At 35.0% G+C, this 54641-nt stretch carries 49 protein-coding genes and 8 pseudogenes; 19 read left to right on the top strand and 38 right to left on the bottom strand.

The window, feature by feature from the left end:
* Both AC1DIT_RS14960 and AC1DIT_RS14955 read left to right on the top strand, forming a co-directional pair.
* Positions 1–138 (top strand): annotated as a pseudogene (locus AC1DIT_RS14960) (IS200/IS605 family element RNA-guided endonuclease TnpB); the annotation flags it as partial.
* Between the two features lie 6 nt (positions 139–144).
* The gene (locus AC1DIT_RS14955; RefSeq protein ID WP_422851253.1) at positions 145–285 is read left to right on the top strand and encodes a zinc ribbon domain-containing protein; all 141 of its coding nucleotides are present in this window, start codon (positions 145–147) and stop codon (positions 283–285) included.
* Between the two features lie 79 nt (positions 286–364).
* Here the strand turns inward: AC1DIT_RS14955 and AC1DIT_RS14950 are convergent.
* The 6 genes and pseudogenes from AC1DIT_RS14950 to AC1DIT_RS14925 form a co-directional block, all read right to left on the bottom strand.
* Positions 365–660 (bottom strand): annotated as a pseudogene (locus tag AC1DIT_RS14950) (DUF4180 domain-containing protein); the annotation flags it as partial.
* A 55-nt stretch (positions 661–715) separates the two neighbouring features.
* A complete protein-coding gene (locus AC1DIT_RS14945) occupies positions 716–964 on the bottom strand; it encodes a hypothetical protein (protein ID WP_016115528.1) in 249 nt (82 codons plus the stop codon).
* A 326-nt stretch (positions 965–1290) separates the two neighbouring features.
* On the bottom strand, positions 1291–2358 hold the full coding sequence (locus tag AC1DIT_RS14940; protein ID WP_476998264.1) for a flavin-containing monooxygenase: 1068 nt from the start codon (positions 2356–2358) through the stop codon (positions 1291–1293).
* A 309-nt stretch (positions 2359–2667) separates the two neighbouring features.
* Entirely contained in the window at positions 2668–3405 is a 738-nt protein-coding gene (locus tag AC1DIT_RS14935) for a metallophosphoesterase family protein (protein WP_016115530.1), read from the bottom strand.
* A gap of 73 nt (positions 3406–3478) precedes the next feature.
* On the bottom strand, positions 3479–4171 hold the full coding sequence (gene yeiL / locus AC1DIT_RS14930; protein ID WP_016115531.1) for a transcriptional regulator YeiL: 693 nt from the start codon (positions 4169–4171) through the stop codon (positions 3479–3481).
* A 146-nt stretch (positions 4172–4317) separates the two neighbouring features.
* Positions 4318–4833 carry a hypothetical protein gene (locus tag AC1DIT_RS14925; protein WP_033671331.1) on the bottom strand — a complete coding sequence of 172 codons (516 nt, stop codon included), beginning with the start codon at positions 4831–4833 and terminating at the stop codon, positions 4318–4320.
* Between the two features lie 376 nt (positions 4834–5209).
* On the opposite strand from AC1DIT_RS14925, the gene AC1DIT_RS14920 reads away from it, so the two are divergent.
* Positions 5210–5632 carry a DMT family transporter gene (locus tag AC1DIT_RS14920; protein ID WP_016115533.1) on the top strand — a complete coding sequence of 141 codons (423 nt, stop codon included), beginning with the start codon at positions 5210–5212 and terminating at the stop codon, positions 5630–5632.
* Positions 5633–5646: 14 nt separating this feature from the next.
* A complete protein-coding gene (locus tag AC1DIT_RS14915; protein ID WP_016115534.1) occupies positions 5647–6111 on the top strand; it encodes a DMT family transporter in 465 nt (154 codons plus the stop codon).
* Between the two features lie 81 nt (positions 6112–6192).
* Here the strand turns inward: AC1DIT_RS14915 and AC1DIT_RS14910 are convergent, their stop codons facing one another.
* Positions 6193–7425, bottom strand: a complete 1233-nt coding sequence (locus tag AC1DIT_RS14910; RefSeq protein ID WP_016115535.1) for an MFS transporter — start codon at positions 7423–7425, stop codon at positions 6193–6195.
* A gap of 37 nt (positions 7426–7462) precedes the next feature.
* Positions 7463–7942 (bottom strand): GNAT family N-acetyltransferase, encoded by a 480-nt coding sequence (locus AC1DIT_RS14905; RefSeq protein ID WP_016115536.1) that lies wholly within the window; start codon positions 7940–7942, stop codon positions 7463–7465.
* Positions 7943–8067: 125 nt separating this feature from the next.
* Between AC1DIT_RS14905 and AC1DIT_RS14900 the strand changes: the two genes are divergently transcribed.
* Complete coding sequence (locus AC1DIT_RS14900) at positions 8068–9219, top strand: ArsR/SmtB family transcription factor (RefSeq protein ID WP_016115537.1); 1152 nt, start codon at positions 8068–8070, stop codon at positions 9217–9219.
* Positions 9220–9283: 64 nt separating this feature from the next.
* Here AC1DIT_RS14900 and AC1DIT_RS14895 read toward each other — a convergent pair whose 3' ends face one another.
* The 3 genes from AC1DIT_RS14895 to pdxR form a co-directional block, all read right to left on the bottom strand.
* Complete coding sequence (locus tag AC1DIT_RS14895) at positions 9284–9691, bottom strand: NUDIX hydrolase (protein WP_016115538.1); 408 nt, start codon at positions 9689–9691, stop codon at positions 9284–9286.
* 387 nt (positions 9692–10078) lie between these two features.
* Positions 10079–10993 carry a D-alanine--D-alanine ligase gene (locus tag AC1DIT_RS14890; RefSeq protein ID WP_476998263.1) on the bottom strand — a complete coding sequence of 305 codons (915 nt, stop codon included), beginning with the start codon at positions 10991–10993 and terminating at the stop codon, positions 10079–10081.
* Between the two features lie 11 nt (positions 10994–11004).
* Complete coding sequence (pdxR, locus tag AC1DIT_RS14885; RefSeq protein ID WP_016115540.1) at positions 11005–12447, bottom strand: MocR-like pyridoxine biosynthesis transcription factor PdxR; 1443 nt, start codon at positions 12445–12447, stop codon at positions 11005–11007.
* A gap of 347 nt (positions 12448–12794) precedes the next feature.
* Between pdxR and AC1DIT_RS14880 the strand changes: the two genes are divergently transcribed.
* Positions 12795–12953 (top strand): hypothetical protein, encoded by a 159-nt coding sequence (locus tag AC1DIT_RS14880; protein WP_016115541.1) that lies wholly within the window; start codon positions 12795–12797, stop codon positions 12951–12953.
* 425 nt (positions 12954–13378) lie between these two features.
* On the opposite strand, the gene aiiA is transcribed toward AC1DIT_RS14880, so the two are convergent.
* The 5 genes from aiiA to AC1DIT_RS14855 form a co-directional block, all read right to left on the bottom strand.
* Complete coding sequence (gene aiiA / locus AC1DIT_RS14875) at positions 13379–14131, bottom strand: quorum-quenching N-acyl homoserine lactonase AiiA (protein ID WP_016115542.1); 753 nt, start codon at positions 14129–14131, stop codon at positions 13379–13381.
* 90 nt (positions 14132–14221) lie between these two features.
* Positions 14222–14974, bottom strand: a complete 753-nt coding sequence (locus tag AC1DIT_RS14870) for a hypothetical protein (RefSeq protein WP_016115543.1) — start codon at positions 14972–14974, stop codon at positions 14222–14224.
* Between the two features lie 11 nt (positions 14975–14985).
* A complete protein-coding gene (locus tag AC1DIT_RS14865; protein WP_016131741.1) occupies positions 14986–16083 on the bottom strand; it encodes a DUF58 domain-containing protein in 1098 nt (365 codons plus the stop codon).
* A complete protein-coding gene (locus tag AC1DIT_RS14860; protein ID WP_016133100.1) occupies positions 16080–17009 on the bottom strand; it encodes an AAA family ATPase in 930 nt (309 codons plus the stop codon). The genes AC1DIT_RS14865 and AC1DIT_RS14860 overlap by 4 nt, the downstream gene beginning before the upstream one ends.
* A gap of 297 nt (positions 17010–17306) precedes the next feature.
* Complete coding sequence (locus tag AC1DIT_RS14855; protein WP_016131743.1) at positions 17307–17843, bottom strand: hypothetical protein; 537 nt, start codon at positions 17841–17843, stop codon at positions 17307–17309.
* Between the two features lie 385 nt (positions 17844–18228).
* Here AC1DIT_RS14855 and AC1DIT_RS14850 point away from each other — a divergent pair, with 385 nt between their 5' ends.
* Entirely contained in the window at positions 18229–18627 is a 399-nt protein-coding gene (locus AC1DIT_RS14850; protein ID WP_016131744.1) for a DUF2871 family protein, read from the top strand.
* A gap of 270 nt (positions 18628–18897) precedes the next feature.
* Here AC1DIT_RS14850 and AC1DIT_RS14845 read toward each other — a convergent pair whose 3' ends face one another.
* The 3 genes from AC1DIT_RS14845 to AC1DIT_RS14835 form a co-directional block, all read right to left on the bottom strand.
* Positions 18898–19158, bottom strand: coding sequence for a YuzF family protein (locus tag AC1DIT_RS14845; protein ID WP_016115548.1), 261 nt, complete (start codon positions 19156–19158; stop codon positions 18898–18900).
* A 135-nt stretch (positions 19159–19293) separates the two neighbouring features.
* Positions 19294–19956 (bottom strand): bacillithiol biosynthesis deacetylase BshB2, encoded by a 663-nt coding sequence (gene bshB2 / locus AC1DIT_RS14840; RefSeq protein ID WP_016115549.1) that lies wholly within the window; start codon positions 19954–19956, stop codon positions 19294–19296.
* A gap of 15 nt (positions 19957–19971) precedes the next feature.
* Positions 19972–20322: a YojF family protein gene (locus tag AC1DIT_RS14835; protein WP_016115550.1), complete on the bottom strand. Its 351-nt coding sequence runs from the start codon at positions 20320–20322 to the stop codon at positions 19972–19974.
* A 249-nt stretch (positions 20323–20571) separates the two neighbouring features.
* Here AC1DIT_RS14835 and AC1DIT_RS14830 point away from each other — a divergent pair, with 249 nt between their 5' ends.
* Entirely contained in the window at positions 20572–21897 is a 1326-nt protein-coding gene (locus AC1DIT_RS14830) for an ArsB/NhaD family transporter (RefSeq protein ID WP_016115551.1), read from the top strand.
* 36 nt (positions 21898–21933) lie between these two features.
* On the opposite strand, the gene AC1DIT_RS14825 is transcribed toward AC1DIT_RS14830, so the two are convergent.
* The 3 genes and pseudogenes from AC1DIT_RS14825 to AC1DIT_RS14815 all read right to left on the bottom strand — a co-directional run.
* Entirely contained in the window at positions 21934–22161 is a 228-nt protein-coding gene (locus AC1DIT_RS14825; protein WP_016115552.1) for a hypothetical protein, read from the bottom strand.
* Between the two features lie 275 nt (positions 22162–22436).
* On the bottom strand, positions 22437–22997 hold the full coding sequence (locus tag AC1DIT_RS14820; protein WP_476998262.1) for a GNAT family N-acetyltransferase: 561 nt from the start codon (positions 22995–22997) through the stop codon (positions 22437–22439).
* A gap of 280 nt (positions 22998–23277) precedes the next feature.
* Positions 23278–23529 (bottom strand): annotated as a pseudogene (locus AC1DIT_RS14815) (hypothetical protein); the annotation flags it as partial.
* Between the two features lie 308 nt (positions 23530–23837).
* On the opposite strand from AC1DIT_RS14815, the gene AC1DIT_RS14810 reads away from it, so the two are divergent.
* Positions 23838–24617 carry a DUF817 domain-containing protein gene (locus AC1DIT_RS14810; RefSeq protein WP_016115556.1) on the top strand — a complete coding sequence of 260 codons (780 nt, stop codon included), beginning with the start codon at positions 23838–23840 and terminating at the stop codon, positions 24615–24617.
* Positions 24618–24755: 138 nt separating this feature from the next.
* Here the strand turns inward: AC1DIT_RS14810 and AC1DIT_RS14805 are convergent, their stop codons facing one another.
* Positions 24756–25655, bottom strand: a complete 900-nt coding sequence (locus tag AC1DIT_RS14805; protein WP_016115557.1) for a LysR family transcriptional regulator — start codon at positions 25653–25655, stop codon at positions 24756–24758.
* 137 nt (positions 25656–25792) lie between these two features.
* On the opposite strand from AC1DIT_RS14805, the gene AC1DIT_RS14800 reads away from it, so the two are divergent.
* Positions 25793–26758, top strand: a complete 966-nt coding sequence (locus tag AC1DIT_RS14800) for a quinone oxidoreductase family protein (protein ID WP_016115558.1) — start codon at positions 25793–25795, stop codon at positions 26756–26758.
* 69 nt (positions 26759–26827) lie between these two features.
* Here the strand turns inward: AC1DIT_RS14800 and AC1DIT_RS14795 are convergent, their stop codons facing one another.
* Together AC1DIT_RS14795 and AC1DIT_RS14790 are read right to left on the bottom strand one after the other, a co-directional pair.
* A complete protein-coding gene (locus tag AC1DIT_RS14795) occupies positions 26828–27355 on the bottom strand; it encodes a GNAT family N-acetyltransferase (RefSeq protein WP_016115559.1) in 528 nt (175 codons plus the stop codon).
* A 6-nt stretch (positions 27356–27361) separates the two neighbouring features.
* On the bottom strand, positions 27362–29215 hold the full coding sequence (locus tag AC1DIT_RS14790) for an endonuclease MutS2 (protein ID WP_476998265.1): 1854 nt from the start codon (positions 29213–29215) through the stop codon (positions 27362–27364).
* Positions 29216–29583: 368 nt separating this feature from the next.
* Here AC1DIT_RS14790 and AC1DIT_RS14785 point away from each other — a divergent pair.
* A pseudogene (locus tag AC1DIT_RS14785) lies at positions 29584–30374 on the top strand (arylamine N-acetyltransferase family protein).
* A gap of 59 nt (positions 30375–30433) precedes the next feature.
* On the opposite strand, the pseudogene AC1DIT_RS14780 reads toward AC1DIT_RS14785, so the two are convergent.
* From AC1DIT_RS14780 to AC1DIT_RS14745, 8 genes and pseudogenes are all read right to left on the bottom strand, one after another.
* Positions 30434–30568, bottom strand: a pseudogene (locus AC1DIT_RS14780) (N-acetylmuramoyl-L-alanine amidase); the annotation flags it as partial.
* Between the two features lie 53 nt (positions 30569–30621).
* Complete coding sequence (locus tag AC1DIT_RS14775; protein WP_016131746.1) at positions 30622–32241, bottom strand: amidohydrolase; 1620 nt, start codon at positions 32239–32241, stop codon at positions 30622–30624.
* A 107-nt stretch (positions 32242–32348) separates the two neighbouring features.
* Entirely contained in the window at positions 32349–33704 is a 1356-nt protein-coding gene (locus tag AC1DIT_RS14770; RefSeq protein ID WP_175637018.1) for an aspartate aminotransferase family protein, read from the bottom strand.
* A 30-nt stretch (positions 33705–33734) separates the two neighbouring features.
* A pseudogene (locus tag AC1DIT_RS14765) lies at positions 33735–34776 on the bottom strand (aldehyde dehydrogenase family protein).
* A 254-nt stretch (positions 34777–35030) separates the two neighbouring features.
* Positions 35031–35312: a cupin domain-containing protein gene (locus tag AC1DIT_RS14760; RefSeq protein WP_016115567.1), complete on the bottom strand. Its 282-nt coding sequence runs from the start codon at positions 35310–35312 to the stop codon at positions 35031–35033.
* Between the two features lie 45 nt (positions 35313–35357).
* A complete protein-coding gene (locus AC1DIT_RS14755) occupies positions 35358–36776 on the bottom strand; it encodes an MATE family efflux transporter (RefSeq protein ID WP_016115568.1) in 1419 nt (472 codons plus the stop codon).
* Between the two features lie 45 nt (positions 36777–36821).
* On the bottom strand, positions 36822–38294 hold the full coding sequence (locus AC1DIT_RS14750; RefSeq protein WP_016115569.1) for an aldehyde dehydrogenase family protein: 1473 nt from the start codon (positions 38292–38294) through the stop codon (positions 36822–36824).
* A 13-nt stretch (positions 38295–38307) separates the two neighbouring features.
* On the bottom strand, positions 38308–39594 hold the full coding sequence (locus tag AC1DIT_RS14745) for an NAD(P)/FAD-dependent oxidoreductase (protein WP_016115570.1): 1287 nt from the start codon (positions 39592–39594) through the stop codon (positions 38308–38310).
* A 188-nt stretch (positions 39595–39782) separates the two neighbouring features.
* On the opposite strand from AC1DIT_RS14745, the gene AC1DIT_RS14740 reads away from it, so the two are divergent.
* From AC1DIT_RS14740 to pepF, 3 genes and pseudogenes are all read left to right on the top strand, one after another.
* Positions 39783–41015, top strand: a complete 1233-nt coding sequence (locus AC1DIT_RS14740; RefSeq protein ID WP_016115571.1) for a MerR family transcriptional regulator — start codon at positions 39783–39785, stop codon at positions 41013–41015.
* Between the two features lie 161 nt (positions 41016–41176).
* Positions 41177–41428: pseudogene (locus tag AC1DIT_RS14735) on the top strand (DDE-type integrase/transposase/recombinase); the annotation flags it as partial.
* Positions 41429–41693: 265 nt separating this feature from the next.
* Positions 41694–43481 carry an oligoendopeptidase F gene (gene pepF, locus AC1DIT_RS14730; protein WP_033671332.1) on the top strand — a complete coding sequence of 596 codons (1788 nt, stop codon included), beginning with the start codon at positions 41694–41696 and terminating at the stop codon, positions 43479–43481.
* A 36-nt stretch (positions 43482–43517) separates the two neighbouring features.
* Here pepF and AC1DIT_RS14725 read toward each other — a convergent pair whose 3' ends face one another.
* Entirely contained in the window at positions 43518–44645 is a 1128-nt protein-coding gene (locus tag AC1DIT_RS14725) for a serine hydrolase domain-containing protein (protein ID WP_476998261.1), read from the bottom strand.
* Between the two features lie 427 nt (positions 44646–45072).
* Here AC1DIT_RS14725 and AC1DIT_RS14720 point away from each other — a divergent pair.
* Positions 45073–45315 (top strand): annotated as a pseudogene (locus AC1DIT_RS14720) (hypothetical protein).
* Between the two features lie 44 nt (positions 45316–45359).
* On the opposite strand, the gene AC1DIT_RS14715 reads toward AC1DIT_RS14720, so the two are convergent.
* Positions 45360–46589 (bottom strand): MFS transporter, encoded by a 1230-nt coding sequence (locus tag AC1DIT_RS14715; RefSeq protein WP_016133102.1) that lies wholly within the window; start codon positions 46587–46589, stop codon positions 45360–45362.
* A gap of 107 nt (positions 46590–46696) precedes the next feature.
* Here AC1DIT_RS14715 and AC1DIT_RS14710 point away from each other — a divergent pair, with 107 nt between their 5' ends.
* The 3 genes from AC1DIT_RS14710 to AC1DIT_RS14700 all read left to right on the top strand — a co-directional run bounded on the left by AC1DIT_RS14710 (position 46697) and on the right by AC1DIT_RS14700 (position 51303).
* Positions 46697–47554, top strand: a complete 858-nt coding sequence (locus tag AC1DIT_RS14710) for a LysR family transcriptional regulator (RefSeq protein ID WP_016115577.1) — start codon at positions 46697–46699, stop codon at positions 47552–47554.
* An 893-nt stretch (positions 47555–48447) separates the two neighbouring features.
* A complete protein-coding gene (locus AC1DIT_RS14705; RefSeq protein ID WP_016115578.1) occupies positions 48448–49923 on the top strand; it encodes a protein adenylyltransferase SelO in 1476 nt (491 codons plus the stop codon).
* A gap of 1182 nt (positions 49924–51105) precedes the next feature.
* Positions 51106–51303, top strand: a complete 198-nt coding sequence (locus tag AC1DIT_RS14700; RefSeq protein ID WP_016115579.1) for an aspartyl-phosphate phosphatase Spo0E family protein — start codon at positions 51106–51108, stop codon at positions 51301–51303.
* Between the two features lie 266 nt (positions 51304–51569).
* On the opposite strand, the gene AC1DIT_RS14695 is transcribed toward AC1DIT_RS14700, so the two are convergent.
* Together AC1DIT_RS14695 and AC1DIT_RS14690 are read right to left on the bottom strand one after the other, a co-directional pair.
* Complete coding sequence (locus tag AC1DIT_RS14695; RefSeq protein ID WP_016115580.1) at positions 51570–51821, bottom strand: SunI/YnzG family protein; 252 nt, start codon at positions 51819–51821, stop codon at positions 51570–51572.
* A gap of 413 nt (positions 51822–52234) precedes the next feature.
* Positions 52235–52447 carry an alpha/beta-type small acid-soluble spore protein gene (locus AC1DIT_RS14690; RefSeq protein WP_016115581.1) on the bottom strand — a complete coding sequence of 71 codons (213 nt, stop codon included), beginning with the start codon at positions 52445–52447 and terminating at the stop codon, positions 52235–52237.
* A gap of 1182 nt (positions 52448–53629) precedes the next feature.
* Here AC1DIT_RS14690 and AC1DIT_RS14685 point away from each other — a divergent pair.
* Positions 53630–53788, top strand: a complete 159-nt coding sequence (locus tag AC1DIT_RS14685; RefSeq protein WP_016115582.1) for a hypothetical protein — start codon at positions 53630–53632, stop codon at positions 53786–53788.
* 344 nt (positions 53789–54132) lie between these two features.
* On the opposite strand, the gene AC1DIT_RS14680 is transcribed toward AC1DIT_RS14685, so the two are convergent.
* Positions 54133–54641: IS6 family transposase (locus AC1DIT_RS14680; RefSeq protein ID WP_476998260.1), on the bottom strand; the 509-nt coding region annotated here is incomplete at its 5' end.

The following is a 54641-nucleotide window of genomic DNA, read 5'->3' as shown; positions in this document are numbered from 1 at the left end:
ACCTATGGCACTTGTTCTTCGCAATTACCTGCCCTCAAAAAAGAATTTGTATGGCTCAAAGAAGTGGACAGCACGGCTCTTCAATCTTCTCTTCACAACCTCGCTGACTCGTATTCACGATTCTTCAACAAACAAAACAAAGACGTGAAAGATCTGAAATTGCGTGAATGGAAGTGTCTTTCTTGTGGTATGCATCATGATAGAGATGTCAACGCAGGACAAAATTCGAGAAAAGAGGCCTTAAGGCTTCTAACCGTAGGGACTACGGGGATTGCCTACTCATAAAGCCGATGGATACTTTGGTGTTCGTAGGAATCCCCCACTTCAAGCAGTTTGTTAGAATGTTAAGTGGGGGTAGTTCAATACATTCATATATAAAATCCGCAAGACTTTTACTATTATATACATTGAGATCTCCGACAATAGCTAATTTTACGCCGTAGTTCATATACTTTTGTAAAATTTCACCCGCTAGGCCAGTTCTTAAGTTAAAAAATTCCTCTGTAATATTTACTTTGTTAATCAATATTTTTTGACAATCATAGAAAAATTGACGGATGCCATCAAGTCTAATGCTCCTTGTACATCCCCTATTATAATTTCAGAACTTTCTATAATGGCAACTTTAGAATTATCTTTTTCATGAATACGTATTTCCACCTGTATCCCCACCTAACATTACATTTTTCATTAAATTATCATTCTTCTTTTTTCTTTATATAATATTTTTAGCTACAATCTTAAGATGCTCAGGGGCGATGATTTCCTTTATACTTTCTTGAAGATCCTCTTGAAGCATTTCTTCAAGAGGATCCAATGATACTTCAAGAGATGTACACTCTAACGTTTCAATGTCTAATAAGGAATAATGTTCTTTTTTCTTTATGACTAAATATTGATTCTCTTCCGTTACAAGTAAAGAACCTAATCTAATTCCGAGTAGACGTTGATCATCAAATTTCATACTATATCCCTCTCTCTATTGATAGATATACTATAGAAATAAAAACAATTTTATATAAATTAATATCCATATTATAACTTTACCAAAATTTATCTCTAAATAACACGAAAATTGGTATTATTATCCTTACAAATGAAACCTACACTACATATTTCACATGCAATATTCTTAATTCTTCATATATTGCAGCACAAAAAACTTTCTCAACATACAAAGATCACTTTTTAGTTTTCTTAATTATCAGAATACATTATAATGAATTTAATAAAAGTTTGACCTCTCCTAATTCATGTACATATAGTTGATCGGTAGGAATTGCTACCGATCTATTTTTTTATTCTTTTATTAAACATTGAATCTTCTTTTTGAATAATTGAAAACAAAAATTCTGCATCCCGGCCCACACCACAAAGAAGTGCTGATCCTCTTTGATGTTGCCAAGGTAAACCAATATAGTATAACCCTTGCACCCCGCTAACACCTCTTGTATGAACTGGTGATCCTGCTTGATTCATTGCACCTTCTACTTCAATCCACTGATAATTTGGTATGAACCCTGTAGACCATACTACATTCTGAACATGGCATGTGCTATCATCTGAAAACACTACTTTATTCTGCAATGCATTTACGACCTTCGGCTTCAATGCTATTGCTMCATTACGAATAAGCTCTCTACATTCATAACCAAATATAGGATCTTTCTGCTTCTGAAACCATTTACCTCCCTTTGTATTGGTTCCAGCGTATAATAATCCTATTTTTTCAAGCCAAGCAAAAATACTTCTCCCCATTATTTTTAGTGGTAAAAAGGAAAGATGATAACTTACAGCAATCGTAACATCACGAGATTTCGCTAGTTCTACTGCAATTTGTGTACCGGAATTCCCTCCTCCTACTACAAGGACTGATCCCTCTGGAATTTGTATTGGTGATTGATATTGTGAAGAATGGATTTGAAAAATATCATTGGAAAGATTTTGAGCGATTGGAGGAATAAAAGGTTGCTGAAAAGCACCTGATGCGATAATAACGCGTTTAGATCGYAGTACTTCTTTAGGAGTATACACCTCAAATTCATCCTCCTTTTTTCTTACTTTAAAAACATTTGTATGTAGCCTCACTGGTAAAGAAAAACGCTGTACATACTCTTCTAAATAATTGGAGATTTCATCTTTAGTAGGAAATTCATTTTGGTTTCCATCTAACCTCATACCCGGCAGTGCACAATAAGCTCTTGGTGTAAACAATTGTAAAGAATCGTATCGCTTTCTCCACGAATCACCAATTCTCTTTTCTTCATCTAATAAAACAAAGTTATAGTTTCCTTGCTGCAAGTAATATCCCATAGCTAATCCTGCTTGACCAGCTCCTATTATAATTACATCTAACATTTTCTTATCCTCCTTTTCATTCCGAAAAACATATGAATAATTGTTCATATATTCATATGTTTTATCCAATCATATAAATTTTCTTTTTACAAATCAAGGAAAACAATTCTTTTTCTACCCAATATGTAAACATAAAAAAGCACCATCTTAGTGATAAGAAACTTTCCCTTACCACTAAGATGGTGCTTTTCAAATTTAAAAAATAAACAATCTATGCTACAACATCCATATACTTTATATTCGCATTACTTCTCACTAGAAATCACTAAAACTACTTCGGATCTTCGGTTTGTTTTAATCTCAAGATTGTTATCCCATCCTTCCAGTTCGTAACGCCACCGCCCAATCATTTCGCCCATTACAACCTGCACTCTCTGCTGCTTTCTCCCAATCGTATGGTAATGAAATTTGTTCGATAATCCACCATTCTGATTCCTTTTCCATAACTACATAATTAGCGTGTGGTGATCCTGATTCCATTTTATGAAGAATCGGTAAGTCATCTTTGTAAGCAGGAAGTCCTACACTCCCTGGATTGATAACCACTTTCCCATCTGGTAAATATACAACTCTAGGAATATGAGTATGTCCACATACAATTATTTTTTGCTCTATGTTTTGAAGATGTTTCATAATTTCATCTGTAGTCTTCAATATCCCGCCATCTTCTGTCATTTTTTCTAGCAAATATATTTCATCCGAATCTGGTGTTCCATGACAGAAAAGAATGTCTTCCATAATATATTGAGAAGGATGTTCCTTTAGCCAATTTAAATGCTTAGTTGTTAATAGCTTTTTCACTTCATTTAGAGTAACTGATGAATCTTGTATCGACTCCCATAGCATTCGATCGCAGTTACCTCTAATATGATTCATCTTGTGCTTCATTAAAATCTTGATTGTTCCTACAGGATCTATGGGACCATACACACTATCCCCTAAATTAAAAATCAAATCAACATTACGACGTGAGATATCTTTTAATACCGCTTCTAACGCAAAACTATTTCCATGAATATCTGAAATAATAGCTACTTTCTGTTTCATAGGAGCACCTGCCATTCCAAAATTCTAATATAATCTTTCAAAAAAACTTCAAACATCTACATTTACAATCAGTTTATTTATAAACATCCGTACCAAGCTCTTTTAAAAAATCTATATCTGTCACTTCAAAGTACCCATTATTCTTTCTTATTACGCTTTTATCACAAAGAATATTTAATGTCCGTAGTAGGTGCCTATAACTTGTTCCTAACAATTCCGATGTCTCAGTTAAATTCCCATTAAATATAATTCTTTGTTCATTATGAATAAGTCTTTCCCCAGTCGCAAGAATGTAACTTGCTAACCTATTCTCAAGAGGATACAGTAAATTAATTGTACTGTTTTTTGACAGTCTATTTAACTTCTGAGACAAAGAACCACAGATACACCTTAAAAAGATTGCATCCTGAAGCAATCGTTCTCTCACCTTTTCTAAAGGGATTCCAATGCAATAAGAGTCTACCATCACTTGTACATTTGAAGCTGTTTTTTGTGAGTGGATTAATTCAACATCTCCCAATATTTGCAAGTCATCATAAAAACATAATAATACAGATTTCCCATTACTTAATGTGTTATAAGCCTTCGCTTTTCCTTCAACAAAGAAATATAAATAGTGAATATCTTCATTCTCCTTACAAATATGTTCATTCTTTTTAAAGAGTAATAGTTCCATATAGGATTTCATGTCATTACTAAAAAATGATTCAATATGATTCTGTCTTACATAATCATCTAACTTATGAGAATTGCTTATTTTCTTCATAGATCCCCCACCTCTGTAACTCTTTTTAATTATAAGGCTTTGTTAAATGATAATGTTGATATCTTGTGAAAAGAAAAAAGGTTCACTCAGCCCTTTTCTGGTTTCCACTTCAACTAACCGATTCTTTAGTTGAAGTAGCCTTTAAATTAATTATCCCATTTTGTAATTGCATAAAAAATTTCTTTTGGATTAGGGTCGTGTTCCAAATATCCTCCATAGCGAAAAACCAGAACACCATAGCTAAAATCTTGACTAATAATCCATATATCATCATTGTTAATACATTGCCATAGAATGCTAAAGTTCTCTATTGCCCATTTTCCGTTAACAAGAAATATTGGACTGTCATCTATGCCCAAAAATAAATAAACTAATTTTTCTTCAATATCTATCCTTTGCACATACTGAATAACCTCTTGTTCCCAACTAAATTCCTTTCTGAAATTACTATAATTAATCACAAAATCCCATTTATGTAATTCAAATTTCCATTTCTCGTGAACCTTATTAAGAATTATTTCTAATTCTGGAGATGTGATTACATCACTTTTTTCTATGACAGTTGACATATCTTCGGTTAGCAACCTCATTAATTTATATCTCTGGCTCTTTTGTTTAGCTATTTTCACCTTTCGTTTTAAACGCATCTTTCGTTCATCCATAAACGCACCCCGTTACTGTTAATCGCATTATAGTTTCATTTAAATAAAAATTTATTAACTTTTTTATTGTATTAAACTACACTGTTAGTTTAACAAAAAATCAACAGCAGTCTTTAACAGAGCCAATTATAAAAAAAATTTCTTCCTTCTACTATGACATATGTCATAGTAACTCACGATTTAATCATGCTACATTGCATGTAAAGTGAAACTTTAATCAGTGGGGGTTTTCTTCATCCCTCACTGATTATTAGTTGAACGAATAGGGCTTTTACGGGCAGTTGATCCCCGCCTAACTTCTTTGCTCTTGCTGAATTTTGAGGTGGGGGTCTTACTGCTCGCGAATAGCGGGATAAATTTGTAAGGGGGAACGTCATTGTATAATTTGCTCTCAATTATTATAGGTGCTTTCATCGCCATTATGATTCCTTTAAATGGTATCTTATCTGAAATGACAGGTAACTATACATCTAGTGTGATGATTCATATCGTTGGATTAGTTGCTATTGTCATTGTTTTACTCGTTAGCAAATCCAAACTTCGCATGCAAAAAGGGATACCGCTTTATCTTTATAGTGCAGGAGCCATCGGTGTTTTTACCGTACTATTTAGTAATATAAGCTTCACAGCACTTGGTGTCTCTATTACAATCGCTTTAAGTTTACTTGGGCAATCTGTTTCATCTATTATTATCGATCATTTCGGCCTATTAGGGATGAAGGTCGTAAAATTTGAAAAGAAAAAAATCTTTGGATTACTGCTAATTTCTTCTGGAATCATTGTTATGACTATATTTTAATGGAGGATGGAACCATGTTATATATTTGTATTGCCATTTTAGCTGGAATTTCCATTGTAGTTGCAAGAATTATTAATGCTAACTTAGCAGCAAAGATCGGGATTTTCCAAGGGACATTTTTTAATTATATTACAGGACTGTTTTTTTCTTTTCTATTTTTAATCTTTAGCAATGAATCTCTTCACGTATCAACTGCAACATTGCAATCTATACCATTTGTAGTGTATTTAGGTGGGTTAGTAGGTGTTATTGTAATCGTGTTATCAAACTATATTACCCCTAAGATATCATCTTTCTATTTAACGTTATTAATTTTTGTAGGGCAATTATTTATGGGAGTAATAATTGATTTCTTTACATCAAACGATGTATCTATCGGTAAAATAATCGGTGGTTTTTTAGTATTACTTGGACTCACTTATAATTTATTGGTCGATAAAACATATGAACCCATAAAAAATAGTAAGGTACAACTCTAACAGCATACCAAAAAATAGAAAAGGAATAAATCCACTCGCTTGCATTGGACTTATTCCTTTTATGTACGAATACCTCCAGGTTCAACACATCAACTTTGTCTCTTCTTTAACAGAGTGCCTTCTAAAGACAAGGAATTTCAATGCAACAGACATAATAATCATTCCGATTCCACAAACGATAAAAATAACATTTATAGATACAAATATAGAAAGAATCCCAAATATGAGAAGCGATGCTGTATCCGCTAAATAAAGCAAAACCGCATTAAAACTAAACCCTCTCCCTAACATATCTTTAGGAACAAGTTTTTGTAATATGTATACCCTTGTTAGTCCCGCTAGTGGCAAGCCAATGCCTACTATGAATACTCCAACAAAATAAAATGGAATGTTGAATGTAAATCCAAGTAGGAAAATCCCAATCCCCCAAATGATCGAAGCAATTGTATAAATAGCTAAATCTAACTCCTTCCATATGAAAGGAATAATCATATTTGTAATGATTACGATACATCCGAAGAAACCTTGAATAACACTATAAACTTCTTTACTGTCTTTCGTGAACTCCCCCAAAGATACGAGTAATCCTACTTTCCAAACCCATGTGTTCATAAAAACCATTGTAAATGTAAGAAGAAATAAAAATGTAATTTGTTTATTAGATTTCATCCAAATCCAAAACTCTCGCAATGAGAGTATTACTTCTTTCACCTGTTTCTTTTTTGCATCCATCACGTCCTCTGTTACATTCATTTTGATAAGAAAAAGTGCGCTTATGAAATATGTAATTGCATCAATCGTAAAAAAGTGAATGACACCTACTGTCTTCATTAACAATATGGAGAGAAACGGGCTGAGTACAGTTATCCCTCTCGTTACGGAATCATATAAACTATTCGTCATATTCCGTTGTTCTATAGGGGTTATAATTGGTAATAGCGCTCGGTGTGCTGGATTAAAAAAACAACCGCAACACTGAATAAAAAAACTTATGATGATCATATACGTGTAGGTTAAAACATCGAAGTAATAGCAGAAGACAGGAGAAAGGATGAGCGGAATACGAATTATATCAATCATAATTAGCAATTTATTTTTCTGCACCCAATCGGCTATAACACCGCCCACTAATCCAAACAAAAGATAAGGAATCGTTGTCGCAATTACCATTCCTGTTGTATATAATTCTGATCCAGTTAAATCATAAGCAAGAAAAACAAAGGCCAATCCAGTTAATATATCGCCTAAGCTAGAGACTCCCCCTCCCAATAAGTAATACATTATATTTTTATTTTTTAAAATCGTTTTATACAACGGCCTCTCCTCTTCCATATTTTATTTCGAAATACATTTATGAAATATCTCTTCTGTAGCGAATTTTCAGATCTACACTACTTTGTTGTACAAAACCTCTTGCCTCGTAAAAAGGAATTCCTTTTTGATTCCCTTTCATTACAGAAACCCATTGTTTTGTTGCACCTTGTTCAATTTGTCTTTCTGTAACTGCGTTTAAAAGCATTGTTCCAATCCCTTCACCTCTTCTACTAGGATTTAAATACAGCACAAAAAGTTCTCCTACTTTTCCACTTATCATCCCACCTCCACCAGCACCAACTACTTCTCCATTCTCTAAAGCAACATACCAGCCATCCCATCCTGGCATGGGCAGAGTAACTTCTTGATAAATTCGTTCAAATTGATAGAACTCTTCAATTACCGCATCGATATATTCTTTTTCTTTTAAATCCACATACGTATCACACCAACCATCTGAGCACACTTTAGAAATCCCTTCCACATGACAAACTGAAGCTTTTTGAATTTGAATCATTTTTTATTCCCCCCTAAATTGATAAACAGCATGAATTGAAATAAATTCTGAATTGCTGTAAAATTATATTAACATTCATATATCGAATATGTAAATATGGAATATTTTATTTTCAGGAGGTTTCTATGAAAAAAGAGTTTCTTACGCCAACATACCCAAAAGCGAATATTAACATTGCAACATCTATGGGAGTAAATATTGCTACGAATATATTGTTAATTGATTACCAAAAAGGCAATCATACTATGACTTCTCCTTGGATAAAGGCGACTGTACCCAAACTTTCACAAACATTCCATGARAATTTTCTTTCTTTACGATCTGTACTCGCTCATGGTGCAATATTACGGGAATTTATTTTAAAAAAAATAGATTTAGCTGATTCTACACACACAGAATGGGGACCTTTCATTTCTTGGTGGGAAAGTCTATCTAGCGAAGAAATTGAAGAATTAATTACATATGCAATTATTGAAAATATAAATTACTATCACGCTAACTTACCTAATGACAAAAAAATAGATCAACTATTACATGGCATTCAACTTAATGAAGAAAGTTTATCTCATATATCTACACGAAAAATTGCTTTAACTGTGGTTTTAGAAAGCTGGGGAATCGCATCTACTGAAGAAAAAGTGTCCTTTTTTCTAGATGTAAATGAGGTAAAAATAAAAATAATCGCCCTATTAAAAGACTTTTGGAAAGCTGCATTTGAACCTGTATGGCTCAATTATTCAAGTACTTTGCAGCAAGAAACTGTGCAATTACAATCTATTTCTACTCATTCATGTAAAACAAATGATGAAATTGTTTTTTTTATAACTGGATTATATCCTGACAGTTCATGGGTTGAAACGATTCGTTCTTCCAAAAACATTACTTTTATTCCAACATTGCATATGGGCAGTTTCTTATCTATTTTTAAAGTAGATGAAGTCCTCTATATTTTATTTGAACCAAAACTAACACCTAAACAACAAAATGCTGAAGCCGATACTCGGTTGAATATTGATGAAATCATCCCTGCTGTTACTGCTTTAGGTGATCAAGCACGCTTAACTATATTAACGGCACTTGCCAATCATCAAGAATTATTTGCCCAAGAAATTATTAATGAGACTGGATTACATCAAAGTACGGTATCTCGGCACCTAGCTGTACTAGAAAGCGGCGATCTTCTTCATGTGAGAAAAGAAGGTAAAACAAAGTATTATTCTATTAATAAAACCACGGTTGAAAAAACAATTACTTTTTTAAATCATATAAAACGTTAATCAAAAATAGAGAAAGCTGCGCTTTCTCTATTTTTGATTACACTATATTCCCCACTACTATCGATTAAAGCACCACAAAAAAAGGTTGCTCTTTTTCATCTAAACTTTTTACGATTCTCTCTTTGAAATTTGACCACGTAACCATCTTTAAAGCCTCTTCAACAGTAAAGAATCCGACTTCTAAACTCTCACTACTTGTTTCTAACTGACCACCTATAGGTTTTGCTAGCCAACAAGTAGCACAAACACCTAAACTTAGATTTTGATATATACCACAGAACCTCGTCACACGAATATCAATTCCTGTTTCTTCTTTCACTTCCCTAATAGCAGCGTCTTGAATGGATTCCCCTTCTTCAACTTGCCCTCCTGGTTGCTCCCATCCTCTACGCGGACCACGAATTAACAGGATCTTCCCTTCATCGTTTACAACAACGACACCCACTGAAACATAATGTTTTGGATTACTCATATGAACTACCTACCTTTCTACATATCATCATTCATTCGTATTTATGCTAAACCAGAGTATAATATGGACACATTATTAATCTGGTTTAATTTTATTAACCTTGTAATGCTACTTATTTCACAACTTAAATATTCGTGAATGATAGGAGAAAGTGGSATATTTTTTGTTCATACAACTACCATGAGCTTTGTGTATTAATATAGACTTGAATTAACACGGAAATATACGAATGGTTCTTAGAAAGACTATAAGACATAGTGTTCTTCATCTAAAATAATATTTTTACATACTATGAAAAATACGAAACAGAATAAACTAGACACAGAACTCTTTTCACCTGAATTATAAGAATTTCAATTAGATTTCCATACTGCATTTCATGTGCTATTAGAAACCTTCGCTCCTTCTAACCTGTAAGGAAGTTTCAATAATCATATCCAATAGCTTGTTATAGGATATTCCTGCCGCATGGGCACTTTTAGGCAACAAGCTATTTTTTGTCATCCCCGGCAATGTATTCACTTCCATAACATACGGGATTCCATCTTTTATAATCATATCCACTCTAGCATAAACACTGCATTTTAATGCTCTATAGCAGGTCATTGCAGCTTCGGCAACACGTTCATATGTGGTAGCCGGAAGTTCCACAACCTCTTCAATCGTAGCGATATCATCGTATTTCGCATGATAATCAAAAAATTCAGCCGTATGTTGAATCGAAATGATTGGTAAAAGCTTTCCGTCCAAAATAGAACATGTAATYTCKTCACCYTTTATATAYTTTTCAATYACTAYTTCAGAATCCCATTYGAATACATCCTCAAGAGAAGAAAATAAAGAATCCTTATCGTATACGATCTTTACCCCTACACTGGAACCACCTGAATTTGGTTTTACCACTAACGGATACCCCATTTTATCTATTTCATCAAGCTGAAGCTCTTCCGTATTTGAAAGATGAATCCAATCTGGTGTTTCAATACCTTCATAACGAATCATTTTTTTCGACATATTTTTATCCATACAAATACCGCTTGATAGCATGCCACTTCCGGTATATGGAACGCTGAGAGTTTCCAGTGTACCTTGAATCGTACCGTCCTCCCCATATTCTCCATGAAGTGCTAACAATGCAATATCAAGATTTCTTCCCTTTTCAACAAGCTCTTTTTTATCATTTAGTTTAATAGGCACTATTTCATACTTACTCTTATCCAAATGTGCAATCATTTCTTCCCCTGTCATGAGGGACACTTGTTTTTCGGAGGACACTCCTCCCATAATAACGCCAACTCTCATTTTCCCAACTCCTAAATTTCATTATTTAAGGTATCACCAATTATTTTAATTCCATTGAGAATATCTTCTTCTTTTAAGCGAGAGAATCCTAATCGAAATGTATTACTTCCCCCTCCATCTGTGTAAAAGACATCTCCAGGAGAAAAAACAACTCCCTTTTGACAACATTTTTTCAAAAGTATACGTGCATTTATTCCTTTTTCTAACTCTATAAAAAGATGAAGTCCGCCATCTCCAGTCATTCTTTTAAATGGAATGTATTGATTACAAGAATGAAGGGCTAGTTCATATTTTTTCTTATAAATTGACTTGGCCTTTTTTAAATATTTTTCGAAATAGCCATCATGTAAATATTGATAAAGTACTGCCTGATCCAATGTGGACGTATGAATATTTCGTGCCCTTTTCATACTTTCCAAGTAGTGGATTAATTTCTTATCCGCTAAAATCCAACCAACACGTAAGCCCGGAAAAAGAACTTTTGAAAAACTGCTAATATAGACAACATTGTTCCCGGGTCCGGAAAAAGTCAATAACGGCGCTAAATGTGAACCTGAATAACGTAATTCCTCATTAAATCCATCCTCTACAATTGGAATTTGATATTTTGAAAAAAGTTTCATAATTTTAGACCTTTTTTCAGAGGAGGTGACAATCCCAGTAGGATTATGGTAGGACGGAATTAGATATGCAAAATCAAAATCTGTTTCGGACAAACTTTTCTCAACTTGACAAATATCGATACCATCATCCTTCATCTCAATCCCGTGGATTTCATATCCATGTAATCGAAAAAGCTTTAATGCAGTATGGTGGGTAGGGTTTTCACAAATAATACGCCCGGATTTTTTAGCTAAGGAAGACAATAAAATATCCAGGCCCTCAGTGAAGCCATTCGTAATGAGAATATCTTTGTTGGAAATGTCTACTCCTTTCATTTCCATATAGTGAAGAAGGTAATGAATTAGGGGTCTATAACCTTTAGCATATCCGTAGTTCAAAATGATATCTCCTTCATTGGATAACCTCGTCAAAAAAGCCCTTTTAAAATTTTCGACATCAAAAAGTTTTTCATCTGGAGCAATGCTATTGAATGAAATCATGCCCTTTTCCCAGCGAACACCGTGCTTCATTAAATCTAATTCATCAGCTTGCAAGGTAACTTCATTAAGCTTTTCTTTCCAGTTTAGTTCGATAGATGGTGTTTTGGATGCATCGACTTTCCCTACAAAATTTCCTTTTCCCTTTATTGCATAGATTAGGCCTTCTTGTTCTAAATCTGCGTAAGTAGTGAGAGCAGTCGTTCTGCTAATCGATAATAATTTGCTTAATTCTCGGGTAGATGGGAGCTTCTGATGCTCCAATAGTTGGCCTTTCATAATCATTTTTTTCAAATGATCCTTTAATTGGATATACACCGGACGATTGTCTACAAACTTAAAATCATTAAACAATTCCTCGCCCTCCTTACTATCATTTTTACATAATTATATCTATCTCAAAAGGTCCACCACATATGTATTTTCTTTAACTAGCGGTATGGTTTAAAACACCATTCATACAGCTTTTTTACAAACATCATGACTTTATTTTACATCTACACCTAGTTTTATTAACTTACAAAATTTAAAGTTATAGATAAAATTGGTTCTGTAATTCATGTTTTGTTTAAAATATTTGTTCTCTAAGAATATAATGCATTTTATTACTTCTAAGAAAAATATGTTACAGAATGTGTACCAGGTTTTATTAACCACTGCGCCTATGTATTCCGAAACGTAAAAAACAAGGAGGAGAACATATGAAATTTTACTACGATGGTTCTGGAAACAAAATCAAATTCCATTTTGAGATGAACAAGCCTAAACCTAAATCAGAAAAAAATACTGGTAAAGAAATTTTCAGTAGCGTTTATTTGATCGTGCAAATACTTTATATGTTGCAGCGTTTCTTTCAGTAATGATTAGCAGCTGGCTATCCTGGTCAACCTTTTTTACAAAAGTAAAAGAAATGTCTTGATTTTCTACTCTACAGACATTGAAAAATGCCACAAAGATATAAAAATAGGTAGAATCAGCGATTCCACCTTCTCAACAACTAAAGTAATTTACCTCTCTATTTATGGGCAGTAAGATTCCCACCCCAAAATTCAGCAAAAGCAAAGAATTTAAGTGGAGGATGCCCTCCACTGATTAAAGTTTCACTTTATTGATGTGCGATCACAACTACTTATTAATGACAAAAAACAGATCATTACACTAAACAGCATTATGATTCCCCTCATACCTTCCACCTTTTTTAGATTGTATTAGAATATCGTATCTCCATAAATCAATATAGAAAAAGGTGTAGTTATATTATTTTTATTTCTGTAAAATGAGTACATTATAAAAATTCAGGAAATGTTTTACACCTTTTCTCTTGTTCCATATCATGTCCAAAGAAAACAATAGGCTTTTCATCCAAAACAATTTCTTTTAATCGTTCGATAGATTGGGAGGCCATTTCTGAATTAAATCCTGCGAATGGGACACCTTGTTCAAAGTTTTCCTGTGTGTAAGCTGCATCAATTGTTAATAAAACAGAACCTGACTTTTCCGTTTTAACGAGGATTGATTGATGACCAGGAGAGTGCCCTGGCGTATAAAGCAATTGAACACCTGGTATTACTTCATAATCTCCCTCAATTATTTGATAGTTCAAATCTGGTAATATGCATTCCTTTAAATATTCTTCTCTATGTAAAGCAGCATCATATTCAGTTCGTTGTACAATAATGGGTGTATGGATGAAGCTCCCATTCCCCCCAGCATGGTCAAAATGCAAATGAGAGCTAATAACACAGAGAAGGTCTCCTGGCGCATAGCCCACTCGTTTTAAAATATTTACAATCCTATCATCCGGCTTCATTTCCGGAAGAATCTGCCCTTCAACGAACGTTCCCTTAAATAGATTTTCATTATCTACTGCGCTTTCTGGCATCCCTGTATCTATTAAAATTGGACCTTCTGTCGTTTCCAAAAGGTAGCACCATACCGGCAAATTCAAAAGTTTACCAGGAGTAAGCGTACTATTAACAGAAGAATGATCTAACATACAGCGGCCGGCTGGTAAAAAATAAAGTTTTTTAACGGTCATTCTCTATCCACCCTCTCATATCATTTTGGATGAAACAATACAGTAATACTTCCGCTAATAACAAACTTTCTCCTTCTATCTCTTTTTTCACTATAAATTTTTCTTTACATTTTCATTTATCCATCTCCGCATCATCTGTAATTCCTCATTTGAAGCAGTTCCTTCCCCATATCTTACTTTCTCATAAATTGGAATAATAGTATCGCTTTTGCGAATACGGGAAAACCATTGTTGAACCGTTTCTTGAAACCTTCTCTTTTCAAACTTCGGTAATGTCAATTCCCATTTGATTAGCATTGCTCTTACTTCTTCTATTGGAAGTATGAAACTATCTTGATCCTCTTGTTCTGCATTCCCCTCAACTTTTCGTATTTCTTTTTGTTTTAAAGATATATTATGAATCTGCTGCTTCTTATTCCGCATACGGCGAAAGATGAAAAATACGATTAACATCACTAAGAAAAGGATGCCAATTTGTATAAATATATTTCCAGTGCTAACTCCTAGAAACTCTTCGCCACCAATTGGCACCTTTCTATCTCGAGGAATTCCTTTGAAATCCCCTTTCTTATAATATCCATCTTTATTAAAATCTGGTGGATCTTCAATTTCATATAATACTCCTGAATCCTCCCCTGGTTCCATCGGCGTTCCTTCTTCTATAATTTTCGATTTTCTTGGTGTTAGAGGTTCACTACCCTCTCCTACCTTTGATTGAGAAGAATCTATTACCTGTTCCTTTGCGAAAAAAGCGCCTTTCGTTATTCCAATCGCTAATATAAAGCAAAGACCAATAGCTAGGAAACAAAATATAATACGTGATCCCCATTTCAATTTATTCACCGTTCCTCCCTTTACTTCACAATTTGTATCCACCCTTTTTGTTTTTCAGGTGGATATCCAATAATTAATGGGATACACCCTGCTTCTTGTCTTCTGAATCCTGTTTGATAAAAGAAATGCGCATTCAGCGGTGTATCTTTTTCCGTTAATGAGGACAACAAATCCATTGCTTTATAGAGTTGTTTTCGGTGCTTTCCTCCTTTTAAATGAATAACACCTTGTTCCCGTACGCCATTTATCCATAGTTCGAACGAGCAGTCTTGTGAGATTAACTCCCGGCATATACCAGCAGCGACTTGAATTAAATATTCCATATCCGTACGAAGCGTATATCCTGTTTTACCTAATAGATTTACATACAGCGCATACCGATCACCTTGTGTATATTCATACTTTTTTGCACTAATCACCCCAGTTTTCGCAGTTGCTCCCCAATGGATCGAGCGAAACGATTCCCCCTCATATTCTTTCACACCTACTATTTTCGTTTCATCATATAAAGGAGAAACAGCCGCTCTTCGAAATCCGTGTTTCCATGTTGTCATTTCTGGTATTGTTACTTTCGACATTTGCGGAAGAATATGAAATTCAGGGAGTTTCTTTTCTTCAATAGACAAGTAATAAGTCAGAAGACCAAATGGATCTGATATCATAAGTTCCGCAGCTTGCCAGCCTTGTTTTCCTCTTTCATTCGCATTTCCCTCTAACGTAATTGTGATCATATCTCTTCCTTCTATTTGGAGAGGAATTTGATAAGAGTGATGTGAACGCTGCATCTTCTGATCCGTTTCCCACTCTATTTGTTCATCAGACCGAAACTGAAGAGCTGCTTTAAAGATTGGAAAACGCGCTTCATTAATAATTTGCACGACACATTCTCCTCTTTCACTCATAAATAACCTCTTTTGATTTTGGGAAATATCCCATTGCACTTTCATAACTGCCTTCATATACAAATACAAAAATCCAACTAACAACAAATAAAACAAAAAGATAGCCACAATAAAAAATTGATTGGTAAACACGAAGAGTATAAGACAAAAAACGCCGATTCCCACTATAAAGAGCGGCTCTAACAACGGATGTTTCCTTTTTATAATCTCATTCATACGCTTTCCACTGGCACTGCAAGTTTTTCTAAAATCCCTTGCAGCACATCTACTTTAGTTGTTTTCATATCCCCTTCAATCGTTAACGTTAACCGATGTGCACAAACCGGGGATGCTAAAGCTTTCAAATCATCAGGAGTTACATAATCTCTTCCTTTTAATAAAGCTCTTGCTTGAGCCGCTCTCATAAAAGCTAAAGATCCACGCGGACTAACCCCAATTTCTACTAAATCATGATTTCGCGTCGCTTCTACAATATCAAGCAAGTATTCTTCCACTTCATCATGTATATGAATTTTTTTAGATTGTTCCTGTAACTCCAATATGTCTGCAAGAGATACAACACTTTCTAAGTGGTTAAATGGATTATTTTCTTTAAACCGTTTTAACATTTCTTTTTCATATGTACGATCTGGATAACCTTGCCGAATCGTTAATAAAAATCGATCTAACTGTGCATCTGGGAGCGCAAACGTTCCTGCCGACTCTAACGGATTCTGCGTTGCCAATACAATAAATGGGCTTGGTAATACATATGTTACGCCCGCAATCGTTACCGTACGTTCTTCCATTACCTCTAGCAATGCTGATTGTGTCCGCGGAACCGCCCTGTTAATTTCATCTACTAAAACTAGATTTGCAAAAATAGGTCCCTTTCTCGTTTTAAAATCACTCTCTTTCATATCAAAATACTCTAATCCTACTACATCACCAGGCAATGTATCAGACGTAAACTGAATACGTTGAAAGGCTCCATCAATACTTTTAGCAAGTGTTTTAGCTAATGTTGTTTTACCCGTTCCTGGTACATCTTCTAATAAAACATGCCCGTTTGCGACTAGCGCGATCATCGCTAAGTCAATTACTTCTTCCTTGCCTACAATGACTTTCGAAACATTTTCTTTAATTTTCTCTAATATAGACATATTTCTTATCCACCTTTTATTATTTGATTTTTCTGATATTTTAACACAACAAACGTTTTCTATAAACTGGAAAATGTGAGTTTTCTTCAAAATCTCTGCAACATGAACTCTACCGAGTGAATAGTGAGTGTCATGAATATAACCAAAGAAGCAAAGGGCTAAAACTTCTCAATGGTATAAAAATACTACATCTATTTACAACACGATAACTTGCTATCATATAAAATTATACAAATTAGAAATAAATAGTATAGACAACTCACTAAACAAGAAAAGATGTCTAAATTAGACATCTTTTCATTTAGATACTAGATTATCAAGTTTCCAATGGATATCTCCAAATGGATCAAGCTTACTATCCATATATAGATACATATTATTGAAATCTTTTGGTGGATTTTCCGTCTTAAATGAAGCGTCAAAAGTTAAAGAGTAGCCAGCTGGAACACTTTTGAATTTCTCTTCGTACATAGGCATAACTTGACCTTCATATTTTTTTCCCGTCTTTTCATCTTTAACAAAATACTTTATTTCTGAAAGATCAATTGCCTTTTCATCGGCCCGAGCGTTATTGATCGTAACACGAGCTACAATGCGCCCTATTCCATCTACTTTTTCATATTTTGCATTTTCAACTGTTGCTCTGTAGTATCCACCTTTTGCAATTTCTCCATATAGTAGTGCACTCTGTTCCATTCTTTTTTCTTCAGACATTTCTTCTGATTTCTTTGATTGAGTAGTCACTTCTTGCTTTGTTGTAGTTTCCTCACTACAAGCTGCCATTAAGCTTGTAAGCAAAAATGCTGTACATGTTACTTTTATTAAAGATTTCATAGAATTATCCTTCCCTATCCAAAAAATTAAAGCACAGGAATAATTTTACTCCAAAAGATAGATAGAAAGGAAGACTTTCTAGGAAGTTTGTTTTTATTCTTAGAATTATTATGTTATATCAACTTCATATGAATAGAATGTTCATTGTTATTCCTTCAATTAACCCATTAAATCTGATTCTTACACTCCCTCTTTGTTCACACAAATTTCAATTATTTCATATAATCGAATACCCTATAATTATGATAAAATAATTTTAAACCTGTTATATCATGACTCCTGGAAAACTAGGAATCTTTGTTATGTAACTACCATGATTTGAAAATACAATAGGAATTTACGAATCAAAAACCAACATTACAGATTCTACATCAGGAGGTATAAGATGAAAAAATTATATTATGCATCGTTCACATATTTAATTATCGGTTTATTATCAGGTGTATTCGCTAGGGAATATGCAAAATCAAAGGGCATTCTAGGCTCTACTCTGTTAAATCTTTTACACACACATACACTCGTACTTGGATTTTTATTCTTTTTAATTGCCTTAGCGCTAGCAAAAGCATTTTCATTCCATAAAATGAAGGGTTTTAATATGTGGTTCATCATCCATAATATTGGATTAATTTTAACACTTTCTTCACTGGCAACTCGAGGACTTCTGCAACTAAATGGAGATGATTTCAAAGGATTAACCTATATCATCGGAATCTCTCACTCTATCATTGGTCTTAGCCTTGTTTGGTTTATGATTCTATTAAAAAAATCATTCAAAATGTAGGGTGTAATAAACAGCAACAACAGCAACAATTCGAAACAAAATGTTGTTATTCTACTCCCTATTGTTAAAAAAATGAGTCTGATGCCTTTTGGCATCAGACTCATTTTTTTAAACTTGATGGCTATGTTTTAAAACTTCCTCTTCATTGAAATTTAGGCTTTCTCAATTACTCTTGATTTGTATTTCTCTCCCCATTTTGTATATAAAAAACCTACTAATTAGCATAGTAGGTTCTTAGCTTCACTCTCGTAATTCATCTACWAACCACTTTTATTTTTCAGGTGCAAACCACACAATTTGCTGCACTCGAACAAACATAGGTATTTCTGTTTCCTCTAATACAATATGATCTGGTTTTACACTTCGCAATGTACCACTTACACTCCCTCGAATTGTTTCAACCACAATTCTTTTTCCAACTATAGATTGCAATGTTTGTACAACGTATGGATCGACTAATGCAACCACTTCACCACTTATCTCATAACCATCTCGAAAATAACCGAACACATCTTCATATGAATAGTACATATAGGCCTCCTCTTTTCAAGATTTGCTGTAGTGTATGTGCTATTCAAGTAAGAAGTGCCTATCTAACAGAAAAAGCGATGCCACAATGTGACATCGCTTTTGTATGTAAGGAAGACTAGAAGAAAATCTTCTAACCTACTCCCATTTATAAGTCCAAAATTGTTCAAGTTGTAACCATTTTAATGTTGCAGCATCTTTGTTTTGCAACTTCACTTCTGTTTCTTCAAGCATTGCTTCCGTTTGAGAACGATGCGCACGTAAAGCTGCTAACTTTTGATCAAACGCTTCACTAATGTTATTCACCACATCTGGTTCCCCTAATACTTCTTCACGATTTTTTGTAATCGCAACTGCATGAATGACCGGGCGTGTTTCTTTTGGCATACGTGATACTGCACGAACTGTAGCACGACCAAATGCATCATGGTCTGGATGAACTCCGTGTTCTGGATAGAATGTAATAATTCGTGATGGCTGTACATCGCGAATCACTGTTTCAATTTTATCTGCTACAAAATCTACATCTTCAAATTCTAATGTTTTATCGTGGAAACCAAGCATTCTTAAATCTTCAATGCCCATTGCTTCGCACGCATCTTTTAATTCCTTTTCACGGATATTTGGAATCGTTTCGCGATTAGCAAAAACGTTCTTACCCATATTGCGTCCCATTTGTCCAAGCGTTCCGCACGCATAAGTTACAGGTACTCCTTGCTTTCTTAATAAACTAATTGTTCCTCCCGCCGCAAATGATTCATCATCTGGATGCGGGAATACAACAAGCACATGTCTTTCCATACTTTCCCCTCCTTTTTATTTAAATGGTGTTAAGCTTAACTCAAGTGCTACAGCTAAGCGCCCTTTATTATCATGTCCCGCTAGTAACAGACGATTTTGCTCGTCTACTTCCCAATGCGTAATACCTTCAGCATATACCCAGCCGTGATCCATTTTGAGACCAACTCGGTATGGATTTGTTCCTGTTATTTTCCCACGTTCAAAACGAATAATCGCATTTCGAATGAACGCTCCGACTGTCATCATTTTTTCATTAAAATGTGAAGCGTATGCTCCATTTGTCGTTTCTAAATGAATATATACATCTTTATTTACAAAACGTTCGATTTCATGTTGAATAACAGCACTATCTTTTACTATTTCCATCGGATTTCACCTCTTTAAACCATTCTACGCAAAAATAATGTAAATTGCTATCTCTATATTAGAGGACAAAGTTCACTTTGCATAATAATTTGCATTTTGTTTTTTTATTTTTAGCATTGTATATGAAATTTTACTATTCCCTCACTATCCGTAAATAGTTTTCTTTCTTTTTTGAATTTGCTACAATAGAGTTTATGCGGAGGGATATATTTCGACAATTTAATACATATTTTTAAAGAAGGTGACATGTTGGAACATTCAGCACATGAAGTAGCAAATTGGCAATATTATTTTGCAATCGCCGTATTTTTAGTGACATACGGATTTATTATTTCCGAGAAATTGAACCGTGCTGTGATTGCACTGTTCGGTGCTGCCATTATGATTATTTTTGGTATTGTAGACTTACATACTGCCTTTACATCGCATATCCAATGGGAAACCATTACCCTTTTAATTGGAATGATGATTCTCGTACATATTACGAGTCAATCTGGTGTATTTGAATATGTAGCCATTAAAGCAGCAAAAGCAGCCGGCGGAAAGCCCATTCGAATTTTATTATTTTTATCCCTATTAACCGCAGTCGGCTCTGCATTTTTAGATAATGTAACAACCGTATTATTAATCGTTCCTGTTACACTATCGATCACGCGTATTTTAAAGGTGCAACCTGTTCCTTATTTGATTTCTGAAGTATTATTTTCAAATATTGGTGGTACCGCAACACTAATTGGTGATCCTCCAAACATAATGATCGGATCCGCCAATAAGCACTTAGACTTTAATGCCTTTTTACTCAATTTAACACCCATTGTACTTATTATTTCCATTGTTACATTAGGCATTATTTATCTGATGTACCGGAAAAAATTAAAAACAACATCTGAACAAATTGCTAAGCTTATGGCACTAAATGAAAAAGACTATATTCGTGATCGAAGCTTACTCCTAAAATCCCTTTCCATTTTAGGTTTGACAATTCTCGGCTTTGTTCTTCACTCAATTATTCATGTAGATGCGGCAGTTATCGCGATGACCGGTGCAACACTCCTCATGCTAATTGGCGTGAAACAACATGAATTAGAAGATGTCTTTGCTCATGTAGAATGGGTAACGATTTTCTTCTTCGCTGGATTGTTTATTCTTGTTGGCGGATTAATTGATATCGGTCTGATTTCATCACTTGCTAAAGAAGTTCTCGATGTAACAAATGGTGATATCGGTTTTGCAGCGATTCTTATCTTATGGGTATCAGGCGTGGCATCAGCTACTATTGATAATATTCCATTTGTCGCAACGATGATTCCGCTTATTCAAGATTTAGCTTCAGGACTTGGGCTTTCTGTTGATTCTCCTCAAATTGAAGTACTATGGTGGGCATTATCACTTGGTGCTTGCTTAGGAGGAAACGGAACGTTAATCGGAGCATCAGCAAACGTAGTTGTTGCGGGTATTGCTAACCGCGAAGGACACGGATTTTCTTACCTTGATTTCTTGAAAATTGGCTTGCCCTTAACAATCATTGCATTATTATTATCACATGTTTATATATATTTACGTTATTTAATGTAAAAAGGTTTGCAGCAATATGCTGCAAACCTTTTTTTACTAAAAAAATATTCCAATAATCGCAAGTGCCCCCAAAATAATGCCACCAATTTGTCCAACGATTGTTGGTGACAATTGAACCCCTTTTTTAACTTCAACAACTGGTTTTTCATGTCTAAGCTGTTGAACCTCACTTTGTAGTTGATGCACACTTCCATGTAATTCTTTTACAAGTTCTTTTAACTCGGCTATCTCGTCATTTACTGGTTTTGTTTTTTCTAAATTCATCTGACACGACTCCTTATTTCAATCCATATGCTGTAAAATTTCGACAACAATTATTCTTTATCCTGCAAAATATATGCATGTTATTGAATATATTTATAGCAGAGTTTTCACTCTTAACGAGTCTCTATGTGTTAATTTTACAAATAACCTTATGGTGATAGCCGATACAATTCCATAAAAAGAAATCTAACATGCTATATAGCTACTAGATCTCCCTTTTGTTTTTCTTTATATTTCACATGAATGGGCAGTTCACTTTATTATGTCTATTCAAATTATTTTTGCGTTGTTATCCATTCATTTCGCAATATCCCCATTATGATGCGATCAAAGCTCTTCCCATCTCGCTGAACAGCTTCTCTCATACATCCCTCCACCTTAAATCCAACCTTTTTATATACTTCAATTGCCGATTTATTATATGAAATAACATCGAGACCTACACGATGTAAGTTTAATTCGTAAAAAGCATATTTCAGAATAAGGCGTAATCCTTCCGTACCATATCCCTTACCTCTATAATTTTTATCACCTATACCAATTGCTAGCAAGCCAGCTCTATTATTCCACTCTATGCTATGAAGTGYCACAAAGCCAATTAAACTATCACCTTGAATCGTTCTTAGCATAAAAGAAACACTATTTGACTTTCTCCCTATTAATAGCTCATTTTCCTTTATTTCATGTGAAGATTGTGGAATCGCTATATCCGTATCTACATTTCTTAAATATTCACTGTCCTCTTGCCAAATGGCCATTTGTTCAACATCTTCAGCTCTAATTGCTGATAACTTAATATTTTCGCCTAAAAAAAGATTATTCAATTTCGTGTTCATTTCAAAAATCCCCCTTTTCAATTATGGGGATAGCTCTGTAGTTTATCAGGACTATCTATCCCTTGTTCCATAGTCTTCAGTAATGATGGGATATTTACAATAAGCGATAACATTGGCACAGCTCCTTTTCATATGATTACATTCATTATAGAATCTTCTATTTATTCAAACAATATTTATTTTAAATCCCTTTTTATACTACTAATAAGAAAAGACTCTCCAAATTGAAGAGTCTTTTCTTAAATACCTACATCTATAGGAACACTTTTCTTAAAATTCGTTATTTCGTAAACATTTTTTCTGCTTCATCCATTGCCATTTTATTTCCTAAAGCAGAATAATCAAGCCACGGTTGGTCATGAATAATATATACATGCTTCCCTTTAACTGCTTTTAAATCTTTCCAAATTGATGTGTCTTGTAATTGTTTAAAAGCTTCTTTCGCTTTATCATCTCTATTTACAACAACGAAGATTGCATCTGCATCAAAATCAGGTAATACTTCTTGTGAAATGATTTCGAAAGGACGATTTTTAACAGCATGTACTGCAGAACTATGTAACATGTTTCATTTCATCCTCTATATTCAATTGTTTTTTAGAATCACTTCTAATTTATAATTATAATTATAATTGATAATAATTATCATTTTTATTTAGTATTATAGCTTTACTTTTTTGAAATGGCAATCTAATTTTTCAGAATGAAACTTAAAAGTGAGCACATATATTTATCTGAATCTACAACATTATAAGAGTTTTCCTTTTTATGAAAATTATAGTATAGTGATTTATTATCAAAATTCCATATAAAACATGCCGTCATACGAAAGGAGAAACTATGTTTTATCTCAAGCAACTTCTCTTCTTTACTTACCAACAAGCTTTATCTTGTATTTTCCCTGTCGTTATTTTTATAACACTCGCTCTTTCAAAATTCATCTCGATTCCAGGACTTTATCGTTATGATTTTATCCTTATCGTATGCCTTCTTATGCAATACATCATGTACAAAACAGGTATGGAAACAAAAGATGAACTGAAAGTAATTGCTGTTTTTCATCTTATCGGACTCCTACTAGAAATCTATAAAGTTCATTTTGGTTCATGGAGCTATCCTGAAGAAGCATATTTTAAAATTTTTGATGTCCCGCTTTATAGTGGGTTTATGTATGCAAGTGTGGCTAGTTATATATGCCAAGCATGGAGAAGATTGCATTTACAAATGCATAGATGGCCTAAGGCAATATGGACTATACCACTAGGAGCCATGATTTATTTTAATTTTTTTACACACCATTTTCTATATGACTTTCGCTGGGCTTTAACTGCTCTTTTATTTATTGTCTTCTTTCGTACGTTTGTTCAATTTTCTTTGCAAGAAGTTACATATAAAATGCCGCTCATACTCTCGTTTTTCCTCATCGGATTTTTCATTTGGATTGCTGAAAACATCGCTACTTTCTTTGGAGCGTGGCAATATCCAAATCAGCGAGAAACATGGAGCCTTGTTCATATCGGAAAAATTAGTTCATGGTTTTTACTCGTTGTAATAAGTATTATGATTGTGGCACAGCTTAAAATTTTTAAAGATAACAAAAACAAGCCAACTTCCATATAAAAAGTTGGCTTGTTACGTTTTACTTTCCTATAGAAAAATGCTAATTATTCATACCAAAGCGTCTCAGCATAATTACAGGCTTATATCGTGTCCTTTTATTCCACAGTCTTCAGCAAATATTTCTCCATTCAATAAACTTTACTTACCTACTCGAACAAATGACGCTTTTGTTACATCTATAAATTGCTGTAATGGTGCTGTAATCCACTTATCTTTATGCCAAGCAATCTGTGTAAAGATAGGATCAATCGTATTCTCCATAGTCAACTCTCCGATTGTTCCTTCTTGTATCTCTTTTTCTACTACCATCGCTGGTAAAATCGCTATACCCAGTCCTGCAATTACACATTGTTTAATTGCTTCCACACTAACAAACTCGATTTTATTTATAGGATATACACCTTCTGCACGAAATAACTCTTCAAATATAGTTCGATATGAACAGCCAAGTTCTGTTAATAAAAGCGTTTCACTTTCTAAATCCTTTGTAGAAATTATAGGATTCTTAAGTAAAGGATGGTTAGGACAAACAACTATTTTTAATTCTTCTTGAATCAAGGACTCTACATGTAAAACATCTTCTATTTTACACGTATCTAAAATAAAGGCTAAATCTAACTTCCCTTCCATCAGTTGCTCTTTTACAGCTTCATTTGAATGAGCAGGTTTGAATATAAGTCTTATTTGCGGGAATTTTGTCTTAAATTCCTTTAAAATTGAAGGAAGCCTATATGTACATTGACTTTCTTGCGCGCCAATCACTAGTGTACCAGATGATTTTTCCTGATCTTGTACAACCATTTTCGCTTCATAACTTAACGCTATCATCTTATTCGCATATAGTTGAAACTTCCGTCCTGCTTCAGTCAAAAAAAGGCGTTTTCCTAATCGTTCGAACAATGCTGTTCCTAGCTCCGCTTCCAATGCTTTTATTTGCGCCGTCACACTTGATTGAGCAAAATTCAATATTTTCGCAGTCTGCGTAAAATTCAAATTTTCCGCTGCTGTTTTAAATGTGATTAATTGTTTTATCTCCAAGACATTTCCCTCCCTCTAATCGATATTTTCGATTGATTCTATCTGAATAATCCCCTTTTCCTATTGATATATGTATTGTATGATAAGAACCATTAACAAACAATATTGACACATGCTACAAATTGGAGGTATTTCATATGAAAGCACTTTGTTTCGACGAATTCGGAAATGCTGATGTATTAAAATATCGAGAAGTTTCAGACCCAACTATAAAACCGAATGAGATTCTTGTCCGCACAAAAGCGATTGGCTTAAATTTTGCTGATATATATAGACGAAGAGGTGACTATCATCTTGCCGGTAAACCACCTTATATACTAGGATATGAAGGTTCAGGAATTGTAGAGCAAATTGGTGCTGAAGTTACCGATGTTACTATCGGAGACCGCATTGCATTTGCTGATGTACCATTCGCAAATGCAGAGTTAGTAGCTGTTCCAAAAGAAAAAGCGATTCCACTCCCAAACTCTATTTCCTTTGAGACAGCGTCTTCCGTTTTATTACAAGGGTTAACAGCGCATTACTTAACACAAGACAGCTATAAAGTAAAAGCTGGTGATTTTGTTTTAGTTCACGCGGCTGCTGGAGGAGTTGGTCAACTTCTCATTCAAATGATAAAAATGAGAGATGCGCAAGTAATTGGCCTTACTTCATCTAAAGAAAAAGCAGAAGCAGCCTATTCAGCTGGAGCGGACCGTGTATTTTTATATTCAGAATCATGGCATGAAGAAATACTACAAATCACAAAAGGACATGGTGTAGATGTTGTATACGAATCAATAGGTTCTACATTAGAAGAAAGCTTTAAAGCCACAAAAATCGGTGGTACCGTCGTATTTTACGGAATGGCCGGTGGTGATCCTGCTCCTGTTGATCCGCGAATGCTGATGGATACTTCAAAAACTTTAACTGGCGGAGATCTTTGGAACGTACTCACAACGTATGAAGAACGCAAAAACCGTTCAAGCCAACTATTTGATTGGATTACTGCTGGAAAATTAAACATCCAAACTCCAACAACTTTCTCTTTAGAAAACGGTGCTGAAGCACATCGATTATTGGAGAGTCGAAAAAGTACTGGAAAAATTTTATTGATACCATGATAATTCCCACTTAAAAATCAGAATAAAAAAGATAGCTAGAAGGTTTCTTCTAACTATCTTTTTTCCGTTCTATTCAGAAAAAGCTTCCGAATATTGCACTATTCCTTGTATATTTTGAAGAGCATTCTCCGTTAATTCCATTGCCATAAACACCTCGTCTGGCACCTCAAATGGCGCACATATATTCCATATGCTAGCTGGTTTAAAACCGAATTTCGGATAATAATCTTTATGCCCCAGCACAATTACAGAATGATACCCAAGCTCTTTTGCTTTTCTTAATACATTAGAAATCAACAGACTTCCAATTCCCTTTTTCTGATAGTCTGGTGCAGCAGATACTGGAGCAAGAGCTAACGACTCTACAGATGTATCACCATCTACTATTTTAACTTTAGATAATAGAACGTGACCAACAACTTCCTTATCTACCGCCACTAATGATAACTCTGGAATAAACGCATCACATTTTCTGATACGATTTACAAGTTCGTGCTCTTTCTGATCGCTAAATGCTTCATTTAAAAATGCTTGTTTTACAACCTCTTCTGCCCCGTTATAATCTTTCTCAAGTTCTTGTCTAATCTTTATATTCACAGCATCTTATCCTCTATTCTTTCTTATTTCTTTTTGAATTTTTCGCAGCGCTTTTTTCGATCCCCGCTCTATGTCATGCTGCATTTTCCGTTCTTTATAATCCACAAACAATGTGTCTAAATCATACCCTTCTGGATATAATTCCTTTGCCTGTACTTCTAAAGAAATTCGCTTAACGTTTACTTCAATGAATTGGGCATTATAAAACACAACGATATTGAAAAAATTGTCTTTTTCTTTATATACAATTCCAAAGTCATCATAGTCTAATAATTTCACACGGTCCCCTTTTTTATATTCATCCTTCTCTTCTGCTTTCTCTTTGACAATCTTAGGCTTTCTCAGTCTACTTTCATTCACTCGCTCTAAGCGGTACTCTTTATTTTCCATATAGCCTTTCGCTCTTTGCAGTACGTTTTCTCGCACGTTCATTTTTCTAGAAATCCATAGCGCATTACTCTCTCCTGATTTCCCTATCATTAACTTATACATTGGTTCCAATGTTTCACTATTAAATTGCATCGCCGCATTCATAAAGTCACTGTGCATTTCGGAAAAGCGTTTAATTTCACCATAATGAGTAGTTGCAACAGTCGTACAACCCATATAATAAAATTCTTCTAAAATAGAAATTGCAATTGCCGCTCCTTCATTCGGTTCCGTACCGCTGCCTATTTCATCAAATAGTAGAAGCGTATTATTATTTGATACTCTCATGATTTCTGAAAGGTTTTTCATATGAGATGAAAATGTACTTAGCGCATTTTCTATACTTTGATTATCGCCAATGTCTACAAAGATATTTTCAAAAACAGCAATTTCCGTTTCCTTGTCTCCAGCGATGTGCAATCCTGACATTGTCGCCAATGTTAATAATCCAATTGTTTTCAAAACAATCGTTTTCCCTCCAGCATTTGGCCCTGTAATAATTAAGCTTCGGTAATTTCGGCCAATTTCAAAGTGAAGTGGTACAACTTCACCTGCTAATAATGGGTGTTTGCAATGAACTAACTTTACATACCCATAATCATTTAATTTCGGTTCTATCCCGCCAATATGTTTACTAAATTTCGCTTTTGCAAACACCATATCATATTGACTAATCAGCTCCATATTAATCTTAATGTTATAAATGTCCTCTAAGATCATTCCAGATAAAGTGGCTAATATTTGATATTCTTCCATCGCTTCTTCAGCTTTTAAACTTGCTAGTTCCACGTTTAATTTTGTAACTGTATTTGGCTCTATAAAAACAGTAGAGCCTTTAGAAGAAACTTCAACAATTGTTCCAGCAACTTGATTTTTATAGGAAGCTTTCACTGGAATGGTATATCGATCGTCTTTTTTACTAATGAAGAACTCTTGAATATATTTCTTATTTGCACTACTATTTAAAAATTTGCTTAAACGTTCCTTAATTTTCCCCTCTACGGAGTCGATATTATTTCGTATTCGTTTTAATTCTTTGCTTGCAGCAGAATCAATACTATTTCCTTTAATTGAAAAATCAATTTCTTCTTCAACACTTTTGAATTCAGACATTGAATTCGCATATGATGCTAGTACTGGTGCAAAAAATTCTTTATCCAGCATAAACTTTTTAACCTTTCGACACCCTCGTAAAAAGTCTGATACACTAACTAGCTCGGTTGGATCTAAAATCATTCCCTTTTCCAATTTTTGAATTGTACTATCGATATTAGAAATTCCGAAAAAAGGAACATGCCCTTCTGCATCCAATATCGCTCGTGCTTCCGTTGTTTCATTCAAACGATTTTTCACTACTTTTATACTTGTACTTGGCTCCAATTTATTTAACAACTGTTTTCCTAATCCACTTACGCAATATGATTTAACTATTTCCTTTTGTAGGTATCTTCATAGGTTATTTGAAATAAATCCATGACAAAGTTAGGGGTTAGAAGTATATAAAAATCCCCTGTTCTCATTAGATTTATTTCATTCAATTTTTTCCTATTTAGAACCTACCGCACTCACAAAAAGCACCTCTCATTAATTTATAATTATGTTCATTGAAATCTAATTTATTGAAATTATCATACTATATGTTACGACAGAAGTAAAGGTTCCATACTTTACAATATTCTTCTTATTATACTTTAGTCGTAAGTATATATATGGATTGTTTATTCAACGTATTAGGGATGTTTTCTTATTCAACATTCGATACAATTATATATAAGGAAAATGGATAAGGAGCGATTTACATGACAGAACTACAAAAGCAATTCTTTTCCAGATTAAATATACAAGAAAGAGAGTCCATTTCATTTGAAGATTTAAACGAAATCCTTCATGCAATGGCTCAAGCAGTTCCATTTGAAAATTTGGATATATTCAAGGAACAGTGAAAGAAATATCAAAAGAACATCTCCAAGAAAAAATCTTAGTTCATAATCGCGGTGGTCTTTGCTATGAATTGAATCCAACGATGTATTACTTCCTTAAAGATTGCGGTTTCGCTGTTCATTTAGTATCAGGGACGGTTTATAATGCCGCTTCTGCTACTTGGGCTGTTGATTCAGGACATGTGGCAACCGTTTTAAAACATAATGATGAACTTTATTTAATTGAAGTCGGTTTCGGTTCATATCTTCCTCTTTCACCCGTTCCTTTCTCAGGGGCAGCTGTTCAATCTGTTACCGGAGACTATCGCATCCGAAAAGAAACAACTGCAAAAGGAAACTATATTTTAGAGATGAAAAAGAATAATGAATTTCTAGACATGGCCTCTCTTGAGGACTGGACATTAGGTTATGCATTTTATATTGAAGAAATTGACGAAACAAAGTTGAATGAAGCGCAAAGAATAATTGTGGAGCATAAAGACTCTCCTTTTAATAAAGTACCCCTTATTGTAAAACTAACTTCTGACGGGCATGCTGCTTTAACAAAAGATAGTTTTACAGTAACAAAACAAGGGAAAAAGAGTAAAGAAGAGATTACAAAACAACAATATTCAGACCTATTACACGCAACATTTGGTATAAAATTATAGTTTACAAATTGAAAAGTCTTGTCGTTTTCGGCAAGACTTTTCATCGTACAACAGAGATTCTTTGCATATACATGTGCTTCGTTTGCAGTTACATAATACGTTGCACCTTTGCTGTTACGTACTTTGTATTGCGGTGAACCATCCATCATAACCTTCGCATCGATTGTAAATCCTAATCCTGCATCTACAGTTCCAACAAACACCACATAACATTACAAGGTTTACGTGGTATGTAAACTATGATATATTAAATTTTTACTGATTGTTCTTCTTGATAGATAATTTCACCATCAATAATAGTTGTTTCTACTTTTAAATCTTTAATTTGGTTTGGGTTGACACTTAAAATACTGTCATTTAGTATAACTAAATCCGCCAACTTTCCGACCTCTATGCTTCCTTTTATCTCTTCTTCAAAACTCGCATAAGCGCCATTCCAGGTGTATAGTTTAATAGCTTCCATTACGCTTATAGATTGATTAGCACCAAACTCCATTCCAGACTGGCTTTTTCTATTGACAGCAACATGAATTCCTAATAAAGGATTATAGTCAGTAACTGGCGCGTCCGATCCACCTGCTGCCATGATGCCACGATCAATAAAATCACGAACAGCGTACATGTGATTAACACGATCACCATAGTGTTGGACATATATCTCTCCGAATTCATATGGAAATGGAGGATTTGGAATAGGAATCACCTCGAGTTTTTTCATTCTCTCTTGTAAATCTGGTGAAGAAATTCCCGCGTGCTCAATCCGATGACGGTGGTTTTTTCTTGGTGATTCCTCCAACGCCTTTTCTACACAATTTAAATACATTTCAATGGCTTTATCACCTTGTGCATGTACAGTGATTTGATAGCCTTTTTCATGTGCTTCACCTAGAACTTGGTAGATTTCTTCCTCACTATAATAAAGAATACCATAATTGTTAGAGTCACTGGAGTACGACTCACGGGTTGCAATTGTAGGCCCGGTGCTACTTCCATCTGTAAACAATTTAGCTGGTCCAACTTTGAATCTCTCATCTCCGGTACCAGTTACCACACCAGCTTCGACCATTTTATTAACAAATTCATGGGAGTTATTTAACTGACATATCATTGCATATATTCGGACACGAATATCCTTACTCTTCACAGCTTGTTGCAGTAAACGGTAACTCTCAGGGCCATGTCCACCTGCCTCATGTATACTTGTTATGCCCGCTGTAACGAAATGATCTGATGCAATTTTCACAGCCTTCATCAGTTCACTTTCTGTATAACTTGCAACCTCGCTCATCTCCATATTTGCTGCTTCAATTAACTTTCCTGTAAGCCTTCCTGCCTGATTCTTTTCAATAACTCCCCCATTAGAATCCGGTGTGTTCTCGTTAATTTGCGCAATTTCTAAAGCTTTGCTATTCACCACGCTTATATGGCTGCAAGTGCGGGATACAATAATAGGGTGTTCAACTGAAATTTCATCCAGCTCAGCGATTGTTGGATAACGCTTTTCCTTCACAGCGGTTTCATTAAAGCCCCAGGCACGTATCCATTCACCTTTAGGAGTTTCTAAGGCTTTCTTTTTCAGGTCATCTAACAAAGCCTCGATAGAATCGATATGTTCAGCTTTACAACTTACCGCCAACTGATTCAGCCCATGAGAAATGAGGTGAATATGAGAATCAATGAATCCAGGAAGAAGCGTTTTTCCTTGCAGGTCAATTACATCCGTTTTTTCTCCTATAAAACTCTTAACCTCCTGATTTGAACCAACAACTGCGATACGATTATCTTTTATTGCTACAGCTTCGACTACTGTATTCTTTTGGTCTACTGTAATAACTTCTCCATTTATCAATACAACATCAGCCTTCATAAACTCAGCCCTTTCGGAATTACTCTTTTAGAGTGATTCGTTTAGTATTTAAAGCTATATCTCTCAATATGCTATTCTGCTTTTTAACAAGATTTATCCATAATTAGTTAAAGTTGAGATAAACATTCTTTTATTGTTTTAACAATAAAAGTAAAGTCTTCTTCTGTGATGCTTAATGGAGGAGCAAGCTGCAAAATATTATTGTAACCTGCAACAGTGTCACCATTTTTACCAATAATTAGACCTTTTTCTTTACAAGCATTGATGACTTTGTTCACCTTTTCAATGGCAGCCGGTTCTTTCATTTGCTTATCTTCCACTAGTTCAATACCTAAAAGAAGGCCTTTTCCGCGAACATCTCCTACGTTTGGATGCTCTTTTACATCCTCTAGTTCATATAACAGTCGTTCACCCAATTCTTGAGAACGTTCAATGAGTTTCTCATTCTCCATAATTTCTAAATTCTTCAAAGCCAAGGCACAAGCAGCAGGATTTCCTCCGAACGTATTCACATGGCGGAAGCGATCATAATCTTCACTGCCTATGTATGCCTCATAAATCTCTCGTCTGACTGCTGTTGCTGACAAAGGAAGATACGCACTTGTAATACCTTTTGCCATTGTAATGATATCTGGTTTGACGCCATAGTTCATAAACCCAAACGGCTTCCCTGTCCGGCCAAATCCACATATAACTTCATCACAAATGAGCAACGCACCGTGCTTCTCGCAAATTTCTTTTACTTTTGCCATATATCCATCAGGAGGCATTAAAATTCCGCCCCCGGTAATAATCGGCTCCATAATCACGCCGGCTACTGTTTGGCTTAACTCCCATGTCATGACACGATCGATTTCATCAGCACTTGCCAGTGTATGAACATCATCTGGATTGCGATACGTATCAGGCGGTGCTACATGCAGAAATCCTTGCCCCAATGGTTCATATTTGTACTTTCGTTGCGCTTGACCTGTTGCTGCAAGAGCCCCCATTGAATTACCGTGGTAAGCGCGATAGCGTGAAATAAACTTATAGCGTCCATGATCACCTTTTTGCTGATGATATTGACGAGCAATTTTAAACGCTGTTTCATTCGCTTCCGATCCACTGTTAGAAAAGAAAATGACGTATTCGTCACCAAGCCATTCATTCAATTTTTCTGCTAATTTAATGGCAGGAACATGACTTTGTGTCAGAGGGAAGTACGGCATTTCTTCAAGCTGTTCAAAAGCCGCTCTTGCAAGCTCTTTTCGACCATACCCAACATTCACGCACCAAAGACCGGACATACCGTCTAAATAACGGTTTCCATCAATATCCGTCACCCATGCCCCTTCTGCTTTTGTGATAATTAAATTCGTTGGACTAGGGGCTGCTCCTCTCATTGCATGCCAAAGGTACTTTTCATCTGCTTTTTGCAAATTTTGTGTTTGTTCTGTCGTTTGCACAATCACCAACTCCATTCTATCCTTTTATGATTTTACATCGCTCTTTCAATAACGAGCCGTAAGCATTTTCTTGCGAGTATAGAATTCTACGCCATCTTTTCCATTTGCATGGAGATCACCATAGAAGGATTTCTTATAACCTGAGAATGGGAAGAATGCCATTGGAGCAGGAACTCCAAGATTGACTCCAAGCATACCTGCATCAATTTCTTCACGGAATTCACGAATGGCTTTAGCGCTATTGGTGTACAGGCATGCACCATTTGCGAATGGCGATGCATTAGCAACATTAATCGCTTCCGTCAAGTCTTTTACGCGTACAACAGAAAGAACCGGTGCGAAGATTTCATCCTGCCAGATTTTCATTTCCTGTGTCACATTGTCAAAAATCGTTGGGCCAACAAAATAACCTTGGCCGTTTGCTGCATCGTCTTCACGTCCGTCACGAATAAGTGTCGCTCCCTGCTCTACACCGGATTGAATGTAGACGAGTGTCCGCTCTTTATGTCCTTCACGAATAACGGGACCAAGGAAAACACCTTCTTCCAGGCCATTGCCAATAGTAATAACATTAGCCTCTTGAAGCAGTCTATTAACGAGCTCATCTGCAACGTCTTCTTCCACGACAACAACAGCCGCTGCCATGCATCGTTCACCGGCTGAACCGAAGGCAGCATTTGTAATTTCCTTCGCTGCAGAACTAAGGTCCGCATCTTTTAATACGATCGAATGATTTTTTGCCCCTGCAAGAGCTTGTACACGTTTGCCGTTAGCTGCTGCTGTTATATATATACTCAGCCACAGGTTGAGAACCAACGAAAGATACAGCCTTCACATCCTCATTGTCAAGAATGCCATTAACGACGTCATGTGCACCATGCACAACATTTAGTACTCCATCTGGAAGACCTGCTTCTTTAGCAGTTGCTACAGCTCTATCTAAATCTTCTTTAGTCGAAAGCGGTACACGAGCAATGATCTCTCCTGTTGCTGGATTTGGTACATCTTCAATCTGTTTACTTGTGGATTCGATCCATTGTCCGCCAATATAATTTTTCAACGTTTGTACATTTTTCGTTACTATCATAGTGAAACCTCCTATTTTAAGATAACCGTCCTATATATTTATTGCACCCGGAAAAGAAAGCGCATTCATATGACGGTATGTAAACTTATTTGCATAAATTTCACTACATTTCGTCAACATTACTTGAGAGAACAATGTCGGCTTTTTGGTTCATTAGGCTTTATCTCCATTCCGCTTTACTATTCTGAATTTCTTAGCCATTAAATACGCAGGAGCAGTCATCTGCTTAGCATTTGCCCACTTCCCATTTCACATTATTTCAGATTGATCTCATGGTTCATTTTATAATTCTTTTTCAAAAATACTGGACAATCCCATTCACAGACAAGGTCCTTAGCCAAGGAAACGACCCAATCCTTTGTAATATGATATTTTTCTCTATCAACAGTAATAAACACTTCACCGTCTGTCACATAGAAAACTTCCTGCTCTTCTACATGCCACGTTCCTTTATTCGGTTCACCTACCCACGCTTCCCAAGTATCAACACCTAATTGCTGTGCTTCTTCTGCTGTAAGTTTTTTCGCAAAAAACATGATAATCATCTCTCTTTCTTACAGGTAATTTTAAAGAAATAGGTTCTATAAGCGTACTGTCTTAACATTCAGATCTTTTAAACGTTTGAACTCTTTTTTCATAAAGTACATAGCAATGAGAACGCCTGGAATTTCTGCAGCAGGAGTTGCGTACCATATACCTTCTACCCCCCAGAATTTCGGGAAAATAAATAGAAACGGGAACGAGAACAACAGCATTTTGCTAACATTAATAAACGTTGCGGTCCAGTTTCTCTCTTGAGATTCGAAATAACCGGAGATAAGCAAGCTGACTGCATTAAGCGTAAACAAAGAATTGAATACAACTGTTGTCCAAATACCCAGTTTCTGCAATTCAGGATTACCACCGAAAAAAAATGACACAATTGGATCTGCAAAAATGATTAGCATAGCTGTCACAATCACAAAGAAGGCAACCGTAAAAATGAGTCCCACCTTAATTGCTTGTTTAACACGATCAAGGTTGCCCGCACCGTAATTATAACTAATGATCGGTTGAAGTCCTGTCATCCCACCGAGCGCTGCTAAGGCAAGCAGATTTGTAATGTAACCGTTTTGAATCGTGAAAGCGGCAACGTGCACCCCACCACCGTAGCTTAGCAGTAAGTTGTTGAAGAAAATAATTGCAATAAACATCATGAACTGACTCGAGAAAGATGCAAAGCCCGTCCACACCACTTCACCGATCGTCTTGAGATTAATCATCATATCTTTCATTTTTGGCTTAAGTTTTGTTTTACCAAACCAGAAATAAAAGATTAGGAGAACAGGGATCGATTGCGAAATCGTATTGGCCCATGAGGAACCCATCATCCCCATGTCATACTTCGTTACCATAATCCATTCTGTAATCCCCGCAACAACTGCTGCGACTAACCAACTGTTCATTGATAATACAGGTTTTTCATCGATATTGGTTAAAATACTTAATACAACGGCCAATATCGTTAATGGCAATGAAACCCATAGCAAACGGCTATATTGTACCGCGTACGGAAGCGCTTCATCACTTGCTCCGAATAAGGTCATAATATTATTTTCAAAGACCACTCCAAGTACAGCTAACAAAATGGAGAGGAAAAGAGTAAACCATAAAGTTTGTCCCATAATACCTCTAGCTTCTTCGGTCTTTCCTTTTCCAAGTCGAAGTGAAATGACCGCTCCGGCTCCCACACCCAAAAGAACGCCAAGCATACGGGTAATAACCATGACCGTAAATCCAATTCCGATCCCTTCGACTTCCAGCTCCTGAAAGCCACTGACGAAATACCCATCGACAACCGCTACAATTCCTAGAATCACGTTAGCCATAATTCCTGCCAAAGCAAACCGTAAATATAGTAACGGAATACTTTTGGTTCCCAGCACTGAATCATGCGCCGGCTTATTCATTACTTCTAGTTGCTCTATCTTTGATGACGGACGGTTGTCTACTATTTTCATGAGCATGTCCCCTTATAAATAATTTATATAGCAAGTTAAGCTCAATTAATTCGCATACCAACCTACAGGCTGGGCATGCTGGTGGATATTGATTTGCTTCGTTTCCATAAAGTGCTCCAGCCCAACAGCACCTAACGCTCTGCCGATTCCACTTTGCTTATATCCTCCCCAAGGACCTTCAACATAAGCGAGATGATAACTATTAATCCAAGTAATTCCCGCACGCAATTTACTAATGACACGTTTTGCTCGATCCATATCTTCAGTAAATACAGCACCTGCCAATCCATAAATGGAATCATTCGCTTTTTGGATGGCATCTTCCTCATCTTTAAATTTCTGTACAACAAGGACTGGACCAAAAATCTCTTCCTTAACAATACGCATATTCGCATTTACATCAGCAAAGATCGTTGGCGCAATAAAAAATCCTCGATCAAGCCCATTTTCTGTTAAGCGCTTACCACCACAAACTAATTTTGCACCTTCTTCGATTCCGCTCTTGATGTAATGTAAAACTTCATTCATATGAAGCTCGTTTGTGAGGGCTCCCATTTCAATGTTCTCGCTTTCCCCGTTGCCAACTACAATTTTGCTTGCACACTCGGCCAATCTTTCAACAAACTTATCGTAAATGGTCTCTTGTACAAGCAAACGAGATGCAGCTGAACAAACTTGCCCAGCATTGTGGAAAATACCAAACATCGCATTCTCGACTGCAGTTTCAAAATCCACATCGTCGAACACAATAAGTGGAGATTTACCACCCAGTTCAAGTGTGATTTTTTTCATATTGCCCGCAGCTGCGCGCATAATGCTTTGACCTGTTTTTGTTCCACCGGTAAAGGCAATTTTGTCAACATCATGGCTCTCGGCAAGCTCATTCCCAACCTTTGAGCCAGGTCCCAATACCAAGTTTGCCACTCCGTCCGGAAGTCCAACCTCTTCGATAATTTCAAATAATTTGAATACACTTACAGGAGTGACATCAGCAGGCTTAATTACAATTGTATTCCCTGCGGCGAGTGCAGGAGCAATTTGCCAAACAGCTAACATAAGCGGGAAGTTCCAAGGTACAATCAGTCCACAAACACCAATCGGTTCATGAATAATAATTGTTTCCGAAGAATCAGCACGAGTGTAAGATTCCTTTTTCATACCTTTGATCAAGTCAGCATAATAGCGGAAGCATTGAATCGATACCGGAATATCCACATAAGTGGTTGCACGAATAACCTTACCGTTATTTGCAGTTTCCAAACGTGCAATTTCAGCTGCCTTCTCTTCAAGACGGTCTGCAATTTTATAGAGATAGTCAGCTCTTTCATCAGCCGATAAATCCGACCAGATCCCGCTGTCAAACGCTTTACGAGCTGCCTTGGTTGCTATCTTCGCATCGTCTGCTGATCCATAAGCAGACGTTGCGATCACCTCTCCGGTTGCAGGATTGATAATGTTTCGTCTAGCACCGGATAACGCTTCTACCCATTTCCCGTCAATGAACATGTTAATTTTCATAAACAACTCTCCTTTATGCAATAATATCTAACAGTTTGAAACCAATATGTGCTAGATTGACCAGCATCGTTTTCTGATTATAGAACGGAAATGATTTGAGGCGCTCCTTTTCAAATCGATATCCACCTGCACTTCCCGTAACGATCCATTGTGCCAATAACTTACCAAACAATGTCGAGAGAGACGCACCGTGGCCCGTATAACCCGTTGCGAAGTATGCGCCTTCTTTGGATCTGCCGATAACCGGGAACGTATCAATTGTAACCCCGATAAATCCACCCCAACGGAAATCAATCTTGCTTCCTGCTAGTTTTGGCATTATTTTAACCATGGCATCGTAAACACTTTGATAAACAGTATCGCCTAAGTTTGGACGAACATCGCCACCGCCAAATACGATCCGATTATCTGGTGTACGTCGGAAATAGTAAAGGAAACTGCTTGTATCAAAAACCATACGATCCTTAGGAATGACGGTACTCACCAGTGATTCTGGAAGCTGTTCAGTAGCAATAATACGTGCCGAAATTGGCAGTACGCCTTTGTTCAGTTCATTCATGATTTTTCCAGAGTAACCATCTGTAGCCACAATAATGTCTTTCGCAGTAACAGCACCTTTTTCTGTTACAACTTTCACACTGTTTCGACCGTACTCAATAGATAGTGCTTTCGAATGTTCAAAGATTTTTGCACCGATCGATTTAGCTGCTTCTCCCAAACCAATTGCATAGTTCAGTGGCTGGAACGAGTAACTCGAGTTGTCGACTAAGCAGCCATAATAATGTGGAGAATCGATCTCTTGATGCAACTGACTTCGATCAAGCACGCTTGATTCATACCCGAAATTTTTGTTTAAGTATTCGCTTTCATGTTTCAATCCTTCAAAATGCTTGGCTTTGTAAGCCGCCACAATGTGACCTGTCTTTCTAAAGTTACAGTTGATTTGATGCTCGTCGATGATGTTTTTAACCAGTTCAACACTAAACAGGGAGAGATCGTTAAGCTGTCTCGCCTCGTCGGCACTATACTTTTTGGCAAGCTCCTGCATCGTTGGCTTATAGCCTGGCAATACCATCCCGCCGTTACGACCACTTGCACCATATCCGATTGTTTCTTGCTCAAGGACAATGACACTCTTCCCTAATTTTTGCAAATGATATGCAGAAGAAAGACCTGTGAAACCTGCGCCAATAATGACAACATCCGCCTCTTCATTTCCTTCAAGAAGTTTTCCTTTTTCATAGCTGTTTGCAGTCGCTGTCCACAGTGAGAGAGTATCCATTCGATCCATCTTATCCATAGCTAATTCTTCTCCTTTTATGACATGTATGTTACAATACAGTCAAAAATTATTCATAATATTCAAACTTCTTAGATCCATCATATGACTTGGAGTTTCCTCCAAGTCAATAGCCATTTGAGAGTTTTTTGAATTYATTTTTGTGAAAAAAGTGGAGTAACTCCACTTTTTTCATTGGGGGGGCATCTATGAAAATTGGTACATTTGCAAAGCTTTTTCATGTTACGACTGATACCGTTCGTTATTACATTGAACTGGGATTATTAATACCAGACAAAAAAAACACCCAGTATCAAATGAACCAATTGTGTCTCGACGACATGGCTTTTATTACTGAGCTGAAAAAATTTCATTTTTCACTGCTAGAAATTCAACAAATTTTATCGTATCAGCGTGTCACAAACTTCTCGGACCATGAAGATATCGACTACTACAACAACTTACTCATTGATAAAAAGAACCAGCTGACCAAGAAAAAAGAAGACATATCAAAAGCTATCCAATTGATTGAAAAAGCGGTTCAAACCAGCTCGCCTTCATCCAAAGAAAAGAATCTTACAGGGATCCCGCTTTCCTTTGTAAATCTGCTCTATTGTCCGAAGTGCCACATTCCACTTGAAATGAAAGATGTAACGATTAAAAAAGTCTACATTCAAACGGGGAGTTTAACTTGTACTTGTGGATACGAGGCAGCTATCGAGGAAGGTATTATCATTACCGCGAACTTGTACGAGACGTCTCCTTATCCATCTTATTTTTACGATAAAGAAACGATTAAAGAGATCAATCCCAAAATGATTAACTTATTTGAAAAAAGTAATTTTTGGTTTCAAAAAGTTCTACAAAATGTAGATTTGAAAAACAAATTAATCGTGGAAACAAACGTTGACGCTTTTGTGTCACTACCCAAATATATCGATGTTCTTGAAACGACCGCATCCTATGTATTCAGTGGCTATTCGCTCGCGATGCTCAAGAAGGTTAGAAAAAGAATTGAGCGTATGAATCCGAAGCCAAACGTCCTTTATATTTTGAATTCTGATTTAAATCTGCCATTGAAACCGCTTAGCATCGATATTTTTGTGGATAGTTTTACAGCAACTGATTTTTCACTGCTCAATCCGCAGTTCCCAATTCATGTTTTAAAAAACTATTTCCATAGCAGTTCAACAATTGTCGGCGGGTACTCCTATTATGATAGCTCGGCCAAATCCTTGAAAAATATTTCAGCCTTATATCCAAATTCCCACGAACATATTTTATATCCAAAATACTTAGAAGAAAATTTATCAGTCAACGGATTTCAAATCACGCAAAGTGAAAATATCGGTTACTGTACAGATCCAGGACCTTATTTTGATTATCATGTAATAGACGAAAAATTTCACATGCTAATGTATTTGGCTAGTACGAAAAAATAGCACACAAAAAGAGGCTGTCCGAAAAGTAGGCTAGTTCACGGATGAGACAGCTCCCTTGTAGCTAAAATCATGGTTAATCCGAAAAATGGTAGCGCAAGCATAAGCACCCGCGCTACCATTTTCGATTTGATCTATTTGCTATTACTTAAGCAAATTATGAGCAAGTGAAATATTTCAATAACATAGTGGAACAAGATCATCGGTTTATTAAAAAGCGAGTTCATTCGATGTTAGGATTGAAATCCTTTCGCACAGCTACATCCATTATTTCTGGAATAGAAGCTATGCATATGGTGAAAAAAGGACAACTTGTTTTACTGGACAAGTCTGTCCAAAATCAAGTTGAAGAATGCAGCGGAATGAAGAATTTAAAAAATATTGATTTACCAGATCAAATTTCATTTATTATTTAAATTTGATAAAGATAGATTGCGAGTACAACAGAATAAAAAAGCCACCTCTTTTTTGAACTACACCCTCTTATTCACACAATAACTTGCCTATACCGAAAGCATAACTTTTTAATAAAGTTATAAAGAAAAGACGCTTTTGGGACACCCCCTCAGTTTGTCGTTTCCGACAAGACTTTTCATCATGCAGCAGGGATTTTTTGCAATTTGTTGTATTTCATAGTTATATAGAGAATATACAAAATATAGATCTAGGAAGGAAATGATTATGACAGAATTTAAAAATAGAATGGATGTATCCGATCAAGAAAAGTGGGATTTAACGGATATTTATAAAACGATTGAAAACTGGGAACTCGATTATCAAAAAATCGAAGGATTAACAGAGGATTTAAAAAAATTTAATGGGACTATCCATGATGGTCAAAGCCTACTTGCTTATCTTACGAAAAGTGAAGAAATATCAAGTTTGTTTAATTTAGTTTATGCTTATGCAAGACTTCAATCCGACCTTGATACGCGCGATACAGAAGCACAGTCCTTTGTAGATAAAGCATCGCAGTTACATGTTAAAATAAGTGCTGCTCGTTCCTTTTTTTCCCCGTTCTTACTTAGTGTCGACGAGAAAACATTACATTCTTACATGGAAGAAAACGAAGGCTTACAATATTATAAAGAAGACTTATTTGAATTATATCGATATAAGAAACATGTTTTAAATAAGGATAAAGAAGAAATCTTATCTCAAATGGGTGAGGCCCTCTCTTCTCCTCAACGTACATACGGAATGCTCAATAACGCAGATATTACATTTGGAGAAGTTACAACTGATAACGGGGATAAAGTGAACTTAACTCGTGGGATGTACTCAAAATTAATAAAAGATGAAAATAGAGATACGAGGAAAGAAGCTTATAAAGCCTACTATCAGCCTTATGTTCAGCTAAAAAACTCTATCGCTTCTACTTTAACAGCAGCTATAAAAAACAATGTTACGATTTCAAAAATTAGAAACTACCCATCCGCATTAGAAAAGTCTCTATTTGGCGATATGGTTTCAAAGGAAGTATACAATAATTTAATTGATACAACTAAAAGAAATATTAAATCCCTACATGCGTATAATCATTTACGAAAAGAAAAATTGCAGCTAGATGAATTAAGACAATATGACTTACATGTTGATTTAGTAAAAGGTGTAAAACAAGATATTCCATATGATGAAGCATTTGAAATCATGCTTACTTCCCTTTCTCCACTTGGTGAAGAATATCTTCAAACGCTTCGAGGTTTTAAAGATCAACGCTATATAGATGTAAGAGAATTACCTGGTAAACGTTCTGGTGCCTATAATTTCGGCGTATATGGTGTTCACCCTTTTATTCTGTTAAATCATAATGATGACTTAAATAGTCTCTTTACACTTACTCATGAATGTGGTCATGGTATGCATACATATTATTCACATAAGTTTCAGCCGAGAATCTCTGCTCATTATTCAATCTTTGTAGCAGAAGTCGCTTCTACAGTGAATGAGATACTCTTAATTCACTATCTATTAAAAGAAGCAAAAGATATAGACGTACGCAAACATTTAATCAATCACTTTATTGATCAATTTAAAGGAACTTTCTTTACACAAGTTATGTTTGCTGAATTTGAAAAGATTACGCATGAAATGGCACATCAAGGTAAACCATTAAATGTTCAAACATTTAATGATGTATATGAAAACTTGTTTAGAGAATACAATGGGGATACGCTCGTATTCGATGAAGAAGTAAAATATGGATGGGCTAGAATCCCTCATTTTTACCGACCATTTTATGTTTATAAATACGCTACCGGATTTGCTTCCGCAATTCAAATTGCAGAACAACTGTTAAACGGCGATCCTATCGCTCAGCAAAATTATATCGAATTCTTAAAAGGTGGAAGTTCCGATTATCCGCTCAATCTTTTAAAGAAAACTGGTGTAGATTTAACAACACCAAAACCAATCGAAAGTGCACTAGATCGTTTCAGTAAACTAGTCGAAGCATTTTCGTCACTGTAATAAAAAAAGCCTCTCACGCTAGAGGCTTTTTCAAATTCATTTTCCTTCTAATAAATCTTTTGCCATCTTCCGAAATTCCTGATTAAATTCATCGGTCATACCGTTTTGAACATTAGAGAAAAGAATAACAAAAATTCGTTTATCCCAATTGAAATTATTAAATGTATTCCATCCAGCTAATACACCGTGATTATGGTAATAATCTGGATAAATGTAAAAACTAAATCCATATTTCCTTGCAGGTGATACAGTAAACATATCTGATAAACTTTGTTTGGAAAGAAGTTTGCCAGTCATAATCGCCTCATCTAATCTCTTCATATCTTCTACAGTTGTATACATTTCACCACAACCGTATAGCCAATTCATTCTTAACCGAGGAGTAGATATGAATTCATTATCTTTCTTTGTATAACCTTCTGCGAAAAATATATCTCCAGGGAATTTTGCCCCCATACCAGATTCATACATTCCAACTGGAGTGAAAATATGTTCTTTTACATATTCAGCTAATGGTTGTTTAGAGATTTTTTCTACAACATAGGCAAGTACCATATAATTATAATCCGTATATCTCCAACCTGTTCCAGCAGGGAATTCAAGATTTTGTGAACCAATCCATGTCACTAATTTTAAACGTGATGCCGCATCAACTTTCCCTTTCCCTTGTTCAGGTAATCCAGATGTATGTGTTAATAAATGTCTTAAAGTAATATTTTTATCCGCTGGGAATGAAGGAATATACTTATTTACATTATCTTCTATATTCAATTCCCCTTTTTCCTGCAACTGCAATATAGACACTGCCACTACTGTCTTAGTGATAGAACCAATACGATATTTTGTTCTTGGCGTTGTTAAGACTTTATCCTGCATATTTGCATAGCCATACCCTTTTCGCAAAATCACATTATTTTGATCCGTCACAAGTACCGTTCCATTAAATCCCTTTTCTTTTAAATATCGGTCTAATTTTTGTGTTGCCCCAGCWTAACGATTTCGCTGATTTCTATCTACTTTCGGTGTATCTGTTTCTAGTTTACTAGTAGAATCTGAAAATGCCTTTAAATTCTGCGTTTTACCTTTATTTGTTTGCATGAACATATATACACTTAAGCAAAAAATTGCGATAATAAAGCAAACGATTAAACATCTCTTAAACATACAGGAGCCCTCTTTTTATTCAATTTATACTTGTTACTCTTTTCATTGTTTTATTCTATCTCTATTCATTTAAAAGAAGACTTTAATTTTTGCTTAAATTTATTGAAGAACTATATTCGAGAAATAAACTACATATTACTATTTCATCCTCAATTCTACTACTATAAATTAGCATGTCTCTTGATTATCTATATCTCCCTAAAAATTTGTATTATTGGAAAGTTATTCAAGAGAAGCTTTCCATACTCAAATTTTTGATCACTTACTATTCTATTTCTTTCTTATAAAATTTCCACCCAACAATCCGATTCATCTCACTAAAATTTTGTTTTTTTATGTAACATTCCTTGCAAACAACATATACAATAATGCCAAAAAAGGTAATCTATTAGCATTCATCGATAAGCAAAATTAACTAGATAATAAAATGTTCAGTTATCGAACAAACAAAAATAACATGGTATTTATCGAGTATTACGGAAAATAAATTATGATTGTCAAAAGAAAAGATGCAGAAAAATTTTCAAGTAAAATAAATCATGCAAACAATAAAAAAGAGAGGAAGCTCATTACGGCCAAAATAACAGGGAATTTCAAAAGAGGAAATGAACGAAAAGAAAATATTAATAAGAATCAAATTCATTTATATGTCATAATATCACCATTTTAAAATTCATATCAAAATTGATTATACATCATATTGCAAAAAAAATGTCATTCGCATGACTTTTTTTTGCAATTTTTCAATAAACTTATTGCTGAAACAAACAGCAATATAGCCATACACATCCACGCCCACGTATACCCTTTGATATCCACTATGAAGCCAAAAACAGGCGGAGCTAAAATAATAGCAATTTGATTTAGCGTAAGTGCAAAGCTAACCGTAATTCCTACTGAATCCTGCCGCGATGTTTCAACAACTTCAACCATAAAAAGACTAAACCACCCAATGCCGAAGAACCCTAATAAGCCGCTAAATAAAAACAAACCCCATACCGAAAGATTATGTATGTTCAGTATCAAAATGAAGATTAAAATAAATGCAGCGACTACAGAAATAAATAATGGTTTCTGACGGTTACCTTTATAGAAAAAATCACTAACTACCGCTAACACAATTCGTCCTAGCATTCCAAAAAACAAAGTAATCGAAAATATTTGCCCTGCCAAAATTGGAGATATGGATTTAGCAGTAATCAAAAATTTTATAAAGTGCCCAATCAATACCATTTGTAATGAGATCATACAAATTCCTGTGAAGAAAATTGGATATAATGCCTTGTTATTCATAACTCCTTTTAACTGTTGTGAAAAAGGCATTACTTTGTTATTTAACACAGGCTCTTTATGAGTAAAAGGTTCCCTATAAAAAACTAAAAATAATGCTCCTCCGGTAATACATATACTCGAAAGGATATATATCGTATATGACAAATTAAATTTTAGAGAGAGAATAGGAACAATAGCTCCTGCCACTGCGCCACCTATAGGAATGCCTGCTTGTCTAATCCCCGTAGCCAACCCGCGATTTTCTTTCGGAAACCATTTCAAAATCACTTTACTCCCCCCTGGTTGTGCGGTACTATAAAAAACTCCAACCACCGTAAGAACAAATAACAATCCAGTAAAACCTCTTACTATTTGAATAAGTAAGATAGATCCACCAAGTAATATTGAACTAATCCCAATAAGTAATCTTTCATTATATTGATCAAGCAATCTCCCTATAAAAAGCATGCAAAAAAAAGGACCAATATTAACAGCAGTTAACAACATTCCCATCTGCATATCAGTAAGATGATATATCTCCTTCCAAAAAAATGCTAAAGGTCCGACTCCATATGTTATTAATGTGGCAGTTGCCTGCGTTACTGTTGCTAGCATTAGTACAATCCATTTATACGAACTGCTACACTTCATATTTTTTTCTTGGCTTAACAATTTCATCCCCCCTATATCATTCATTGTAAAAAGGTTCAGATATCATGTAAAATGAGTATTAATGATAAAAGATATCAAAATCTTTGATATCTTTAGGAGGAAATCGGATGGATATAAAAGATCTAACTGTTTTTCATGAAGTAGCTAAAGAAGGAAATATCTCTCGCGCGGCTCAAAACTTAAATTATGTACAATCTAACGTGACAATGCGGATTAAACAATTAGAAATCGAACTAGGGGCACCACTATTTTACCGAAATGGGAAAGGTGTTTCTCTAACTTCAAATGGGGAAATTTTATTAACTTATGCAAAGCAAATCATATACTTAATGGAAGCATCTATTAAAGCTGTCCAAAATAACAGATCACATCCAAACGGAACATTAAAAATTGGATCTACGGAATCTACAACTGCAGTCCGTCTTCCTTCTATTTTGACATCGTATTATGATGCGTATCCTGAAGTTGAACTCATTTTAGAAACTCATTCAACAGAAAATTTAGTTCAACTCGTTTTAGAAAGGAAGCTTGAAGGCGCATTTATTGCTGGCAATATTTATCACCCTGACCTCAATTCAATCTTGTTTCACGAGGAAGAATTAGTACTCATTAGTAAACTACCTCTATCTTCTTTCGATGATTTAGGAAAAATGAATTTATTAGCTTTTAGCCAAGGCTGTTACTATCGTAGCTTATTAGAAAAATGGCTTCATGAAGAAGGAATTTATCCAAAACGAGTATTAGAGTTTGGAACAATTGAAGCTATACTTGCTTGTGTAAAATCAGGTATGGGCACTGCTATCATGATAAAATCTATTATACAAGATCATCAGCATTCTTTAGCGCTAACTCCTTTACCCGAGAGTTTTTCAAGGGTGTCCACTACTTTTATCGTTCGAAAAGATACTTTTCATTCAGGAGCTTTACGTAAGTTTATTGATAGGATTACAGATTCATCATCATGATTATTTAGGTTAGATGCAACTACATATAACAAATCTCCTAGACCAAAAAACCTAAGTCATTTTAATTCGACTTAGGTTTTTAGAAAATCATAATTCGTTTACTTTCAAGTTAACCCTTATTTTTCTTTTAGAACACTATGTAATACATGACTAATATGCTTTATCTTCTTATTAATTGGTTCTGTTAAAGATTTATGTTGATATTTAGCAGAACCAATTCGCTCCTTTCATGTCTTTTCAAACTTACTCATCGTTATAATACATATCCTGTTAATCCCCGGATTTATTCACCAAAAATCTCCATACCTTTAGTATCAGCTTAAAAACCCAATAAAACACAAAAAAGTTAATGATAAACCCTAATAGATTAAATCTCACTATCTCTCCATCGTTATAGAGGGAATTTTCTGCAGGTATACCATGGGAAAGAAACTCCCCATTATTTAGTCCTGTTGTAGGAATTAAGGCAAAGACAATAGCGAAAATCAGACTTATAAAGTACAACTTATTTTTGGTTGAATCCATTCTTTTTTTGTCTCTTAACAAGCAATAAGTTATTAAGAACACGATCCTTTAAAAAAAGTATTCCTTCCATTTGACACCCCCCACTTTTTTAGAGTGTTAAAAAACAGTTATACAATGTTAAAAGTGTTACTATATATCAGAACTATTCGAATAAAATATTATAGTTTATAAAAAACAAGTACTAATACGTTTTTTTCATTGATTAAGGATATAATGTACATAACTACAAGTGAATTATAAAAACAATGCGCACCAATTAATCAATATTAAATTCCAATCTTCTATATTCTCAATAAAATGGAGAATATCATTGAATATTTATATCTATGCTTTATATAACAGAAAAAAACGTAAAAGAAGGAGATACAATGAAAAATAAAAAAGAAACAAAAGAAACCGGATGGAACTTAGACAATAGTTATGCCCGTCTACCGGAATCATTTTTTTCCACCCTTAGCCCAACCCCTGTAGGCTTACCAAAGTTAATCATTCTCAATCATCCTGTGGCAACATCCCTAGGGCTAAACATTGAGGAACTACAAAGCGAAGATGGAGTAGCGGTTCTTGCTGGAAACCGAATTCCCGAAGGTTCTATCCCTCTTGCTCAAGCTTATGCAGGGCATCAATTCAGGCATTTCAACATGCTAGGAGACGGCCGTGCGCTGCTAATCGGTGAACAGATTACTCCTTCAGGTGAACGATTTGATATTCAATTAAAAGGCTCTGGTAGAACACCATACTCCCGCCGAGGGGATGGCCGCGCCGCACTTGGACCAATGCTACGCGAGTATATTATCAGTGAAGCAATGCACGCGCTTGGTATTCCTACTACCCGTAGTCTAGCTATAGTATCAACAGGTGAGTCAATCATACGCGAAACTGCTTTACCAGGTGCAATTTTGACACGTGTAGCTAGCAGTCATATACGCGTTGGCACATTTCAATACGCAGCAGCAAGCGGTTCAGTTGAGGAGCTAAAAATTTTGGCTGACTATACGATTAAGCGTCATTTTCCAGCTATTCAATCACAGGAAAATCCATACCTAGCGTTACTTCAAGAAGTGATGAAGCAACAGGCCAGCTTAATTGCAAATTGGCAACTCGTTGGCTTTATTCACGGGGTAATGAATACCGATAACATAACCATTAGCGGAGAAACCATCGATTATGGTCCTTGCGCCTTCATGGATGAATATGACCCAGCAACGGTATTTAGTTCCATTGACACGCAAGGCCGATACGCCTATGGTAACCAGCCGTATATTGGTGTGTGGAATCTCGCGCGATTTGCAGAATCTCTATTGCCACTTCTACATACAGACCTAGAACAAGCTGCCCAAATAGCCCAAAATACGATTTCAGATTTCGGCACACTGTATGAAAAACATTGGCTCGCTGGGATGCGGACCAAACTAGGTATATTTAACGAAGAAGCAGAAGATAAAGCCCTCATTGATGAGCTCCTTAAAATTATGGAGAAATATCGCGCAGACTATACTAATACCTTCCTTGCTTTAACTTTTGGTACACATAAAGATACCGATTTGTTTAAAAGTCAAGAGTTTACGAAGTGGAATGAAAAATGGCAGGCAAGAGTAAGCAGACAGGAGGAATCGAAATCTTCTTCACATCAGCTGATGCGAGACACCAATCCTGCGATAATTCCACGAAATCACCGCGTGGAAGAAGCATTAGATGCCGCAGTCAAACAAGGGGACTACAGCGTAATGGAACAACTGCTTGTTGTTCTTTCAAATCCTTATGCTCACTCTCCTGAACAGTCTGAGTACTGCACACCACCGGCGCCATCATCCCGCCCTTATCGAACTTTTTGTGGTACATGAGAGAGAATTAAGTTAACACCTTCTCATGATTTACTATTTTTACAACATAATGCTACTCCTTTACCTAATGGAGTAGCATTTTTTCGGTTCTAGTGCAAAATCATTTAATATAGATATAGAGCCTACACAGTTTGTTCAACTACTCTTTTCTCAGCGCTAAATACAATTGATTGTTTTTTCATGATATCTAGTGGTAAATCTAGATATCTATTTTATTAGATAAAGAGAGGCCAGAAGGAATAATAAGATTGTACCAATAACTTTCATTCTAAAATATTTTCAAAATGAAACATCACATAATAACTAAAGCGTTTTGATGTTTCATCATATATGTGTTCGTTCCAGTATATAGTTTCGCTCAATATCAGCAAATAACGATAAGATTGTAACCTTTACTTTAGTAGTCATGTCATCTTTCTTACGGGTATCAATATTATCATTAATAACAATGACTCCAATATCATTTTTAAAAGTTAATTTGCAACGTAATATATGCAACGTTGTGACGCTGTAAATATCAAGTCATAGGGAAGCGTTGCATAAATGCTAATTTTTGCAACGCTTTTCTTAGGCTCATATTACTCGTTAAATGTAAGTAACTTATTTAAATAGTTTTATGCTTAGCGTATAGCGTGCAGAGAAACAGTTAAATTGTATCTAAATGTACGTTTTTTTAGATATATATTCACCTATATATCTAGATAATCTCCACTCCATCTCCATATCAACTACAGATTGTCTCTATATAGTATAGATAGGATCAGTTACCAGCGCTCTTGTAATCAGCGATAAAGAATTCATTTTGTAACATTTACAAAAGAAATTTGAAAGGCATTTAAATAAAGATGTTTCATTAGGTATTTACATAAATTCCATCACAGATTTCGCGATACGGAAAAGCCCATGCAGGACTTTAGTCCGCCTTTAGGCATGAGACATTCTGTTTTTCCTCTTGCTTGGTAGCCATTTGGTGAAACTTTTTTACAAATAATTCAACTATGTTTCAAACCAACAATATTTTCTCTTTTTACAAATTATAGTTAAGAAGTTAGGCTTCAAACTCTTTCCTTTAAAAGTTCATAAAAATGTTTTAATATGTTTAATTATACTGTTTCCTTATTCAAGAAATTAGTCTATAATTTTCTAAGGAATATTATGGGATAGAGGAGTTTATGCAAGAATATGGAGATGAGAAAGTTACATTATTTAATTGAAAAAAGAAAAGAAGAATTAATTGAGCTTGTTAAACACTATGGTTTTTGTCATCCTAGGGTGCTAAAATTTAGCCAAGACCTAGATAAATTAATTATTCGTATGATGAAGCAAAGTGAAATACGTGACATTATTACAAAAGCAAACAGTAATACATGTAAAAAATAAAAACTCTATAATTTCACCTCTTATATTTATATATCAATCTATAAAGAACTTATTTCGTGAAATATTTATAAAATAAATATATTTCTAGATCCTTTTAACTGGTTCGGTTGGGATGTAGGTGTAGGTACAAGCATTAAATAAGAACTGAATTCGTTAAAAATTAACAAAGAAAATTAACATCACTAATAGCAAAAAAGAAGCGGAAACCGCTCTTTTTTGTTCATTCTCTAAGCGTTAGCATAGCAGGTGAGTAGTTCACGAGATGCTCACAATCTAATTTTATTTGAAAGTGAAATCTTATTAATTGTAAATAATGCATAATCTAAAGTTGTAGTTCTAATTAATATACAATCTGATTCACTACTTTGTGTTCCTATCTTTACTAACCTTTTCTTTTCAGGAACATGGTCATTATCTTCAATAATCTCAACAATGTCCTCTAACAGAATATTAATTTCTGCAGTTTGCCATTCAATTGTTAATTGTTCATGTGTCTTTGTTACCTTAATATCTTGCATATAACTCTATTACCTACCTAGTAAATTTAAATTTCATTATAAATCAATGTAACGAAATTATATCAAAAAATTATAAAAACAGCTACATTTTTTTATTCTTAAACAAAGCACCAAATACACGTATCAAAATTCAATTTTTGCACTTTAATCAAACTTTTGTTTAACACATGTGGACGAGACATAAATAGGATAAAGTACTATTCTTTCAGTATGAACACTCTAAAAGAAGAAGTAAAAAGAAGCTACGTCCATATTTTGTTTCTCTCACTGTTTATTATGTAATCTTTTATCTAATAAAAAAAGCACCCTATTGGGATGCTTATAGTGTAAATGTCTAAACATATTCATAAACTAAATACAGACAAAAAATATATATTACTACTTACTGTCATCTGTTATTTCTTCGTATAAAATTAATGAGTGAATCCACCACCAAGTTGTTGTTCAGCCATGGCTACTAAACGTTTTGTAATTTCACCACCAACAGAACCGTTTGCACGAGATGTTGTATCTGGACCAAGCTGTACGCCAAATTCTTGTGCAATCTCATACTTCATTTGATCAATTGCATTCTCAGCACCTTGAATCAATACATTGTTATTATTTCTGTTATTTTTATTTGCCATATGTATCACCTCCTACGTTTTTAATATGCTACGAATCATGGAAAAATATTTATTCCTTTTTATGGTAAAAATATATTTAAAAGTTTCCGTTTATGCTGAATTGGAAAAACAAAAAGAGCTTGTAGGAATCACTACAAGTTCTTTTTAAGGTAAGCTGACAAAAAGGGTAACACAAACTATCTTAACAGGCATATTAGAAAAACATAGGGATGATACTTGATAGATTTATTATATAACAAATATTAACATTTGAAGATTATAATTCTGAAAATTATGCGAATTAAGAAAGCAGATCACTTTATTGCGTTTGCATTCTTTCAACACCCTCTTGTTCATGTAATATAAAATATTTGTTTATAAATCTCTTTATTCGAATGTATAATTACATAAAATTTATACACATTTCGAATAGAGGTGACCATCATGAAAAGTTTTGGCATGTTAGTAAGCTCTACTATCTTTTCAGCGCTCCTGTTATTTTTTAATATCCATTCCTTCTATACTAAATTCACAACAGACAATACATATTATTGGATAAATGGTTTCCTAGCTATGGTATTCCTAATATCCTTTATTTTCAACATGCGAGATATCATCAACAAAAACTACGAAACTTCAGAATCACACTAAGGAGCATGCGGTTCCTTTTTCTATGCAAAGAAAGCAGCGGGTTTACTATCTAGTTTAAATGAACTCGTATTCGTATACACCATCACAAAAGAAACGAATTCAATCATTCCTGTAATGATTGGACATATTTTATATAACCTTTATACATTTATTTAACGAATGATAGTAAATTTCCCTAGAGGATAATATATCTTTGTTAAAGAATAGACCAATAACATTACTTCACGATAAATATAATGGATTATTCCCTTCTCGACTTGCACCTTCACGGAATATTAAAAACAGAATGACCCAAAATTTCACGACCATCATCAAAATTCTTATAAGCCTTTACTGAAAGGAAAAATAAACTTCTTCTCACTGACTTGCCATGTGTGTTACTGCGTATTTGTTTACTTTTGGCAAATGAAGGATTTTCATTCTGTTTAAAGACCCACTATAGTTAAGTGGCTTTTCAATATATCTCTTGTATATTAATTGATCTTAAGTTGTAAAATATCCATTAATAATTACATTGTATGTAAATTTAAACTAGAGAAGGAGCTATATATCATGGATAAAAAAGATCTACGAAATCATCAAATCAACAACATGCCTTTAGATGCATTGAATACTCCGAGTAAGGATCAAGAACAAATGCAAGAATCAGATCAACGGCTAGCTAACGGAAATGAAAATAGACTCATCAAGAGACAAAACAACAAGCTTTAGTTAAGGACGAATAGGGAATTTTTTTGCATAAATAACTAACTGTATAGAAATGAAATTTTCATTTAGGGGGCACTTCAAAATATTTACTTGATGGACATGTATGGTGCCCCCCTAATAGAATAAAATTATCATAATACCTTTTTCTAAAAAAAGATATATAGGTATCGCTGATTCACAGATCTTCTAATCTGCACAATCCTACCAACCGGCACTCGCGCATCATGTATAACTGTCGATGATTTAGAAAAATGCTGGCTGAATTCCCATCTATACCATATTTCGGTTCTGGTGCAAATATATGAAGAAGAACGCGGATAGTAGTAGCTTCCTAGTGAAATCGTATTTTATGCTATAAGTCCAAACACTTGGTGGATGAACTCTTTTTGATTTTGGACAGACTGATTCCGTAAATCAATCTGTCCCCTTTTTATCATATGCATGGCTTCAACACCACTCAATATAGCAGTTGCAGTTTTAAATGACTTAAACCCCAACATAGAACGCACACGTTTCTTAATAAAACGATGATCTTGTTCCACTATATTATTGAGATACCTAACTTGCCTTATCTTTATGCCTTCGGGCATATGTTTCTCCTCTTTCAACGCTTGAATCGCTACAGGATAGGCAGGGTTTTTATCTACTGTTATCACACCAGGTTTAGAAATGTACGAAAAAGCCAAGGCTTTCTTGAAAAAGCGCTTGGCTGCTTGTTTATCTCTTGATTTACTTAGATAAAAATCAATGATATTCCCATCTGAATCAACGGCACGATATAAATACATCCATTGCCCTTTCACTTTAATATAAGTTTCATCGACTCTCCATGAATCATTTGTTGTTTTAAGATGAT

It is taken from the genome of Bacillus sp. 05T22, assembly GCF_056396765.1.
The sequence above is the reverse complement of the archived record's forward strand: the minus strand, read 5'-3'. Positions and strand labels throughout refer to the sequence as shown.

Excerpts from the sequence above, each read along its gene's own strand:
- AC1DIT_RS14945 (WP_016115528.1), bottom strand. The coding sequence starts at position 964 with ATGAAATTTGATGATCAACGTCTACTCGGAATTAGATTAGGTTCTTTA.
- AC1DIT_RS14935 (WP_016115530.1), bottom strand. The coding sequence starts at position 3,405 with ATGAAACAGAAAGTAGCTATTATTTCAGATATTCATGGAAATAGTTTT.
- yeiL (WP_016115531.1), bottom strand. The coding sequence starts at position 4,171 with ATGAAGAAAATAAGCAATTCTCATAAGTTAGATGATTATGTAAGACAG.
- AC1DIT_RS14925 (WP_033671331.1), bottom strand. The coding sequence starts at position 4,833 with ATGGATGAACGAAAGATGCGTTTAAAACGAAAGGTGAAAATAGCTAAA.
- AC1DIT_RS14915 (WP_016115534.1), top strand. The coding sequence starts at position 5,647 with ATGTTATATATTTGTATTGCCATTTTAGCTGGAATTTCCATTGTAGTT.
- AC1DIT_RS14905 (WP_016115536.1), bottom strand. The coding sequence starts at position 7,942 with ATGATTCAAATTCAAAAAGCTTCAGTTTGTCATGTGGAAGGGATTTCT.
- AC1DIT_RS14895 (WP_016115538.1), bottom strand. The coding sequence starts at position 9,691 with ATGAGTAATCCAAAACATTATGTTTCAGTGGGTGTCGTTGTTGTAAAC.
- AC1DIT_RS14880 (WP_016115541.1), top strand. The coding sequence starts at position 12,795 with ATGAAATTTTACTACGATGGTTCTGGAAACAAAATCAAATTCCATTTT.
- aiiA (WP_016115542.1), bottom strand. The coding sequence starts at position 14,131 with ATGACCGTTAAAAAACTTTATTTTTTACCAGCCGGCCGCTGTATGTTA.
- AC1DIT_RS14865 (WP_016131741.1), bottom strand. The coding sequence starts at position 16,083 with ATGAATGAGATTATAAAAAGGAAACATCCGTTGTTAGAGCCGCTCTTT.
- AC1DIT_RS14860 (WP_016133100.1), bottom strand. The coding sequence starts at position 17,009 with ATGTCTATATTAGAGAAAATTAAAGAAAATGTTTCGAAAGTCATTGTA.
- AC1DIT_RS14855 (WP_016131743.1), bottom strand. The coding sequence starts at position 17,843 with ATGAAATCTTTAATAAAAGTAACATGTACAGCATTTTTGCTTACAAGC.
- AC1DIT_RS14850 (WP_016131744.1), top strand. The coding sequence starts at position 18,229 with ATGAAAAAATTATATTATGCATCGTTCACATATTTAATTATCGGTTTA.
- AC1DIT_RS14845 (WP_016115548.1), bottom strand. The coding sequence starts at position 19,158 with ATGTACTATTCATATGAAGATGTGTTCGGTTATTTTCGAGATGGTTAT.
- bshB2 (WP_016115549.1), bottom strand. The coding sequence starts at position 19,956 with ATGGAAAGACATGTGCTTGTTGTATTCCCGCATCCAGATGATGAATCA.
- AC1DIT_RS14835 (WP_016115550.1), bottom strand. The coding sequence starts at position 20,322 with ATGGAAATAGTAAAAGATAGTGCTGTTATTCAACATGAAATCGAACGT.
- AC1DIT_RS14825 (WP_016115552.1), bottom strand. The coding sequence starts at position 22,161 with ATGAATTTAGAAAAAACAAAACCAGTAAATGACGAGATAGCCGAGTTA.
- AC1DIT_RS14810 (WP_016115556.1), top strand. The coding sequence starts at position 23,838 with ATGTTTTATCTCAAGCAACTTCTCTTCTTTACTTACCAACAAGCTTTA.
- AC1DIT_RS14800 (WP_016115558.1), top strand. The coding sequence starts at position 25,793 with ATGAAAGCACTTTGTTTCGACGAATTCGGAAATGCTGATGTATTAAAA.
- AC1DIT_RS14775 (WP_016131746.1), bottom strand. The coding sequence starts at position 32,241 with ATGAAGGCTGATGTTGTATTGATAAATGGAGAAGTTATTACAGTAGAC.
- AC1DIT_RS14770 (WP_175637018.1), bottom strand. The coding sequence starts at position 33,704 with ATGGAGTTGGTGATTGTGCAAACGACAGAACAAACACAAAATTTGCAA.
- AC1DIT_RS14760 (WP_016115567.1), bottom strand. The coding sequence starts at position 35,312 with ATGTTTTTTGCGAAAAAACTTACAGCAGAAGAAGCACAGCAATTAGGT.
- AC1DIT_RS14755 (WP_016115568.1), bottom strand. The coding sequence starts at position 36,776 with ATGAAAATAGTAGACAACCGTCCGTCATCAAAGATAGAGCAACTAGAA.
- AC1DIT_RS14750 (WP_016115569.1), bottom strand. The coding sequence starts at position 38,294 with ATGAAAATTAACATGTTCATTGACGGGAAATGGGTAGAAGCGTTATCC.
- AC1DIT_RS14745 (WP_016115570.1), bottom strand. The coding sequence starts at position 39,594 with ATGGATAAGATGGATCGAATGGATACTCTCTCACTGTGGACAGCGACT.
- AC1DIT_RS14740 (WP_016115571.1), top strand. The coding sequence starts at position 39,783 with ATGAAAATTGGTACATTTGCAAAGCTTTTTCATGTTACGACTGATACC.
- pepF (WP_033671332.1), top strand. The coding sequence starts at position 41,694 with ATGACAGAATTTAAAAATAGAATGGATGTATCCGATCAAGAAAAGTGG.
- AC1DIT_RS14710 (WP_016115577.1), top strand. The coding sequence starts at position 46,697 with ATGGATATAAAAGATCTAACTGTTTTTCATGAAGTAGCTAAAGAAGGA.
- AC1DIT_RS14705 (WP_016115578.1), top strand. The coding sequence starts at position 48,448 with ATGAAAAATAAAAAAGAAACAAAAGAAACCGGATGGAACTTAGACAAT.
- AC1DIT_RS14700 (WP_016115579.1), top strand. The coding sequence starts at position 51,106 with ATGGAGATGAGAAAGTTACATTATTTAATTGAAAAAAGAAAAGAAGAA.
- AC1DIT_RS14695 (WP_016115580.1), bottom strand. The coding sequence starts at position 51,821 with ATGCAAGATATTAAGGTAACAAAGACACATGAACAATTAACAATTGAA.
- AC1DIT_RS14690 (WP_016115581.1), bottom strand. The coding sequence starts at position 52,447 with ATGGCAAATAAAAATAACAGAAATAATAACAATGTATTGATTCAAGGT.
- AC1DIT_RS14685 (WP_016115582.1), top strand. The coding sequence starts at position 53,630 with ATGGATAAAAAAGATCTACGAAATCATCAAATCAACAACATGCCTTTA.